This window comes from Agrobacterium sp. MCAB5 (genome assembly GCF_052114365.1).
Taxonomy (GTDB): domain Bacteria; phylum Pseudomonadota; class Alphaproteobacteria; order Rhizobiales; family Rhizobiaceae; genus Agrobacterium; species Agrobacterium tumefaciens.
On the sequence record NZ_JBFREP010000004.1, the window covers coordinates 1 to 55,737 of the forward strand.

Sequence of the window (55,737 nt, forward strand, 5' to 3'; positions counted from 1 at the left end):
AGGCACGGAAATGGTTATGCCTGGCGACAACGTSACTGTTGAAGTCGAGCTKATCGTTCCGATCGCGATGGAAGAAAAGCTGCGCTTCGCTATCCGCGAAGGCGGCCGTACCGTCGGCGCCGGCATCGTCGCTTCTATCGTCGAGTAATTTCACGACGTTGAAATTCAGACCGGCGGCGGTGTTACCCACACCGCCGCCGGGCTTTTAGTAAAAAAGCCTGGCGGCGTTGCATTTTTAGTGCTTGAAAAATTCGGTGAAAGCGCGTAAACGCGCATTCACACTCACCCGCTGGATTCGCAAGCAATTGCGGAGCGCGGTGTTTTAGCAATACAGACTACTGAAATGATTGGGGTGCGACGCGCATCCCTCTCGATTTTTGAAAATCTGCGGCGCCACGATCAATAGAAGTTCATGTGTTTCCGCGTGCGGAAACGAATAACAAAGAACAAGGACAAGACGAATGAACGGCCAGAATATCCGTATCCGCCTCAAGGCGTTCGATCACCGGATCCTCGATGCCTCTACCCGTGAAATCGTGTCGACCGCAAAGCGCACCGGCGCCAGCGTTCGCGGCCCGGTTCCGCTCCCCACCCGCATCGAAAAGTTTACCGTCAACCGCTCTCCTCACGTTGATAAGAAGAGCCGTGAACAGTTCGAAATGCGGACGCACAAGCGTCTTCTCGATATCGTTGACCCCACCCCGCAGACCGTCGATGCTCTGATGAAGCTTGACCTGGCTGCCGGCGTTGACGTGGAAATCAAGCTCTAAGACTGGCCTGACCTCATCCAAGTGAGGGCCATATAACAAGGAAGGTACGTGGAGAAATCCAACGGCTTCCAATCCGGAGACCGGAAACATCGTGAGATGTCGAAGGGCACTCCTTAACAAAGGCCAAAAAGGGTTTTCCCTTCAAGGCTCGCAAGAGGATGAACCAATGCGTTCAGGTGTGATTGCACAGAAAGTGGGTATGACCCGCGTCTACAACGACGCTGGTGAACATATTCCAGTAACAGTATTGCGGATGGATAACGTACAAGTCGTTTCCCAGCGCACGGAAGACAAGAATGGCTACACCGCAGTTCAGCTCGGTGCCGGCCAGTCCAAGGTCAAAAACACGACGAAGGCGCTTCGCGGTCATTTTGCCGCTGCCAATGTCGAACCGAAAGCAAAGCTCGTCGAGTTCCGGGTTTCCCCCGAGAACCTGATCGATATCGGTGCAACACTGACCGCAACTCATTTTCAGGCCGGCCAGCTGGTCGACGTAACGGGAACCACGATCGGTAAGGGTTTTGCCGGTGCTATGAAGCGTCACAACTTCGGTGGTGGTCGCGCTTCGCACGGTAACTCCGTATCGCACCGTGCGCACGGTTCGACTGGTAACAACCAGGATCCGGGCCGCGTGTGGAAGGGCAAGCGCATGGCTGGTCATATGGGCCAGACGCGCGTTACGACCCAGAACCTCGAAGTCGTTTCGACCGATGAAGACCGTGGCCTGATCCTCGTTAAGGGTGCAGTTCCCGGTTCCAAGGGCGCCTGGATCATCGTCCGCGACGCCGTCAAGTCGGCCGCGAAGTAAGGGAGCCTTATCATGGAATTGAACGTCAAGACCCTCGAGGGAAAAGACGCCGGCAAGGTTTCTCTGTCGGACGAGATTTTCGGCCTCGATCCCCGTCAGGATATCCTGGCCCGTATGGTTCGCTGGCAGCTTGCAAAGAAGCAGCAGGGAACGCACAAGACCAAGACCCGTGCGGAAGTTTCCCGTACTGGTGCGAAGATGTACAAGCAGAAGGGTACGGGCCGCGCTCGTCACCATTCGGCTCGCGCACCGCAGTTCCGCGGCGGCGGCAAGGCCCACGGCCCGGTCGTTCGCAGCCACGCACACGACCTTCCCAAGAAGGTTCGCGCGCTTGCTCTGCGTCACGCCCTGTCTGCAAAGCTGAAGGCTGAAGATCTGATCATCGTCGATCAGCTCGTCGCGTCCGAAGCAAAGACCAAGGCTCTGCTGGGCAGCTTCGCTTCGCTTGGCCTGACCAACGCTCTCGTTATCGGTGGCGCAGAACTTGATGGCAACTTCAAGCTCGCAGCTCAGAACATCCCGAATGTGGACGTTCTGCCGGTTCAGGGCATCAATGTTTACGACATCCTGCGTCGTGGCAAGCTCGTGCTTTCCAAGGCTGCTGTAGAGGCTCTGGAGGAGCGGTTCAAATGACGGATCTTCGCCACTACGATGTGATCGTATCTCCTTCGATCACGGAAAAGTCGACGCTGGTATCCGAACAGAACCAGGTCGTATTCAACGTCGCCAAAAGCGCTTCCAAGCCTGAAATCAAGGCTGCCGTGGAAGCTCTCTTCGGCGTCAAAGTCACGGCTGTGAACACGCTTATCCGCAAGGGTAAGACCCGTCGTTTCCGTGGGTTCGCCGGTAAGCTGAAAGACGTCAAGAAAGCCGTCGTTACGCTCGCCGAAGGTCAATCCATCGACGTGTCCACCGGACTCTAAAGGTTAGGCCCAAGCGGGCAAAGACCCAAAAGGGAACAAGAATATGGCATTGAAAAGTTTCAATCCGACCACGCCAAGCCAGCGTCAGCTGGTTATCGTGGACCGCGCTTCGCTCTACAAGGGCAAGCCGGTAAAGGCTCTCACCCAGGGCCTCAGCTCCAAGGGTGGCCGCAACAACCAAGGCCGGATCACCGTCCGGTTCCAGGGTGGTGGTCACAAGCGGACCTACCGTCTGGTGGACTTCAAGCGTCGCAAGTTCGACGTTGAAGGCACCGTTGAACGTTTGGAATACGACCCCAACCGCACCGCGTTCATCGCGCTGGTTACGTATACCGACGGCGAACAGGCTTACATTCTCGCGCCACAGCGTCTCGCTGCCGGTGACAAGGTGATCGCCTCCGACAAGGCAGTGGACGTGAAGCCCGGCAACACCATGCCGCTTCAGTACATTCCGGTCGGTTCGATCATCCACAACGTCGAGATGAAGCCAGGTAAAGGCGGTCAGATTGCCCGCTCCGCCGGTACGTACGTCCAGCTCGTCGGCCGCGATGCCGGTATGGCTATCCTGCGTCTCAACTCGGGCGAACAGCGTCTGGTGCACGGCTCCTGCCTCGCATCGATCGGCGCAGTTTCGAACTCCGATCACGGCAACACTAACGACGGCAAGGCCGGTCGTTCGCGTTGGCGTGGCAAGCGTCCGCACGTTCGCGGCGTCGTCATGAACCCGGTCGACCACCCGCACGGTGGTGGTGAAGGTCGCACGTCGGGTGGTCGTCACCCGGTTACTCCGTGGGGTAAACCCACGAAGGGCAAGCGCACCCGTTCGAACAAGTCGACCGACAAGTTCATCATGCGTTCGCGCCATCAGCGCAAGAAGTAAGAGGAGAAGTCTCAAGTGGCTCGTTCAGTTTGGAAAGGTCCGTTTGTTGACGGCTATCTTCTCACTAAGGCTGAGAAGGTGCGCGAAAGCGGACGCAATGAAGTAATCAAGATCTGGAGCCGTCGCTCCACGATCCTGCCGCAGTTCGTCGGATTGACGTTTGGCGTCTACAACGGCAGCAAGCATGTGCCCGTCTCTGTCAATGAAGACATGGTCGGACACAAGTTCGGTGAATTCTCTCCGACCCGTACCTATTACGGTCACGGCGCGGACAAGAAGGCAAAGAGGAAGTAATCATGGCGAAGGCTAAGACCGAACGCCGGCTGAAGGACAATGAGGCTCAGGCCATTGCCCGTACGCTCCGCGTCAGCCCCCAGAAACTGAACCTGGTTGCCGCTCTTATCCGTGGCAAGAAGGTAGATCGCGCTCTCGCCGAGCTCGAATTCTCCCGCAAGCGCATCGCAGGGACCGTCAAGAAGACGCTCGAATCTGCGATTGCCAATGCGGAAAACAACCATGACCTCGACGTCGACGCTCTCGTCGTCGCCGAGGCCTATGTTGGCAAGTCCATCACCATGAAGCGTTTCCACGCTCGTGGCCGTGGTCGTGCATCCCGCATTGAAAAGCCGTTCTCTCACCTCACGATCGTTGTTCGTGAAGTTGAGGAAAAAGGGGAGGCCGCATAATGGGTCAGAAAATCAATCCGATCGGCTTYCGCCTCGGCATCAACCGTACCTGGGATAGCCGCTGGTACGCTGACACCGCTGAATACGGCAAGCTGCTGCATGAAGACCTGAAGATCCGGGCTTACCTGATCAAGGAACTCAAGCAGGCCGGTATCGCCAAGGTTGTCATCGAGCGTCCGCACAAGAAGTGCCGCGTYACGATCCATTCGGCTCGTCCGGGTCTCATCATCGGCAAGAAGGGCGCGGACATCGAGAAGCTYCGCAAGAAGCTTTCTGAGATGACCAACTCCGAAACGCACCTCAACATCGTTGAAGTGCGCAAGCCGGAAATCGACGCGACTCTCGTCGCTCAGTCGATCGCCCAGCAGCTCGAGCGCCGCGTGGCTTTCCGCCGTGCGATGAAGCGTTCGGTTCAGTCCGCAATGCGTCTTGGCGCCGAAGGCATCAAGATCACCTGCGGTGGCCGTCTCGGTGGCGCCGAAATCGCTCGTACCGAATGGTACCGTGAAGGACGCGTTCCGCTGCACACGCTGCGTGCGGACATCGACTACGGCACAGCTGAAGCGGAAACCGCGTTCGGCATCTGCGGCATCAAGGTCTGGATCTTCAAGGGCGAAATCCTTGAGCACGATCCGATGGCCTCTGAGCGTCGTGGTCTCGAAGGCGATGCTCAGGGCCCTGCAAGCCGTGAGCGTGGCGATCGTCCCGATCGTCGTCGCGAAAACGCTTGATTGACGCTGGCGAAAGATAAGCTCGGAGAAGTAAGAAAATGTTGCAGCCAAAGCGTACTAAGTACCGCAAGCAGTTCAAGGGACGCATCAAGGGCGTCGCCAAGGGCGGCTTTGACCTGGCATTCGGTGAATTCGGCTTGAAGTCGCAGGAACCGAACCGCGTGAACGCACGCGAGATCGAAGCGGCCCGCCGCGCGATCACGCGTTACATGAAGCGCGCAGGTCGTGTGTGGATCCGCGTATTCCCWGACGTTCCGGTAACGGCAAAGCCGACCGAAGTTCGTATGGGTAAGGGCAAGGGTTCGGTCGAATACTGGGCATGCAAGGTCAAGCCCGGTCGTATGATGTTCGAGATCGACGGTGTGTCCGAGGAGATCGCCCGCGAGGCGCTTCGTCTCGGCGCTGCCAAGCTCTCGGTCAAGACGCGCTTCGTACAGCGCATCGCAGAGTAAGGAGCAAGGCACATGAAAGCCGATGAAGTTCGCGGCCTCAGCGCCGACCAGCTCAAGGACAAGCTCGCCGATCTGAAGAAGGAGCAGTTCAACCTGCGCTTCCAGAAAGCGACTGGCCAGCTGGAGAAGTCCTCGCGCATCAACGAAGTCCGCAAGGACATCGCCCGCGTTAAAACCATTGCCCGCCAGAAGGCGGCAGAAGCCAAGGCCTAAGGAAAAATAATATGCCGAAACGCATTCTGCAGGGCGTCGTAGTGTCCGACAAGAACGAGAAGACTGTTGTAGTCCGGGTTGAGCGCCGATTCGCTCACCCGCTGCTCCAGAAGACCGTTCGCCGTTCGAAGAAGTACAAGGCACACGACGAAAACAATCAGTATAAGGTCGGCGATGTCGTTTCCATCGAGGAATGCGCACCGATCTCCAAGGACAAGCGCTGGACGGTCGTTTCCGCCCAGGCTTAATTTCATCAGAATCGCGCCAGGTCTCTTGTACTTGGCGCGAAATACTGTATGAAGCACCGCAAGGACGCTCGTGAATCGAGCGTCTTTTGCTTTGATGCGCACGGAAGGTCCTTCGGGAAACCACCCTGTCACGACATTTCCGCGCAAAAAAAGAGACATTCATAAGCTGGGGCAGGGGGCTCACTCGGGAGAGTTTGCCCAACCGTTCCGGTAACAACAAGAAGGCGACCTGACATGATTCAGATGCAAACAAACCTCGACGTGGCGGATAATTCCGGCGCACGTCGTGTCATGTGCATCAAGGTGCTGGGCGGCTCGAAGCGCAAATATGCTTCTGTTGGCGACATTATTGTCGTTTCCATCAAGGAAGCTATTCCGCGCGGCCGCGTCAAGAAGGGCGATGTGATGAAGGCGGTTGTCGTTCGCACCGCCAAGGACATCCGTCGCGCTGACGGCAGCGTCATCCGTTTCGATAACAACGCAGCCGTTCTTATCGACAACAAGAAAGAGCCCATCGGCACCCGTATCTTCGGACCGGTTCCGCGCGAACTTCGCGCCAAGAACCACATGAAGATCATCTCGCTGGCTCCGGAAGTACTGTAAGGAGCGTATGCGATGCAGAAAATTCGTAAAGGCGACAACGTTGTCGTATTGACCGGTAAGGACAAGGGCCGTACCGGCGAAGTAATCCAGGTTTTGCCGAAGGAAGATCGGGCCGTTGTGCGTGGCGTTAACATGGTGAAGCGTCACCAGCGCCAGACCCAGGCTCAGGAAGCTGGCATCATCAACAAGGAAGCGTCCTTGCACATCTCCAACATTGCCATCGTCGATAAGGATGGCAAGCCGACCCGCGTTGGCTTTACTGTTGTAGACGGCAAGAAGGTCCGCGTGGCCAAGCGTTCGGGAGAAGTGATCGATGGCTGATAAGTACGAGCCGCGTCTCAAGACGGAGTACGTTTCCCGTATCCGTGGCGCCATGCAGGAGAAGTTCTCCTACGCCAACGTGATGATGATCCCGAAGCTTGAAAAGATCGTGATCAACATGGGTGTTGGCGAGGCAACTGCCGACTCCAAGAAGCCAACCATTGCTGCCGGTGACCTGGCTGCGATTGCCGGCCAGAAGCCGGTTGTTACCCGCGCTCGCAACTCGATCGCTGGTTTCAAGGTTCGCGAAGGCATGCCGATCGGYGCGAAGGTTACCCTTCGTGGCGCCCGCATGTATGAATTCCTTGATCGCCTGGTCAACATCGCGCTGCCGCGCGTTCGCGACTTCCGGGGTCTGAACCCGAAGAGCTTTGACGGCCGTGGCAACTTCGCCATGGGCATCAAGGAACACATTGTGTTCCCTGAGATCAACTACGATAAGGTTGATCAGATGTGGGGCATGGACATCATCGTTTGCACGACGGCGACGTCGGACGACGAAGCACGGGCTCTGCTTACAGAGTTCAACTTCCCGTTCCGTCACTAACCGTAACGACGAGCGTAGAAAAGGAACTCCGATATGGCGAAAACAAGCGCAGTTGAAAAGAACAAGCGCCGCCGCAAGTCGGTCGCCCAGCAGGCCACCAAGCGGGCTGCACTGAAGGCGATCGTGATGAACCAGTCCCTTCCGATCGAAGACCGGTTCAAGGCCACTCTGAAGCTCGCTTCGCTGCCGCGTGACGGCTCGAAGACGCGTATCCGCAACCGCTGCGAAGTAACGGGCCGTCCGCGCGCGTTCTATCGCAAACTCAAGATGTCGCGTATCGCGCTTCGTGAGCTGGGCAATTCCGGCAAGGTGCCGGGCATTGTCAAGTCGAGCTGGTAAGGAGACGGGCACATGACCATGACTGATCCTTTGGGTGATATGCTCACCCGCATCCGCAATGGTGCTGCTCGCCGTAAGTCTTCGGTAAGCACGCCTGCTTCCAGCCTCCGCGCACGCGTTCTCGACGTGCTGCAGGCTGAAGGCTACATTCGCGGTTATTCCAAGGTCGATTTCGAAAACGGCAAGGCCGAATTCACGATCGAACTGAAGTACTACGAAGGCGCGTCCGTGATCCGTGAGATCGGCCGCGTTTCTAAGCCGGGCCGCCGAGTTTATGTCTCGGTTAAGTCCATTCCGCAGGTCGCGAACGGCCTCGGCATCACTATCCTTTCGACCCCGAAGGGCGTGATGGCCGATCACCAAGCTCGCGAACAGAACGTTGGTGGCGAGGTTCTTTGCTCGGTCTTCTAAGACCCGAGCACGGATCTCCATAACGAACAGACAGGATTGAACAATGTCTCGTATCGGTAAAAAGCCCGTTCAGGTTCCAGCAGGTGTTACGGCCAATGTCGACGGCCAGAAGGTCACTGCTAAGGGCCCGAAGGGTGAACTGTTTTTCGTCGCTAATGACGACATCCAGCTGAAACTCGAAGATAATGGCGTTTCCGTAACGCCGGCCAACAACACCAAGGAAGCTCGTTCCAAGTGGGGCATGTCCCGCACGATGATCGAGAACATCTTCAAGGGTGTTAAGGACGGCTACGAACGCAAGCTCGAAATCAACGGCGTCGGTTACCGTGCCGCCCTGCAGGGCAAGAACCTGCAGCTGGCTCTCGGTTTCAGCCACGATGTTGTTTACGAGCCTCCGGTCGGCATCACCATTGCCGTTCCGAAGCCGACGGAAATCATCGTTTCCGGCATCAACAAGCAGCAGGTTGGCCAGGTTGCCGCGGAAATCCGCGAATACCGTGGTCCCGAGCCCTACAAGGGCAAGGGCGTGAAGTACGCTGAAGAGCGTATCGTCCGCAAAGAAGGCAAGAAGAAGTAAGGATCACGCGAAATGGCTAGCAGGAAAGAAGCACTTGCACGTCGCGCGAGCCGTGTGCGCCGCCAGATCAAGGCGGTTGCCAATGGCCGCCCGCGCCTGTCGGTTCATCGCTCGTCGAAGAACATCTACGCTCAGATCATCGATGACGTTGCTGGCAAGACGCTTGCGTCTGCCTCCACGCTCGAAGCCGATCTGCGCGGCTCGCTCAAGACCGGCGCCGACGTTGCAGCAGCAGCTGTCGTAGGCAAGCTGGTTGCAGAGCGTGGCGTCAAGGCTGGCGTCAAGGATGTCGTATTCGACCGTGGCGCATTCATCTATCACGGCCGTATCAAGGCTGTGGCAGAAGCTGCCCGCGAAGGCGGTCTGAACTTCTGAGTGCTTGACCCTTTCGATTGTTCGCAATCGARAGAARGGGTCACGCACCACTCAAGATCCTGCAGCGTCCTTTGCGTGTCGGTTTCGACACGCGGCGCTGCAGTTTCCGCCCTGACAACGATCCGGGCGGAATTTCACCGGACCATGCGGGTCTCTTCATCGAGGCCGGTGGTCTTTTCGTTTGCCGTTCCACCCGTAAAAGAAAAAGGACAAGGACAATGGCACAGGAAAAAAGAGGTTCTCGCGACGACCGCCAGAACCGTGAAGAACGCGATAGCGAATTCGTCGACAAGCTGGTCGCGATCAACCGCGTTGCAAAGGTTGTTAAGGGTGGCCGTCGCTTTGGCTTCGCCGCTCTCGTCGTTGTCGGCGACCAGAAGGGCCGCGTTGGCTTCGGTCACGGCAAGGCTCGCGAAGTTCCGGAAGCCATCCGTAAGGCAACCGAGAGCGCAAAGCGCGATCTGATCTTCGTTCCGCTGCGCGATGGCCGCACGCTGCATCACGACGTCAATGGCCGTCACGGCGCAGGCAAGGTTCTGCTGCGTTCGGCCAAGGCCGGTACCGGTATCATCGCCGGTGGTCCGATGCGCGCTGTTTTCGAAACGCTGGGCGTTCATGACGTTGTTGCCAAGTCGACCGGTTCTTCGAACCCGTACAACATGGTTCGCGCAACGTTCGACGCTCTGAAGCATCAGGTTCATCCTAAGGACATCGCTGCACAGCGTGGTCTCAAGTATGCGACCCTTCAGTCTCGTCGTGCCGCTTCCGGCAACGCTTCTGAAGAATAAGGAGCTGGATCATGGCCAAGAAGACTACTGAAGCCAAAAAGACTGTTACGGTCGAACAGATCGGCAGCCCTATCCGCCGCCCGGCAATCCAGCGTCAGACGCTGGTCGGTCTGGGTCTCAACAAGATGCACCGTCAGCGCACCCTGGAAGATACTCCTGCGGTTCGCGGCATGATCCGTGCGGTCCAGCATCTCGTTCGCGTCGTTGACGAGAAGTGAGACGGAGTAACCTATCATGAAACTCAATGAAATCAGAGACAACGAAGGCTCCACCAAGGACCGTATCCGCGTAGGTCGCGGTATCGGTTCCGGCAAGGGCAAGACCGGTGGTCGCGGTGTGAAGGGTCAGAAGGCTCGTTCGGGCGTCGCCATAAACGGTTTTGAAGGCGGTCAGATGCCAATCTACCGTCGTCTTCCGAAGCGCGGTTTCAACAACATTTTCGCTTCCGAATTTGCTGTTGTATCGCTTGGTCGCATTCAGACCGCCATCGACGCCAAGAAGCTCGACGCTTCCGCAACGATCGATGCTGCTGCTCTCAAGGCTGCTGGCGTTATCCGTCGCACCAAGGACGGCGTTCGCATTCTCGCTGACGGCGAACTGACGAGCAAGGTTGCTTTTGAAGTTGCCGGCGCTTCCAAGCCTGCACTCGAAAAGATTGAGAAGGCTGGCAGCTCTATCAAGMTTCTCGCAGTTGCAGCTGAAGCTTCCGAGTAATATATAGACTTCAGACGCCCGGGGCATAGTCGCTCCGGGCGTTTGCGCTCCCTGGCTTATGGTGCTCTCGATTTAAATCGATTTATTGTGGCATCATGGCAAACTCTTCGCGGTGCAGCTGTTATGCGCGCCACATGCGGCATAAAGTGCCGCAGGGAGAGCCTCACAGTTCTTGAACTTCCTTGAGGGAGGGGATAGGACATAAAAAAACAGGGTGAGGCATGATGGCGGCGCAACGCCGTGTTCGTCCGAAGCCCGTTTTTGAACCGGTATTTTTAGACCTTTCCGCATTGGCCGGTTTCGCTGGCCGGCAAGGGTCATTCGGAGAAATTTATGGCTTCAGCAGCGGAACAACTGGCTTCGAACCTGAATTTTTCGACCTTCGCTAAGGCGGAGGATCTGAAAAAGCGTCTCTGGTTTACTCTTGCCGCACTTCTCGTCTACCGTCTTGGTACCCACATTCCGCTTCCGGGTCTGAACCCAGAAGCCTATGCGCAGGCCTTCCGTGGCCAGGCCAACGGTATTCTCGGTCTTTTCAACATGTTTGCGGGTGGCGCAGTCGAGCGTATGGCGATCTTCGCCCTCGGCATCATGCCTTACATCTCCGCTTCGATCATCGTGCAGCTCATGACCTCGGTCGTGCCTTCGCTCGAAGCGTTGAAGAAGGAAGGCGAAGCCGGACGCAAGATCATCAACCAGTACACGCGCTACGGCACGGTACTGCTTGGCACCCTGCAGGCCTACGGCATCGCTGTCGGCCTTGAGAGCGGCAACGGCCTCGTGGTCGATCCTGGCCTGTTCTTCCGTATTTCCACCGTCATCACGCTGCTCGGCGGCACKATGTTCCTGATGTGGCTTGGCGAACAGATTACCTCGCGCGGCATCGGCAACGGTATTTCGCTCATCATCTTTGCCGGTATTGCCGCAGGTCTGCCCAAGGCGCTTGCCGGCACGCTGGAACTCGGCCGCACCGGTGCGCTGTCGACGACGCTCATCCTCATGGTCGTTATCGTGGCAATCGGCGTCATCGCACTGATCGTTTTCGTGGAGCGCGCCCAGCGCCGTCTGCTGATACAATATCCGAAACGCCAGGTCGGCAACCGGATGTTCCAGGGCGATACCTCGCATCTGCCGCTGAAGCTCAACACRGCTGGCGTTATTCCCGCGATCTTCGCATCCTCGCTGCTGCTTCTGCCTGCGACGGCTGCCGGTTTTGCCGGAAACACCAACCTGCCGGGCTGGGCAACCTCGATCATCGCGTCGCTGCAGCATGGACAGCCGCTGTTCATGGCGCTCTACGGCCTGCTCATCGCGTTCTTTGCATTTTTCTACACGGCTATCGTCTTCAATCCGAAGGACACGGCCGATAACCTCAAGAAGCATGGCGGCTTCATTCCGGGCATTCGTCCGGGCGAGCGCACCGCGGAGTACATCGATTACGTYCTGACCCGTATCACGGTKGTYGGCGCTGTTTATCTTGTCTTCGTGTGTATCCTTCCTGAGACACTTATCGCACGTACGGGCATTCCATTAGCCCTTGGTGGTACTTCGCTTTTGATCGTTGTCAGTGTAACTCTGGACACGGTTGCGCAAATTCAGGGACACCTGATCGCGCAGCAGTATGAAGGACTGATCAAGAAGTCGAAGTTGCGTGGAGGAAAGAGGGGACGATGAGACTGATATTTTTAGGTCCGCCGGGTGCGGGCAAGGGAACCCAGGCCAAACGCCTGACTGACAAGTACGGGATCCCGCAGCTTTCCACCGGTGACATGCTTCGCGCTGCGGTTAGCGCGGGCACGGAAATAGGCAAGCGCGCCAAGGCCGTCATGGACGCCGGCGGGCTGGTTTCCGACGATATCGTCAATCAGATCGTTTCCGAACGCATCGAAGCTCCGGACTGTGCCAAGGGTTTCATTCTCGATGGCTATCCGCGCACCGTTCCGCAGGCCAAGGCGCTTGCCGAGAACATGCACAAGAAGAACGTTGCCCTCGATGCCGTCATCGAACTGAAGGTGGACGAGGAGGCGCTGATTCGCCGAATCGAAAATCGCGTTGCAGAGACCATCGCTGCCGGTGGCACGGTTCGTTCCGACGACAATCCGGAAGCCTTCCGCAAGCGGTTGACGGAGTATCGCGAGAAGACTGCGCCGCTGTCGCAATATTACAGCGAGCAGGGTGAACTTGTGACACTGGATGGCATGGCTGATGTCGATGCCGTCACCGCGGCCATCGAACGGGTTCTGGAAAAGGCCTCGGCCTGATGGTTGGAGCGGGATGGTGAAAACCGCAGGCGGTTTTCCCGGCAAATCCTGTGCTCCTGATACGGCGTATCCTTTGGATCGCAAAAGAATCTTGGCGGAGCCGGTTGCTTTTTAGCGCTGATTCCGTTAAACACCGCGCCAACTCGCGACATCCCAAGCGACTGGCGCGGATTTCCCTTAAGGGAGGGAAATCCGGGTTCGGTCGTTTTGACTTGTCACGGACATCAATTTTGAACTGGCGGTCGTGTCGGCCGCTCGAATGGAATCACCACTTGCCGGATGGCAACTGGAACCAAGGAGAAAAGACGTGGCACGTATCGCTGGCGTCAACATCCCGACTGCAAAGCGCGTTGTTATTGCGCTGACGTATATTCACGGGATTGGTCCGAAATTCGCGCAGGAAATCATGGACAAGGTCGGTCTTCCGGCTGACAAGCGCGTTCATCAGCTTACGGATGCTGAAGTTCTTCAGATCCGCGAAGCCATCGACCGCGACTATCAGGTCGAAGGCGATCTTCGTCGCGAGACCTCGATGAACATCAAGCGTCTGATGGACCTCGGCTGCTACCGCGGCCTGCGTCACCGTCGTGGCCTTCCGGTCCGCGGTCAGCGCACGCACACCAACGCCCGCACCCGTAAGGGTCCGGCGAAGGCTATCGCTGGTAAGAAGAAGTAATTTTCCGGTTCTCCGGAAAGGAGAGGCTGGTGCGGTCTGCGCCAGCCTTTCTGAGTTTGGCGTGAAGCTCGGAAACGGGTCGATCGCTGGTGTAGCCGCTGGTGTTACGGCGGTGAAGAGATCAATGAAAGGTATAAAATGGCCAAGGAAGCCGCACGCGTTCGCCGTCGCGAACGTAAAAATATCACGTCGGGCGTCGCGCATGTCAACTCGACCTTCAACAACACGATGATCACCATCACCGACGCACAGGGCAATGCTATTGCCTGGTCGTCCGCTGGTGCCAAGGGCTTCAAGGGTTCGCGCAAGTCGACCCCGTTTGCTGCCCAGATCGCTGCTGAAGATTGCGCGAAGAAGGCTCAGGAACACGGCATGAAGTCGCTTGAAGTTGAAGTTTGCGGTCCGGGTTCCGGCCGTGAATCGGCACTTCGCGCTCTGCAGGCTGCCGGTTTCATGATCACTTCCATTCGCGACGTGACGCCGATCCCGCACAACGGTTGCCGTCCGCGCAAGAAGCGCCGCGTCTGACGCGACCGTGGTTCGGAAATTCCGCCTTTCCTTCGGTCTGGCGGAATTTTCGTGTATCTGGCGTGTGCGCGTCGATTTCGATCGACGGACTTGCGCTCAAGAACCCACTGATGAACCGCGGAATTAGGTTCCTCTCAGTGTTTTCATGCTCGGTCCGTCACGATTGGATGGTGGCGGCGAACGGAAGGTTTAAAGATGATTCAGAAGAACTGGCAGGAACTTATCAAGCCGAACAAGGTCGAGTTCACCTCGTCCAGCCGCACCAAGGCAACGCTCGTTGCCGAGCCGCTGGAGCGTGGTTTCGGTCTTACTCTCGGCAACGCGCTGCGTCGCGTTCTGTTGTCTTCTCTGCGTGGTGCCGCTGTTACGGCCGTGCAGATCGACGGTGTCCTGCACGAATTCTCCTCCATCCCCGGCGTTCGGGAAGATGTGACGGATATCGTGCTCAACATCAAGGAAATCGCCATCAAGATGGATGGTGACGATTCCAAGCGCATGGTCGTGCGCAAGCAGGGTCCGGGTTCGGTAACCGCTGGTGACATCCAGACGGTTGGCGACATCGAGATCCTGAACCCCGACCACGTGATCTGCACGCTGGACGAAGGCGCTGAAATCCGCATGGAATTCACCGTCAACAACGGCAAGGGTTACGTACCGGCTGAGCGCAACCGCGCGGAAGATGCCCCAATTGGCCTCATTCCGGTGGACAGCCTGTATTCTCCGGTCAAGAAAGTGTCCTACAAGGTGGAAAACACCCGTGAAGGTCAGGTTCTCGACTATGACAAGCTGATCATGACGATCGAGACCAACGGTTCGGTTTCCGGCGAAGACGCCGTTGCCTTCGCCGCTCGCATTCTTCAGGACCAGCTCGGCGTCTTCGTCAACTTCGACGAGCCGCAGAAGGAAGCAGAAGAAGAATCGGTTACCGAACTCGCGTTCAACCCGGCGCTTCTCAAGAAGGTCGACGAGCTGGAACTGTCCGTTCGTTCGGCAAACTGCCTGAAGAACGACAACATCGTCTATATCGGCGACCTGATCCAGAAGACCGAAGCCGAAATGCTTCGCACGCCGAACTTTGGTCGCAAGTCGCTGAACGAAATCAAGGAAGTTCTCGCTTCCATGGGTCTGCACCTCGGTATGGAAGTACCGGCATGGCCGCCTGAGAACATCGAAGATCTCGCCAAGCGTTACGAAGACCAATACTAACAAACAAGAAGGCAGACCTTAAAGACTGCCTTTCCCCGTCAAACAGCAGATAAGTCATCTGCATGTGCCAGGAAACGGCAGGCCTTAGAGAAGGCACCTGCGTAGAAGGAGAATAGCAATGCGCCACGGTAATTCAGGCCGCAAGCTCAATAGAACCGCCAGCCACCGCAAGGCAATGTTTGCCAACATGGCTGCTTCGCTCATCACCCATGAGCAGATCGTCACCACCCTTCCTAAGGCGAAGGAAATCCGTCCGATCGTCGAGCGTCTCGTGACGCTTGGCAAGCGCGGCGACCTGCACGCTCGTCGTCAGGCGATCTCGCAGATCAAGGATCAGGACGCTGTTCGCAAGCTGTTCGACGCAATCGCTTCGCGTTACGCAACCCGCAACGGCGGCTACCTGCGCATCATGAAGGCTGGCTTCCGCCAGGGCGACAACGCGGCTCTGGCCGTTGTTGAATTCGTCGAGCGTGACGTTGACGCCAAGGGCGCAGCCGATAAGGCTCGCGTTGCTGCGGAAGCTGCTGCTGCCGAAGCTGCGTAAGGTCTGACGCCGTTCAGGCGTCGTGAATTAAAAAGCCGGGTGAGAAATCACCCGGCTTTTTTATTTTCCAAAAGAATAGTCATGAACGACGCAGATAGTAACCGTCAGTGCCGTCGTCACCTTCGATCAACTCGACGGTCCGGTTGAGAAGCCATCTAATTCCCTTACCTTCGGCACCAAATTCAGCATTGGATGTGTTCCAAAGATCTCCAATCAAGCTATCTGAAACATCAGAGCGCAACAGGGATACAAGGAATGTAYTGAGCKCATTTCGCTCCTTTTTAGTTAAGTGATACAAACCTAGAAGTAAGACGCCATCCAAGCTTTCGAACATTTCGAAGTCTTGGATCATATAGCCTGTAAATTTCAGGAATACGGGTGCGGGTGTAATGGTCTTTTTCACAATATCGGCGTTCCGAGGGTAAGCTGTATCAACATAGAAGCCATTAGGGCGGCTGGCGTCGTGAACAATAAATACGCCAACTTCGTAATTTTCGCTTGTCTTGTATGTCGCCCGATAGATTTTTGGCAGGATTTACTTAATGATATCTATGTTATTGCTCTCTATCGGCTCGATGTCCTGCAATCGTCGTTTTTAACGATGCTTGGAAAGCGCTCGCTTCACTCCGGAACGTGTATACGGGCCTTGATGTGCTTGAGTTGCGCGACAATCGTAAACGTCATGATGACCAGCAGCGACCACGAACTCCACTTGCCGATATGGACGACGGACCATGCGGCGATCTGATCGGGATATTTCCAGATACCGAAGAATGTGGAGATGTTTTCCGCCAGCCAGACGAAAAACCCTATCAGGACGAAGGAGAGAAGCAGCGGCATCTTTCGATCCCGATCATAGGGACGGTAGACCACCGTTGCGCGGGAATAGAGGCCGATGGCGCAGGCGGCGATGTACCAGCGGTAGTCACCGATAAAGTGGTGGGTGAAGAAGTTGGCGTAGATGGCGATGCCGATCAGCGTTGCCATCCAATAGGTGGGATAATTGCGAATGCGCACATCCAGCAGGCGCCACGCCTGGATGATGTAGCTGCCGACGGCGGCGTACATGAAGCCGGAAAAGAGCGGCACGCCGAGGACCTTGCTATAGGCGAAGTCGGGGTAGGACCAGGATTGGATAGCGCTTGACGTCTTGAACACCTCAAGCGCGAAGCCGACGATATGGAACAGCAGGATGACCTTGGCCTCGTCAAGCGTTTCCAGCCTGCTCCAGATCATGAAGAACTGGATGCCGAGCGCGACGATCAGCAGCACGTCATAACGTGGAATGCCAAATACCCCACCATGCGGCACCACGAAGATGGAAATGAAGAACAATCCCGCAAACAGGCAGGCACGGGCTTCCTTGATGCCGAAATAGAGAAATTCGATGACAAAGCGCCTGATGCCCTTGAGTTCGCCCCAAGGATAGGTATCGCACAGAAGATTGTCCAAAACCGAGAGGCGGGTTGCGGCTGGGCCTGTTGCTGTGCTCATGTTCGCGCCTCGATTTGTATCCGTTAAATTTTCATACGAAAACCGGAAGGAACTCGCATGGGTCTGTCACGCCTTTCCCCGCCTTATTTTGCCCGCATCCGGCTTTTGGCGGCGGCCATGATGGTGATCATTGGCGGTCTTTGCTTGCGGGCGTTCGGCTACGAGGTGGGATTGCCGTTCGTGGCGGTAAAATATGGCGGATCCGTGCTCTGGGGGGCGATGGTCTATCTGCTGCTGGCGGCCATCCTTCCGTCCCGCTGGTACGGTTACGAGGTTCACATCGCCGTCATCGCCGTCATCGTCGTGGAACTGATCCGGCTCGTTCATTTCCCGGCGCTGGACGCGTTTCGCGCAACGGCGGCCGGAGCTTTGCTGCTCGGCCGCGTTTTCTCGGTGTGGAATATCGTCTGCTATATCGGCGGGATCGCGGTGGCGTCCTTTACGTCCGGACGGGGCTTGCGCGCCTTGCCCTCTTCGCCGCCATGATAGAGGGCCGCACCAGCCGATACCCGAGCAACACCACCATCGTACTGATATAAAACACCGGCTCGAGCGTGATCGATTTTCGCGCCAGCACGAAATGCAGTACGCCGACGATGAGCACGAGATAGACGAGCTTGTGCAGCGTGTTCCAGCGGCTGCCGAGCTTGCGGATCGACCAGCGGTTGGAGGTGAGCGCGAGCGGCAGCAGCATGACGAGCCCCGCCATGCCGAACATGATATAGGGCCGCTTGAGAATATCAGCGGCGATGGAGCTGAAGACCAGGCCGCGATCCAGAACCAGATAGACGCTGAAATGTGCCAGCACGTAATAGAAGGCGATCAGTCCCAGCGCCCGGCGATAGGCGATGAGGTTGACGTTGAAGAGATCGCGCAGCGGCGTCACCAGCAAGCCGAGGCACAGAAAGCGCAGCGCCCAGATTCCGAGCAGGTGCTCGAAATCCTTGACCGGATTGAAGCCGAGGCCGCCGGTTGCGGCGAGGTAAAAATACCAGAGGCCGGGACAGAGGCCGATGACATAAAGCGACCARATGGCTGCCGGCTGGTAACGCTTCGGCAGTGAGGGAAGCGAAAAGGCGAGGGCCATGATCAGTAATTCGCCTTTAGATCGAGGCCGGTATAGAGGCTTGCCACCTCGTCATAGCCGTTGAACATCAGGGTAGGGCGGTTCTGGGTGCCGAAAAAGCCGCCTTCGCCGATGCGYTGTTCCGTTGCCTGGCTCCAGCGCGGATGGTCCACATGCGGATTGACGTTGGAATAGAARCCGTATTCGCGGGCGTTGGAGTTTTTCCACGTCGTTTCCGGCTGTTTCTCGACAAGCGAAATACGGACGATGGATTTGATGCCCTTGAAGCCGTATTTCCAGGGAACGACGAGGCGAATGGGCGCGCCATTCTGGTTCGGCAGGGTTTCGCCGTATAGTCCRACGGCAAGAATGGTCAGAGGATGGCGGGCCTCATCTAGGCGTAGACCCTCGACATAGGGCCAGGACAGAGGCTGGAACAGGCCGCTCTGRCCCGGCATTTCCTCCGGCCGCACCACGGTTTCGAAGGACACGTATTTCGCGCTGCCGAGTGGCTCCACCTTGTCGAGAAGTGCGGCGAGAGGGAAACCGATCCACGGAATGACCATCGACCAGCCCTCGACGCAGCGCATGCGATAGGTGCGCTCCTCTAGCTGATATTTCATCAGCTCTTCGATGCCAAATTCCTGCGGTTTGGAGACAAGGCCATCCACCTTTACCGTCCAGGGGGTGGGCTTGAACTTGCCGGAATTTTCCTTCGGGTCGGATTTGCCCACTCCGAACTCATAGAAATTATTGTAGCTGGTGACGGCATCGAGCGGGGTGAGCTTCTCGTCCAGCTTGTAAGCGCCTGCTTTGGCAGCAAGCGGAGCAGCGACAGCCTCGCGGCCGGAAAGCCCGATTGCCGCAAGCCCCGCCGCCGTGCGCAGGAAGCCACGTCTCGAGAGGTAGATATTCTTCGGCGTGATTTCTCGTGCCGGGATGAGGGGCGGACGATAGGCGGGCATTTCAACCTCCACAAAAGCCGGGTGCATCGGCGATAAATCGATTATGATAGGCTATACGGCCGCTGCACAGATATGTTTCAGCACTCTGCGCAAAAACAGCGGCCGGGCGGCGAAAATCGCGCATTTGTGATGACAGGCCGCGCGAATTGCAACATTCAAACCGGGCGTACCGTACCGAACCGTACTGTTTTGCCCGAAGGTGACAGTGACAGGGCTTACGGTTTGCGCTAGAAAAACCGCAAAATAGGGCGAGGGCATTTTGACCGCGGTGCGGGAATGCGCTCTTCTGCCCAAGAGATCGAGGAAAACACCATGCCAGTCTATCGCTCCAGAACGACAACCCACGGCCGCAACATGGCGGGCGCGCGCGGCCTATGGCGCGCCACCGGCATGAAGGACAGCGATTTCGGCAAGCCCATCATCGCGGTGGTCAATTCCTTCACGCAATTTGTGCCGGGCCATGTGCATCTGAAGGATCTCGGCCAGCTCGTTGCGCGTGAAATCGAAGCSGCCGGTGGCGTTGCCAAGGAATTCAACACCATCGCTGTCGATGACGGCATCGCCATGGGCCATGACGGCATGCTTTATTCGCTGCCGTCGCGCGAAATCATCGCTGACTCGGTCGAATACATGGTCAACGCCCATTGTGCCGACGCGATGGTGTGCATCTCCAACTGCGACAAGATCACCCCCGGCATGCTGAATGCGGCGATGCGCCTCAACATTCCCGCCGTCTTCGTTTCCGGTGGTCCGATGGAAGCGGGCAAGGTTGTTCTGCATGGCAAGACGGTCGCGCTCGATCTGGTTGACGCCATGGTCGCAGCTGCGGACGACAAGATTTCCGATGAGGACGTCAAGATCATCGAGCGTTCCGCTTGCCCGACCTGCGGTTCCTGTTCCGGCATGTTCACTGCCAATTCCATGAACTGTCTGACCGAGGCGCTAGGCCTGTCATTGCCCGGCAACGGTTCGACGCTTGCCACCCATTCGGACCGCAAACGCCTGTTCGTCGAGGCCGGTCACCTGATCGTCGATCTGGCGCGCCGTTATTACGAGCAGGACGACGAGACCGTTCTGCCGCGCACCATTGCCAACAAGGCTGCGTTTGAAAACGCCATGTCGCTGGATATCGCCATGGGCGGTTCCACCAACACGGTGCTGCATATTCTGGCGGCAGCGCATGAGGGCGGTGTCGATTTCGGCATGGAAGACATCGACCGTCTTTCCCGCAAGGTTCCCTGCCTTTCCAAGGTCGCGCCTGCCAAGCAGGACGTGCACATGGAAGACGTTCACCGCGCCGGCGGCATCATGCGCATTCTCGGTGAGCTGGATCGTGGCGGTCTCCTCAATCGCGATACCTACACGGTGCACGAGGCGACGCTGGGCGACGCCATCGACCGTTGGGACATCACCCGMACCAACAGCGAAACCGTGCGGCAGTTCTTCAAGGCTGCCCCCGGCGGCGTGCCGACGCAGGTGGCMTTCAGCCAGTCGTCGCGCTGGGACGATCTGGATACGGACGGTGAAAACGGCGTTATCCGCTCGGTTGAAAAGCCTTTCTCCAAGGATGGCGGTCTGGCCGTGCTTTATGGCAACATCGCTCTTGATGGCTGCATCGTGAAGACGGCGGGTGTCGACGAATCCATCCTTAAATTCAGCGGTCCGGCKGTTGTTTACGAAAGCCAGGACGCGGCGGTGAAGGGCATTCTTTCCAACGAGGTCAAGGCAGGTGATGTCGTCGTCATTCGTTACGAAGGACCGAAGGGCGGCCCCGGAATGCAGGAAATGCTCTATCCGACCAGCTACCTCAAGTCCAAGGGCCTCGGCAAAGCCTGCGCGCTKATCACCGACGGACGTTTTTCGGGCGGCACATCCGGCCTGTCCATCGGCCATGCCTCGCCGGAAGCGGCGCAGGGCGGTGCTATCGGCCTCGTGCGTCAGGGCGACTTGATCGAGATCGATATTCCCAACCGCACGATCAACCTCAAAGTTACGGATGCGGAACTGGCAGCCCGCCGCGCCGAGCAGGATCAGCTCGGCTGGAAGCCTGCGGAGTTCCGCAAGCGCAACGTCACGACAGCGCTGAAGGCCTATGCGGCTTTTGCGTCCAGTGCCGACAAGGGTGCTGTTCGGATTTTGCCGGAGTAATCTGGCGGGCAGGGTCCTACATTGCAGGCAGCCTGAGCCGCTCTTCTGAGCGGCTTTTTCTTGTTCTGACCCAGATTACGCGCGTCGTTAAGAAACAGATTCAATTGCCTCAGAGCTTGATTCTCCAAGCTCGCGCAACACGYTGTTTCKSCACCGYAAATTCTAAACCATCCGGCCGTCCACCCKCCRTGCCRKCAGTCACATTGGAGTGATGTTCCGTCACTTGCCCTTTTCCAACGCGCCGCGATGCCTAACTTCAGCACCATGAAAAGACGAACCGCACTCGGCCTTATCGCATCCCTGCCTTTCGCCCGCCTTGCCCACGGGCAAACGGCAGGCAATGGCGCCCGCTTCAGTCCATTGCTCAACGAGGCGGATGGGCTTTCGAGCCTTAAAGCCGCCATCGTCAGTATTGACGGCCAAGAGGTGGCCAGCCGTGCCTATCACGGCGCCAACCTTATGGGTTCCACCAACATCAAGTCGGCCTCGAAATCTGTGATTTCCGCGCTGGTCGGCATGGCGATCGACCGCAAGATATTGGCCGGGGCGGATCAGCCGATTGCCACGATCCTGCGCAGCGATTTTCCGCCGAACCCCGATGCGCGTCTGGAAAGGGTAACCATCGGCAACCTGCTTTCCATGCAATCCGGTCTGGAACGAATGTCCGGCCCGAACTACGGCCGCTGGGTCGCCAGCCGCAACTGGGTGCGAATGGCGCTGGGGTCGGGTTTTGCCGGAGAGCCGGGCGGTGGCATGCTTTACTCCACCGGTTCCACGCATCTGCTTTCGGCGATTTTGACCAAGGCATCCGGCCGTTCGACGCTGTCGCTGGCGCGCGACTGGTTCCGGCCGCTGSAGGGCTTCTCAATCGGCGGCTGGGAGCGCGACCCGCAGGGCATCTATCTSGGCGGCAACCAGATGGCGATGACGGCGCGGTCGCTGCTGGCTTTCGGCGAGCTTTACCGGCTGGGCGGGGTAACGCCAGGCGGCGAGCGTTTGATTTCGCAGAGCTGGATCGATCAATCCTGGCAACAACGCACCAATTCCGTCTTCAACGGCGATGGTTACGGCTATTGCTGGTTCATCAAGGAGATGGCGGGCGAGACGGTTTATTATGCCTGGGGCTACGGCGGGCAGATGCTCTATATCGTCCCCGCCAAACGGCTTTCGGTGGTTATGACGTCCCGTGAGGATGCGCCTTCGGCGAGAACCGGTTATCGCGACCAATTGCATGGGTTGATGGAGAATATCATTCGCGTTGCGTGAAAATCAGAGCGGTCTGTTTATGCTCTGGAAAGCTTCCCCGAGCCGCTTCATGCGCTCCTCATAGGCACTTGTAATGCAGGCGACATCCGCATTGCATTCCTGACGCTTTTTCAACCATTGGCTCTGTTCTTCGCGCAAGGTGTCGCGTGCGCCCATCGCCATGAGTTGTGTCAGGATGTCGAAGGTGGTGACCATCTTCACGTCCTGATCGTTGAGGGCTCGGTTGTCGCAGATCGCCTTTTCATCCGCGGCCAGATCAGGCTTCGTGCAATCGAAGCTGGCGGCGTTGGCGGGCGAACCCAGTGAAGCGCAGGCGAGGAGGATGCCGGAGGCAAGGATTGTCTGTTTCATGTGCATGGGTCGTCTCATTTTGAGGACAGGCTCGTTTGGGTGAAACCGAAATGGGGTGCTGTTGGTTCCACCYGCACAAGCCGGTCAWCGCATGAAAAAGATCGGCCATCATCTTGCCGCGCTTTGCTTTATAGGCTTTCRCGTTATAACTCCATCATACTGATGAGGATGAGGAATCACATGCAGAGCGTGCTGAAGTATCTGTCCACCGGCTTTCTTGCGGCGCTGCTTCTCGTTCCGGTCGGAGCGCAGGCGCAGGACAACAAGACCGTGCCCGCAAGCCACACGGAAATGCAGCTTTCCTTCGCGCCGCTGGTCAAGCGTACCGCGGGCGCTGTGGTGAATGTCTATGCCGAACGCATCGTGCAGCGGCGCTCGTCGCCCTTCGCCGGCGACCCGTTCTTCGAACAGTTCTTCGGCCAGCAGATGCCGAACCGCACGGAGAAACAGTCCTCGCTCGGATCGGGTGTGATCGTRACSGCCGGCGGCCTYGTGGTGACCAATAATCACGTCATCGATGGCGCCGACGACATCAAGGTGGCGCTGGCGGATGGGCGTGAATTCTCCTCCAAGGTGCTGCTGAAGGACGACCGGGTCGATCTTGCCATTCTGCAGATCGACGCGAAGGAACAGTTTCCGGTGCTTTCGCTTGGCAATTCGGATGCCATTGAAGTCGGCGATCTCGTGCTTGCCATCGGCAACCCCTTCGGTGTCGGCCAGACGGTAACGAGCGGCATCGTCTCGGGGCTGGCGCGCAACCAGGTGACGCAGGGCGATTTCGGCTTCTTCATCCAGACCGACGCCTCCATCAACCCCGGCAATTCCGGCGGTGCGCTGATGAACATGGCGGGTGAGTTGATCGGCATCAATACTGCCATCTTCTCCAAGGGCGGCGGGTCGAACGGCATCGGTTTTGCCATTCCCGCCAATCTGGTCCGCGTTTTCGTTGCCGCCGCCGAGCGTGGCGACGCGAACTTCCAGCGGCCCTATATCGGCGCGACCTTCGATCCCGTCACCTCCGATGTCGCCGAGGCGCTCGGCCTGCACCGCGCGCGCGGTGCGCTCGTCGTCAGCGTCGTCAAGGGCGGCCCGGCGGAGAAAGCTGGCATCGAGCCGGGGCAGGTCGTAACGGCGGTCAACGGTTTGGAGGTGGAGCATCCCGATGCACTCGGTTATCGCCTCACGACGGCTGGTATCGGCAAGTCCGCCGAATTGACGCTGGTGGAGAARGGYAAAGAGAAGAAGGTGACCATTGCGCTCGACACGGCGCCGGAAACCGCGCCGCGTGATGAACGGCTGCTGGAGGGACGCAATCCCTTGGCGGGCGCGACTGTCGCCAATCTCTCGCCGAAGCTTGCGGATGAACTGCGCATGCCTTCGCAGGTGACCGGCGTCGTCGTCACCGATGTGAAGCGCGGTTCGCCGGCCTATCGGGTCGGTTTCCAGCCGAAGGACGTCATCCTRTCGCTGAACGGCTCGGATATCGGCTCCACGGCTGCGGTCGAAAAGGCGCTGGATGACAATCCCGGCTTCTGGCGGGTGGAAATCCTGCGTGACGGTCAACGCATCCGGCAGTTCCTGCGATGAGCGATGACCTCTTTGCCCCACAGGTGCCTGTCGAGGTCGCCAACCGGCGACCTCTTGCCGACCGCCTGCGTCCGAAGACGCTGGCGGAGGTGACCGGGCAGCCGCATCTGACGGGTGAAGAGGGCGTGCTGCGCCGTATGATCGATAGCGGCTCACTCGGATCGATGATCTTCTGGGGACCGCCCGGCACCGGCAAGACGACGGTCGCGCGTCTGCTTTCGGGSGAGGCCGGGCTGGCTTTCGARCAGATTTCGGCGATCTTTTCCGGTGTTGCCGATCTCAAGAAGGTKTTCGAGGCAGCACGCACACGCCGGATGAAYGGCCGGCAGACGCTGCTTTTTGTTGACGAGATCCATCGTTTCAACCGTGCYCAGCAGGACAGCTTCCTGCCGGTCATGGAAGACGGCACCATCATTCTTGTGGGTGCAACCACCGAAAACCCGTCCTTTGAACTGAATGCCGCTCTTTTGTCGCGGGCGCGTGTCCTCACTTTCGGTTCGCATGACGAGGGGAGTCTGGGCGAGCTTTTGAAGCGCGCCGAAGAGGCGGAGGGCAAGCCTCTGCCGCTGACCGAGGAGGCGCGTGTCAGCCTGATCCGGATGGCCGATGGCGACGGCCGCGCCGTGCTGACGCTTGCCGAAGAGGTCTGGCGTGCGGCGCGCAAGGACGAGACTTTCGATACCGAAGGGCTGACGCGCATCGTGCAGCGGCGCGCGCCGGTTTACGACAAGGGACAGGACGGCCACTACAATCTGATTTCCGCGCTGCATAAATCGGTGCGCGGTTCGGACCCGGATGCGGCGCTTTATTATCTCTGCCGCATGTTCGATGCCGGCGAAGACCCGCTCTTTATCGGGAGGCGGCTGGTGCGCATGGCGGTGGAGGATATCGGCCTTGCCGATCCGCAGGCGCTTGCCGTCTGCAATGCCGCCAAGGACGCCTATGATTATCTGGGTTCACCGGAAGGCGAACTGGCGCTGGCGCAGGCCTGCGTCTATCTCGCCACCGCGCCGAAATCGAATGCCGTTTATACAGCCTTCAAATCGGCGATGCGGGCGGCCAAGGAAAACGGCTCGCTGGTGCCGCCAAAACATATTCTGAACGCGCCGACAAAGCTGATGAAGGGCGAGGGTTATGGTGACGGTTACCGTTACGACCATGACGAGCCGGATGCCTTTTCGGGACAGGACTATTTTCCGGAAAAAATGGGGCGCAAGACGTTTTACGATCCGCCCGACAGGGGTTTYGAGCGGGACATCCGCAAGCGTCTCGACTGGTGGGCGAAGCTGCGCCGCGAGCGCGGTTCGCGTTAAAAAGCTTTCTTCACAAAAAGAATCAGGCGCTTGCCAAAGTGAGTCGTAAAACCGCGCCATCCAACTGTTTCCAAAGGGAAATCAGGATGCCTTYCGGTGTTGYATGACCTGCGACGGCGCAGGCAGCATCTTGACCGAGGATTCCGCCAGACCGCTATGCCCTTCGGCATCGATCACCAGATGCCAGTGCAAGGTCTCGGGAATGCTGATGCGGATCGGCGATTTTTTCGCGACGCCGCCGAGATATTTGAAATCGAGCAATTCKGTGAAACGCTGGAARTTTGCGCCTGTCATCAGCCGTACATTGTTGACGGCCGAAAGGGACACCTCAATGGTCGTCCCAGCCCGCAATTCCTTCAGGTCATAGTGTGTAAAGCGGAAATTCGGCCGTGACATTGCGCGTCTCCCTGTACCTGTATTTTGGCAAAAGAGGATAGGACGTCAGGGTTAACGAGCTCTTTAAAACGGCARCACCCTGTAGAATTTCGGGTCGCTGCGCCGGCTTTGAAGGGYCGTGGAGAGTATTGGCGGGTTGGTTAGAGGAGGTCTGGAATAATACTAACGTATAATAAGCGTATTCAGTTATAATAAATTTTTTAACTCTAACATACGCTGGTCGAAGTGCCGTCAGCGGCGTTGGGGGGAATATGAAAAACGTCACGATATCTATGCGCCTTTATGCGCTCGTTGCATTGTTTCTGGCAATATTGACTGCGGCACTTACATTCAGCCTGTTCGAGACCTTTCATGAGATGGAACGCGAGCGTAAAGCGGGACTCGCATCCATGAACGAAACGGCTGTCGCCATTCTTGAGCAATATTACCGGCTGGAGCAGGGTGGCACCCTGACGCGTGAGGCTGCGCAGCAACAAGCCAAGACCACGATTGCGGCGATGCGCTATGGCAACGGCAGCGGCTATTTTTGGATCAACGACATGCATCCCAAGATGGTGATGCATCCGATCAAGCCCGAGATGAACGGCAGCGATCTCACTGCCAACAAGGATCCGAACGGCAAGGCGCTGTTCGTCGAATTCGTCAATACGGTGAAAGCGGGCGGCCAGGGCTTTGTCGATTATTATTGGCCCAAGCCCGGCGCGCCGGACCCAGTCGAGAAATTTTCCCATGTCGCCGGTTTCGCGCCCTGGGGATGGATTGTCGGCACTGGCGTTTATGTCGACGATCTTGAGGCGGTTTTCTGGAGCAATGCCTATTTCAACATCGCAGTGTGTGTTCTGTCCGGCCTTCTGGTGATCGGCGTGGCTGCAGCCGTCGTGCGCAGCGTGACACGGCCTATCGATCGCATCCGGCAGAGTATGAAGCGGATCGCTGATGGTGACGGCGAGGCGGAAATTGAATTCGCCGACCGTCGCAACGAAATCGGCGCCATTGCCAAGACGTTGCTGGTGCTGCGTGACAGCGTCAATGAGCGCAGCGCCTTGCAGGCCCGCGAGGCGGGGCAGCAGCGGGCGCTGGAGGAGGCGCGGCATGGCAACGAGATGGCGTTGCGCTCCGCATCCGAACGTCAGGCTCATGCCATGAATGAGCTCGGCAGTTCGCTGGAAGCACTCGCCAATGGCGATCTGACCGTCGAGCTTGCCGATATCGGCGGCGAATATGAAAAGCTGCGCATGGATTTCAACCGCGCCGTCGGCGCGCTGCATGGGGCGATCGAGGCGATCGCCAGAACCGGCCATGTCGTCAACGATAGCGCATCTGACATCAGCGGTGCGACCGGCAATCTTTCGCGCCGGACAGAGCAGCAGGCAGCGGCGCTGGAGGAGACGGCGGCGGCTCTTGACGAAATCACCGCGACGGTGCGCACCGCTTCCGAACGGGCGAACGAGGCCCGACAAATGGTGCAGGATACAAAAACGAGCGCAGGCCGCTCGGGCGAGATCGTGCGCAATGCCGTCGATGCGATGGGCCATATTGAGGAATCTTCGCGGCGCATCGGGCAGATCATTTCCGTCATCGACGAAATCGCGTTCCAGACCAACCTTCTGGCGCTGAATGCCGGTGTCGAGGCCGCAAGGGCAGGCGAAGCGGGACGCGGTTTTGCCGTGGTGGCGCAGGAGGTTCGCGAACTCGCGCAACGCTCTGCCAATGCCGCCAAGGAGATCAAGACCCTTATCAATCGTTCGGCGGAAGAGGTCGGCGGCGGTGTCGCACTCGTTCGATCCACGGGTGACGCGCTGGATGAGATCGTGACGCTGGTCAACCGGGTCGACGGCCATGTCAATTCCATCGCCACGGCGGCACGCGAACAGGCCACCGGCCTGCAGGAGATCAACACCTCCGTCAACCACATGGACCAGATGACCCAGCAGAACGCCGCCATGGTGGAAGAGACGACGGCGGCCAGCCAGACGCTGGCCGAAGAAAGCCGGCAGCTCCGCGCGCTGCTGTCCCGTTTCGAACTCGGGCATGGGGCAGGGCGCGAGGTTTCGCGGGCGGCTTGATTTTTATCCGCTTGAGATAGTTTACAGGGCGCGGCTTTGGCTGCGCCCTTTATGTTTCGAGGAAGTGAGACAACCTATCCTCCGTCGTGCCRGACCCGTGGTGTCTGCATCGTGAGAGGCGTTGGTTTGCAGAGCTTTGCTCASACCTTTGGTATGATTTCGGTCGAGGCTYCCGCATTTCCCGCKTCACGGAACAGCCCGGTTCGTTATTTYTCCCAACCAATAAGGATTCGTTTACCCCGTTTCTTTAAAATTTACCTGTATTGCCGCGGGTAGCGGCCGCTGAAGGTACAGGTTCTCGTATGGCGTATGTTTCCCTTCCGCGTCGTCTTGTGACGTTGTTGATGATTTCCACGGTCATGGTGTCGTGTTCGGCGGAGGGCCTKGTGCCGCCGGCCGAGGTTGACGGCACGACGCGTGTCGGCGCCATCCGGTCGTCGCGGCAGCAAGGCTACAGCGCGCCGCCGGGTGCGGTCTATCAGGCCGAGCGGACCGGGCAGGCCACCAATTATCCCGCAGCCGTGTCGCAACCGATGCCGGAGCATTATGCCTCGCAGGATCCCCTGCTGCAATCGCCACAGGGCGGCCAGGGCTATTCCACGCTGGATGGCCAGCATCAGGCGCGGATGGCCGCGAACGGCCAAAGCATGGCCTCCCCAGCCATGCCCAACCAKCAGGGCGCYGCAAACCAGATCGCCGAAGGCGAGGGCGGGGTGAACATGGATTCCATGCTGGGCGTGGAGCCGGTTCGCGGACTTGCGGAAGAGCAGGACGCCGATATTGCCGAAGGCGCTTCCGCCCAGCCGGTGGTGGACGGCATCGGCACCGACAATCCGGTTGCCGTTTCTCCCGCTCGCCGGCAACAAAGTGCGGGTCAGTCGCGGTTGATACCGCCACCGCCGCCGGGGTCTTCTTCCCGCCGCCAGCCGGTGGAGGAGGTCGCCATGCTGATGCCTAATGATCCGATGGCCCGCGACGGACTGCAAAGCAACCGCTCGGCCATGCCGCCCGGCGTCATGCCATCCTCGGAAGTGGCCTGCCGCTCCGAGCTGCGCCGTCTCGGCGTCGCCTTCCGCGATGTTGCGCGCATTGCAGATGGACCGACCTGCGGTATCGACTATCCGATCGAACTCAGCGGGCTTGCCAGCGGCGTTGCCATCCGCCCGGCAGTGAAGCTCAATTGCCAGGTCACGCTTGCCTTCGCCAAATGGGTAAAGTTCGAACTCGTGCCGTCCTCCCGCTTCCGTTACCTCTCAGGCGTCGGACGCATCACGCCCATGGGCGGTTATTCCTGCCGCAAGATGAATTCGCGCTCCAGCAATCCGTGGTCCGAACATGCGCGCGGCAACGCCATCGATATCGGCACCATAACGCTGAACAACGGCAAGGAGATCGACGTTCGCAGCAAGAACTTCTTCGCCTTCCGGGAAAAGGCGCTGCTGAAGGCAGTGAGGTCCGATAGCTGCAAATATTTCTCAACGGTTCTCGGGCCAGGCAGCGATCCCAACCACTGGAACCATTTCCACTTCGACCTGCGCACCCGTAAGTCCGGTTATAGGCATTGCGACTAGGGGGCGACGAGACGACACGGTGGTGCATGACGATAGGCGTGAGGCATTAGTTGTAGTGCGTCACGTCGACCCGAAACTTCCCGTCCGTCCCGGCGCTACCCGGAATGACGGAGTGGGGATGTGGCCACATTACAATTTGGGCCTGTTGGGTTTGGTGCTAGCCGCCTAAAAAAAGACCGGCCCTAAGGCCGGTTGAAGAAGACTGCCTAAATCGGGGGATATCGGCGTCTTTGCAAGGGCATGCAATGGGAAGAAATCCCATAAAACGGTCCATCCGGTGCGGATATCCGGCAAAAAACATCGCGCCGTACTGACCTGCGGCCAACATGGCTTGCCGCCCTTTTCTGATACGCTATGAGCGTCACATGTTTGTGACAACGGCCCCCGGGAGCCTGCTTTCATGCCCCCTGTTTCAGAGATACTGATCTTTGCTTCGGCGCTTGCGGCCGCGGGCGTGGTCGCTGGACTTCTGGCGGGGCTGTTCGGCATTGGCGGCGGTGCTGTGTTGGTGCCGGTGTTCTACCATGTGTTCGGGCTTCTGGATGTGCCGGAGGCGGTGCGCATGCACCTGTCGCTTGGCACTTCGCTTGCCATCATCGTGCCGACCTCCATTCGTTCCTTCCTGACGCATCGTCAGAAAGGTGCCGTTGATATCGATCTCCTGAAGGGCTGGATCGTCGCCGTGCCGCTCGGCACCATCCTCGCATCTGTGGTGGCTGCGCATGCCTCGAGCGTCGCCCTGCGGCTGATCTTCGCTTTCATTGCGCTTGCGCTCGCCTTCCGGATGATCTTCAACCGGGCGAGCTGGCATCTCGGTTCAGACCTGCCGAAAAACCCGGTCCGCTTTCTGGTCGGCACCGGCATCGGCCTTCTGTCTGGCCTGATGGGTGTGGGCGGCGGGGTGATGAACAATACTTTCATGACGCTTTACGGACGCACCATCCATCAGGCGGTTGCCACATCCTCCGGTGTCGGAGTGCTTATTTCGCTGCCGGGTCTCCTCGGTTATATCTGGGCCGGCTGGGGTGATGCAGGTCTGCCGCCTTTTTCCACCGGCTTCATCAACTGGATCGCCGTCGCGCTGCTGATCCCCATCACGCTTGTCGTCGCGCCCTATGGCGCGCGGCTGGCCCATGCACTCAGCAAGAAGCAGCTGGAGCGGGCCTTCGGGGTGTTTCTGGTCTTCGTCGCGGCCCAGTTTTTCTACAGCGTCTACAGCTGATTTTCCCTCCCCGCCGAATGCAGTGTTCAGGCCGTTGGGCTGGCAATTGCGGGTTGTACGGCCTATATGGCGTGCATCTTACTCGTTTTTTCGAAAGATTCGCGATGAATGCCATTGTTTCGATACGGAATCTGACCAAATCCTACTCAAATGGCTTTCAGGCGCTCAAAGGTGTCAGCCTCGATATCAGAGAGGGGGAAATCCTTGCTCTTCTCGGGCCTAACGGAGCCGGCAAGACGACGCTGATCTCTATCATCTGCGGGCTTGTCAATCCGGGCGAAGGCTCGGTTCTCGTTGGCGGATATGATGTGGTGAAGGATTTTCGCCAGACGCGTGCCCTGATCGGCCTTGTGCCGCAGGAACTGACGACAGACCAGTTCGAGACCGTGTGGAACACCGTCAGCTTCTCGCGTGGTCTGCATGGGCAGAAGAAGAACCCGGAACTGATCGAGCGGGTCCTGAAATCGCTGTCGCTCTGGGACAAGAAGGACAATATGCTGCGGGAGCTTTCCGGCGGCATGAAGCGACGCGTGCTGATCGCCAAGGCGCTTGCGCACGAACCGAAGGTCCTCTTCCTCGACGAGCCGACGGCGGGTGTGGACGTTACCTTGCGCCGCGACATGTGGAATGTCGTTTCCGAGCTGCGCTCCAAGGGCGTCACAATCATTTTGACCACGCATTACATCGAGGAGGCGGAAGAGATCGCCGATCGGGTGGGCGTTATCAATGGCGGCCAATTGTTGCTGGTGGAAGAAAAGACCGCGCTGATGAAGAAGCTCGGCCGCAAGCAGCTTTTCCTTGAACTTTCGCAGCCGGTGGAGGCGTTGCCGGACAGTCTCTCATCTTTCGGCCTTTCGCTCTCGGATGACCGCAACACCATCACCTACGAGATCGAGGATAACGGCGAGCAGGGGCGCATTGCCGATCTGCTGACTGCGCTTTCCGGTGCCAACATCCATTTCAAGGATATTTCGACACGTCAAAGCTCTCTTGAGGATATTTTCGTCTCGCTGGTAGGAGACCAGAAATGAATTTCGAAGCTGTCAAGTCCATCTACCTGTTCGAAATGGCGCGCACCCGCCGCACCCTGTTGCAGAGTGTCGTGTCGCCGGTCATTTCCACCTCTCTATATTTCATCGTTTTCGGAACGGCGATCGGTTCAAGGATTCAGGAGGTTGGCGGGGTTTCCTATGGCGCGTTCATAACGCCCGGCCTGATCATGCTGACGCTTTTGACGCAATGCATCAGCAATGGCTCTTTCGGCATCTATTTTCCGAAATTCACCGGCACGGTCTACGAGATATTGTCCGCTCCGGTGGCGATGACGGAAATTGTTGCCGGTTATGTCGGGGCGGCGGCGACCAAGGGGCTGATGATCGGCACGATCATCCTGATAACGGCCTCCTTCTTCGTGGATATCACCATCGCCCATCCGTTCATGATGATCCTGTTCTTTGTGCTGACGGCGGTGAGCTTCAGCCTGTTCGGCTTCATCATCGGCATCTGGGCCACGAATTTCGAGCAGCTGAACCTCATCCCGATGCTGGTGGTGCCGCCTCTGACATTCCTTGGCGGCAGCTTCTACTCCATCGACATGCTGCCGCCCTTCTGGCAGACGGTCAGTCATTTCAACCCGGTGCTCTACCTCATCAGCGGTTTCCGCTGGAGCTTCTACGAGATCGCCGACGTCAATCCCGTCATCAGCCTGGCGATGATCACGCTGTTYCTYGCRCTCTGCCTCGGTGTCGTCGGCTGGATGTTCAAGACCGGTTACCGGCTGCGCAACTGACCGGAAAGAGGTTTGCCGTGAATGTGATACGCCCGGTTTGCACCGGGCGTTTTCGTATTCGGAYAGCGAGACGTTACTTTTGATCKCGAGCAGGAACTGTCTGCCCGGCAGGTTTYACCTGTCTCGCAATCTCAACTCATCGGTCTGCATCTGCATCGAACCAAGCGTCGACAGGAAGCTCATGCCGAGCAGGCTCTGGCCCAGTTGGCCATCCTGCGCGACGAGGGCGGGGATGTTGYTCCGCGCGATCGGGCCGATGCCGATCTCGGACAGGGTGACGGGCGCTGCCGCCGTGCGGCCGTTCGCGGTCATCACCGGCACGGTGTAGCGCAGTTTCGTGGTGTCGATGCCGATGGCGGCGGCATCGGCATTGGCCAGCACCACGGAGCTCGCGCCGGTATCGACCAGCATGTGGATCGTTTTGCCTTCAATGCTGACATTCGCCTCGAAATGGCCGCTCATGGATTTGTGCAGTACGATCTCCTGTTCGCCGCCAGCGGTCGTCACCACCACCGCACGGCCGGGCATCAGGCCACCCAGCAGCCGGTCGGCGAAGGATTGCAGGTCGTAGCGATAGAGATAGACGGATACGAGGCCGAGGATAATCACGAGCCAGATGGCGAGTTGCCGGACAACGCTTGCGAAGCTGCCGCGGCTTCCCGCCAGAATGCCGACGGATAGCAATCCCGCAATCGGCAGGAGATAGACGATCTGCCCGAATTTCTCGTTGTCGATGCCGAAGGTGCGGCCGCTGTCGTGATTGACGAGAAGCAGGCCGAGACCCACGGCCAGCAAGAGGAGAACGAAAGTCAGCCTGTTCATGCGGTGTGCGTCTCCCTGGAGGTGTCCTTGCCTGTTTTTGCCAGTCTTTCGGGAAGCGCCTGCATGATCATGCGGCGCTTTTCGTCGCTATAGGTTGCCCAGCCGCCGATCTCGTCCAGCGTGCGTCCGCAACCGATACAGAGGGTTTTTGTGGCGTCGAGGGAGCAGATATGAATGCAGGGTGTTTCCATGGGGATCTATATCAGTCTGTCACGTCGCAAGGGCAAGAGCGACGAGAGTAACGATCTCCGTGATCTGCTGGCTGGCGCCGATCGTGTCGCCGGTGTGGCCGCCGATCTTGCTGACACAGAGCCTGCCGAACAGCAYCGTCGCGAGGCAGGCAGCCGCCAGAACGACTACGATCGACACAAAGGGCAGGGCATGCAGCGTGAAAAGCACRAGCAGCAGCAACCCTGTTGCGAGCGCGATGTTGCGCTCGCTTTCCCCGGGTTGGCCGGCGCCGGCGGCGATGCCGGAGGTTTTTGCGGCGGGCAGTGACTGCCAGTGCCATACCATCAGGGCGCGGCTCACCACCAGCGCGGCAATCAGGCAGGCGGCGGCGGTCTTGGCAGGCAGGGTTTCTATAAGCGATACGAGTGCCGTGGCGCGCAGTGCAAAGGACAGGACCATGGCGATCGTGCCATAGCTGCCAATGCGACTGTCCTTCATGATCTCAAGCGTTTTCGACTTGTCCTTGCCGCCGCCGAAGCCATCGGCCATATCCGCCAAGCCGTCTTCGTGCAACGCACCGGTTATGAGCGCGGTGACGGCGATGGCAAGCCAGCCGGTGAGCTGCGGTGAGGCGTCGAACTTCGCTAATGCCACCACGAGGACAGCAGCGGGCAGGGCGATCAGGAGGCCTGCGGCGGGAAAAGCGCGTGCTGTCCGGCGCATCGATGGACCGTCACCTTCACCGAAGAAGCGCGATGGGACCGGCAGGCGGCTGAGAAAGGCAACGGAATGCATGACATCTGTTATAAAATCCCCGGCCTTCATGCTCTCTCCGCTGCTGTGCTTGCATTTCCGGTTGTTCCGCGGCGCGTCCGCGATTATGAGAGGCGCAACAAAGACCGATTTGCCGGAAAACACAAGTTTCCGCCAACCCGACGACGAGAAAGACAGATACCATGAGCATGAGCGGATTGCCCTTCGACGATTTCCGCGCGCTGCTGCGCGAGCTTCCCGGCCCGGATACGCATGCGCTGGTCGCGGCCAAGGAGCGCAATGCGCAACTGACGAAACCGACCGGTTCGCTCGGTCGGCTGGAAGAAATCGCCATGTGGCTTGCCGCATGGTCGGGTCGCTCGCCCGCCGTCACCCGTCCGCTGGTGGCGATTTTCGCCGGCAATCATGGCGTCACCCGGCACGGCATCACGCCCTATCCGACATCCGTGACGCAGCAGATGGTGGAGAATTTTGCGGCAGGCGGTGCGGCGATCAACCAGATTTGCGTCACCAACGATCTCGGTCTGAAGATTTTCGATCTGGCACTTGACTACCCGACCGGCGACATCACCTGCGAGCCTGCCCTTTCCGAGCGTGATTGCGCCGCCACCATGGCCTTCGGCATGGAGGCGATTGCTGGCGGYACCGACCTTCTCTGCGTTGGCGAAATGGGCATYGGCAACACSACCATCGCAGCGGCGATCAAYCTGGCGCTCTATGGCGGYACGGCGGAAGARTGGACCGGTCCCGGYACYGGCTCCGAAGGCGAGGTCATGGCGCGCAAGATCGCGGCGGTGAAGGCTGCCGTGGAGTTCCACAAGGACCATCTGTCCGATCCGCTCGAAATCATGCGCCGTCTCGGTGGCCGTGAGATTGCGGCGATTGCCGGCGCGATCCTTGCCGCCCGCGTGCAGCGCATTCCCGTGCTGATCGACGGTTATGTGGCGACTGCCGCTGCAGCACTTCTGAAGGCTGCCAATCCTTCGGCGCTTGACCATTGCCTGATCGGCCATGTCTCCGGTGAACCGGGCCATCTGGCTGCCGTCGAGAAACTTGGCAAGACGCCGCTGCTGGCGCTGGGCATGCGGCTTGGCGAGGGCACGGGTGCCGCTTTGGCCGCCGGCATCGTCAAGGCTGCCGCCGCCTGCCATTCCGGCATGGCGACTTTCGAAGCTGCCGGTGTCGATACTGGTACCCATTCCCACACTGAGCATTGAGGCCGAAGATGGACGCAACGCCGCAGAAGAAGCAACCGGAACCTGCCTTCCGTAAGGAAAAGGGATGGCGGCATCTTTTTGCCGCTGCCCGCTATTCCTTGCAGGGGCTTGGACGGCTGTGGCAGGAAGCGGCGTTCCGGCACGAGGTTCTCGCCTTCGGCGTCGGCCTTGCCCTGCTTCTGGKCGCCCGCGCGCCGTTTGCGCATCTTYTCGTCTTTACGGTGCTGATGCTGCTTTTGTTCGCGGTCGAGGCGCTCAATACCGCGATTGAGGAGTTGGTGGATCGCATCTCGCCGGAAATTTCTTCCGTCGGGCGGCACGCCAAGGATCTCGGTTCCTTCGCCGTCTTCTGCCTTTTGACGGCAAACGGATTTTTCGTGCTTTATTCGCTGGTGACGACGCTGTTCTTCTGAACGGCAGATTTGACGCTTAGGCGAAGGACCGGCGGCGTGGCTGGATGGCGTGGGTTTCCTCCACGGCTGGCAGGCTTTGCAGCACGCGTTTTGCCGGCAGGATGGCGATGCCTTCGGTGCCTTCGCGCAATTTCGATTTCAGGATGAACTGGCCGTCATGCTTGGCAAGGATGGCCTGAACGATGGGCAGGCCGAGCCCGGTTCCCTGTTCGGCGCTCTTGATCGCGATCGATCCCTGACCGAAGGCCGACAGCACCACGGGGATCTCTTCCTCTGGAATGCCGGGGCCGTTGTCCTTGATCGACACATATTGCCCGCCACCCGCCGTCCAGCCTGCCTTCACGAGGATTTCACCGCCCTGCGGGGTGAATTTGACAGCGTTGGAGAGCAGGTTGAGGATGACCTGGCGGATCGATTTTTCATCCGCCCAGACCTGCGGCAGGCTGCTCTCGAACTGCTGCGAAATCCTGATGGTCTTGGCGCGGGCGCGAAGCTGGATCATGCCGATGCAATCTTCGGCGATCTCAAGCATCGAGACCGCTTCCTCATTGAGGTCGTAGCGGCCGGCCTCGATACGCGACAGGTCGAGGATTTCGTTGATGAGGTCGAGCAGATGCTGGCCGGAACGGTGGATGTCGCCGGAATATTCCTTGTAGAGCGGATTGTTGAGCGGACCGAGTACCTCTGCGGACATGACTTCGGAGAAGCCAAGAATGGCGTTGAGCGGGGTTCGCAGCTCGTGCGACATGGAGGCGAGAAAGCGCGATTTCGCCAGATTGGCCTCTTCCGCACGCCGCCGCGCCTCATCCGACATTGAGTTGGCGACTTCGAGTTCGGCGATCAGATCATCTTTTTCAGTCTGYGACGACAGCAGCTTGATGCTGGTCTGGTAAAGCCTGCTGGTGATGCGATGACAGAAAAGAATCGCCATGCCGAACATCAGGGCGAGGCCAACATCGAAGGGATCGCGGGAGACGACGGAGGTGACGCACAGCGCCGCCAGCACCGGCAGGAAGGTCATGAAGGTGGCCCGCCGCAGCATGAAATTGGCCATGGCGGTAAGCGAAAGCGCGATCAGCAGCGTCGCGCCCTTGAAGAAAAGAACGAGTGTCGGGTTGTTGCGCACCGGTTCGGCCAAGGCGAACATTGCCCAGGCGCAACCGATGAGGATCTGCATGGCAAGGAAGAGATTGCGCCACTTCGGCAGATTTTCGGCCGTGATCCCCTGTTTGGCGGCTCTTTTGGCCAGCACCAGAGACATGGCATGGAAACTCAGCGCAATGAGCGACCAGATGATCAGCCCTATGTCACCCGTGATATACAAACCGATGATAGAGGCTAATACGATGAAAAGCGGCATGATCATCGCGCCCTGAAGGGCTTCTGCGATGTGCATCGTCAGCATTTCACGTTCATAGGCTTCGCTGCCGCCAGCGCCTTGCTGCAAGCGTTCACGCGTCGTCTTCACCGTGTCGAAAACAGCCTTGTTACGGTGCTTTCGTGAACGGTCGACGATGATCTTATCGGTGGACGTGCTGACGCTTTTACTCATTGTTACAACGCAGGTGACATGAACCCTTTGCAGGCTACGCACAAAATCTTAAGAAGATGCTGCCGTGAAAGGATTTGTTTGCCATTTCTGACAAGGGTTTGTTGTGACATGAGACGAAATGGAGGCAGGCGCGGCTTTTTSTCGACGTTTCGCGACGGCGGGCTTTTCCTTGCCACCGTTTTTCTCGGCATTCTGATTGCCGCCAAGCTCGATCAGATCAATAGCGAGACCCATACCGGCCGTTTCTTCGTGATCGATGGCGATACGCTTTCAAAGGGCGAGGACCGGTTCCGGCTGCTCGGCATCGATGCGCCGGAGCTTTCGCAGACGTGCCGACGCGGCAGTGAAACCTGGCCATGCGGCGCGGAGGCGCGACGCGTTCTGCAACAGATGATCGAAGGCACGACCTTTTCCTGTTCCGGCAGTTCCAGGGACCGTTACGGACGGCTGCTGGTCTATTGCTCGGCGGGAGACCGGGATGTGTCCTCGGAAATGGTGGCGTCGGGTTTTGCCATCGCTTCAGGTTATTTCCTGTTCTCCGGCGAACAGGCGCTGGCGCGCAAAGAAGCTCGCGGCATATGGGCCGGAGAATTCGAAAAACCGGCGGAGTGGCGGCGCGAACATCGCGCAGCGGATTTGCAAACGCCCGCAGCGGGTTTCCTCACCATCATCCGTCATCTTCTGGGATGGAATCATGGCTGAGGCGGATCGAGCGCTGCCGATGAATGACGACGGGTTGGACGGGCTGAGGGGCGCGATTGCCCTCTGTCGCATCTGTCGCGACACCCCAACCTACGGACGCCTGCCGCACGAACCCCGACCGGTSGTSGTGATGTCGACCAAGGCGCGTATCATGATTGCAGGGCAGGCGCCCGGGCTTCGCGTGCATGAAACGGGTGTGCCTTTCAACGATGCCTCCGGCGACAGGCTGCGCCAGTGGCTGAATGTGGATCGTGAGACMTTCTACGATCCGGACCGCTTCGCYATYGTGCCCATGGGGTTCTGTTTCCCCGGCTATGACGACAAGGGCAGTGACCTGCCRCCTCGWCGCGAATGTGCGCCGCAATGGCGGGAGAAGGTGCTGGCGGCGATGCCGCAGGTGGAGCTGGTCCTTGCCATCGGTCAATATGCCCAGGCCTTTCATCTCGGCGAAAGACGGCGGAAAACCATGACCGAGACCGTGTACGACTGGCGCAGCTATTTTCATTCAAATTCGGGACCGGCCATTTTGCCGCTGCCGCATCCGAGCTGGCGCAACACCGGCTGGCTGAAGAAGAATCCATGGTTTACCGAGGAGCTGCTTCCTGTTCTGCGAGAACATGTGGAAATGCGACTTTAGTGAAACAATTTTCTGTTTTTCTCTAAAAATTAGTGTATTGAAAGGAAATTAATTCAGGAGGGTAGACGCATTGGATCGCCTAGACCGTAAGATTTTGCGCATTCTGCAAGAAGATTCCACGCTGGCTGTCGCTGATCTGGCGAAAAAGGTCGGCCTTTCCACGACGCCCTGTTGGCGGCGTATCCAGAAGATGGAAGAGGACGGTGTCATCCGCCGGCGCGTGGCGCTGCTGGATCCGGTCAAGGTCAACACCAAGGTCACCGTTTTCGTCTCMATCCGCACTGCCTCCCATTCCATCGAATGGCTGAAGCGGTTTTCCGAGGTGGTGTCCGAGTTCCCCGAAGTCGTCGAGTTTTACCGCATGAGCGGCGATGTCGATTATCTGCTGCGCGTTGTCGTGCCTGACATCGCGGCCTACGATGCCTTCTACAAGCGGATGATCGCCAAGATCGAAATTCGTGACGTGTCGTCTGCCTTTGCGATGGAACAGATCAAATATACGACGGAACTGCCGCTCGATTACATGCTGCTGGATAATCCCAAATCCGGCGAGGAATGATCCCGGCTGATCAGGCTTTTTGAACAATGCCCTTTCCGGCTGCCGGGGAGGGCATTTTTCGTTGCGCAGTTTGCTTTTCCCCAAGCACTCAAGTCGGCTATCCGGCGGTTGTCCGGGGAATGCACACTACTGGCGTGCCGAGGCGGCCAGGCAATCTTATTCCGCCTGCGACGGCAAATTAGCACATTCAATTCTCTTTGCACTCGCGCCGCGCAAAGTGGGATTTTGATAAAATCACTCGAATATCTACGCTTTGTATATCTGATGATGGCAACAGCGAAGGATATCCACATGCTCACACGACGCGGAACATTGGGAGTGATTGCGGGTGCAACGGGGGCGGCGTTCCTGCCGCATATCCGGCGGGCTGGAGCCGCGACCACCACATTACGGATCGGCTGGCAGAAGAATGGCGTGATCGCGTTGGCAAAGAGCCAGGGCGCGCTTGAAGCGCTGTTGAAGGATCGCGGCATTGAGGTCAAATGGTCGGAGTTTTCCTCCGGGCCGCCGCTTCTTGAAGCGCTGGGCGCAGGTGCGCTGGATATCGGACCGACGGGCGATGTGCCGCCACTTTTCGCGCAGGCTGCCGGTGGCAATCTGCGCTATGTGGGAACTTACAAGGGCGCCGCCGGCGGATCGGCAATCCTTGTGCAGAAGGATTCGCCGCTGAAGACGCTGGCCGACCTCAAGGGCAAGAAGGTGGCTTTCAAGCGCGGCTCCAGCGCCCATAACGTTACTGTCAAAGCATTGCGAAAGGCCGGTCTGACGCTGAACGACATAACATCCATCGACCTTGCCCCGCCGGATGCGGCGGCCGCGTTCCGCAGCGGCAGCATCGATGCCTGGTCGATCTGGGATCCTTATTTTGCCGTGGCGGAACAGGAGCCGACGACACGGGTTCTCGCGACTGCCGAAGGTATTGTCGATCCCTGGAGCTATTTCCTCGCCAATGGCGACTTCGTGGAAAGCAATCCCGACCTCGTGCCGCTGCTCCTCAAGGAACTCGCAAGCGTCGGCGCAAAGGCTCAGGCCAACATCGATGAGACTGCAAAATTGCTGGCGGCGATAACCGGCGTCCCGCAGGATGTAACCAAGGTGTCGCTGACGCGTCCGGGAGCGGATCTGGGGCGTGTCTCGCTGGTTTCGGATGAGGCCATCAGCTATCAGCAGGCGCTGGCCGACGAGTTCTACGATCTGAAAATCGTGCCGAAGAAACTCAAGGTTACCGATATCGTCTGGCGTCCGAAAGCGAGTTGAGCCTGGCGAAAGCTGAGTCTCTTCAATCGTCTGGCTGTTGTTGCTGAGAGATTGATTCAGGCAAGCGCTCCATGTCAGGAGCGCTTGCCTCTGCCTCAGCCCTTGAGCCTGGCAATCGCCAGATGGCCGGGTGTGGGGTTGCCGTCCTGCATGCGCACGTTGATGTCGGTGACTTCGACTATGTCGAAACCGGTCGCTGCCAGTCTTTCTCGAACGTAGGTTTCGGCGTGGGCGAAACGCTGGTGCGGGCCTACCATATAGGGGCGTCCGGCCATTGTTGCCTCGGGCAGCGTTTCCGACGAGAAGATCAGCAGGCCACCAGGGACGAGGTTTTCAGCGGCGCCGAAAAACAGCGGTTCCAGCGCGCCGAGATAGGGCAGCACATCGGTTGCGGTGATGATGTCGAAGGGCTCGTCGTCATTGTCTTCGAGAAAGTCCTCGGCTTCGGCGACATAGAGCGTCTCGTAGAGATCCTTCTCATGGGCGATCTCGACCATGTTTTCGGAAATGTCGATGCCGGTGATGTCATCAGCCATGTCRCGCAGCGCTTCGCCGGTGAGGCCGGTGCCGCAGCCGAGATCGAGCAGGCGCTTGAAGGGGCCGAGTTCAAGCGTTTGCAGGCGCTGGCGCACCATCATCGGCACTGCATAACCGAGCTGTTCGACAAGAATATCCTCGAAGGCTTCGGCGTGCTGGTCGAACAGGGTTTCGACATAGGCGTCGGGCGCTTTGGAAGGCGGTTCGCCGCGGCCCATGGCGGCGATGCGAACGGCTGCGCCGCCGTGATCGTCCGGGTCGATGGCCAGAACCTCTTCATAGGCCTTCACCGCCGCGTCAACATCGCCGGCTTTTTCAAGCGCGAGCGCGCGGTTATAGGCTTCGGCAAGCGCCTCTTCGTCAATTTTCTGGTTCTTCGTCATCGTGCGGTATCCGTCAGCATCTTCAGTTGAAGTCTGCTGTAAGCCGCAAGACGGACGGGCGCAATGCTTATGTGGCGATGGGCCTCAGTGGAGAATGAACTCTCCTTTCAATGCGCGCCATTCCTGCGCCGAGATCACCTGCCGGTGCACATAGCGGACCGAGTGCAACGGACCGTCTAGCTTCTCCTGCCAGAATTTGAGGAAACCGTGCATTTCGGGGAAATCCGGGGCGAGATCATAGTCCTGCCAGACGTAGGTCTGGAGAACCAGCGGATGGTCCGGCATGCGATAAAAAATCTGGGCGGTGGTGAGGCCGTAGCCCCTCAGCATCATTTCCATTTCCTTGTTCATGTCGGCTGTTCCCGTTCTCATGATTGCCGATCACAGCGTTGTCGCTGTATCTGATATGGGAACACGACAGGGTTAACCCAACCTTGCCAAAGGTCTGGGTTGTCACAAAATAGTTATATTTTTCAAAATGTTGTCAGTCTTCTCTGTTGAGTGCTGCCAACCGTGTCCCTAGCGCTTGAGATGGCGTGTCAGGCGGGCTTCGAGCCATGCCCAGACATGCCGGAGCGTCTCGACGATCGTCAGGTAGAAGATCGCCGCCCAGAGATAGGCCTGATAATCGAATGTGCGGGAGAAGGCGTAGCGCGTCTGTCCCATCAGGTCGAAGACCGTGACGATGGAGACCACTGCCGAACCCTTGATCATCAGGATGATCTCGTTGCCGTAGGGGCGCAGAGCCACGATGAGGGCCTGCGGCAGAATGACCTTGCGGAAGGTGACGAATTTCGACAGGCCGAGCGAGGCGGCACCTTCAATCTGGCCGCGTGGCACGCTTCGGATCGCGCCCCTCAGAATTTCGGCTTGATAGGCGGCGGTGTTGAGGGTGAGCGACAAGAGGCCGCAATACCAGGCCTCACGGAAGAACCACCACAGGCCAACGGTTTCCAGCCCCTGACGGAAACTGCCGAGGCCGTAATAGATCAGGAAAAGCTGCGCCAGCAGCGGSGTGCTGCGAAAAACGTAGACATAGGCATAGGCCAGCGCGCTGATGACGCGATTTTCCGACATGCGGGCGAAGGCGATCGGCACCGAGAGAAGTGCGCCGAGGATGATCGAACTGCCAACYAGCGTAATGGTGGTGATGAGGCCATCGATATAACGCGGCCCGTAACGTTCGAATTTCGCCCAGTCCCAGCCTTCGATCATCGCAAAGATCAGCCCGGCGGCCAGCAGCAGCCAGAGCGTTATGACGGCGATGCCGACGACGCGCGATATGTTGAGGGGCTTGTCTGTGGCAACCGGCGCGGGGCGCGGCGGAATGAGTTCCTGAACATGGCTCATCGGCTTGCCTCCGACTTGCGCGACCAGCGATCGATGAAGCCGATGCCGATGGAGGAGAGCAGAGCGAGGATGAGGTAGAGCAGACAGGCGATGCCGTAGAAGAAGAAGGCTTCCTTGCTGACGCGGGCAGCGATGCCGGTCTGGCGCACGATATCGGCAAGGCCGATGATCGAGACGTAAGAGGTATCCTTGAGCAGRATGACCCAAAGGTTGGTCATGCCGGGCAGGGCGATCCTGACCAGCTGCGGAATGATGACGAGTACCATGGTGTGGCCGCGCGAGAGGCCGAGTGCATGTCCAGCCTCATATTGGCCCTTTGGGATGGCCTTGAAGGCGGATAGCAACACTTCCGAGGAATAGGACGAAAACACCACTGACAGCGCGACCATGCCCGCCACGAAGGCGTTGATCTCTACCGGGCCGGTTATCCCGACATAACCGGCGGCCGATTGCAGCAGCATCTGTATGCCGTAATAGACGATGAACAGCGTCAGGAGTTCCGGCAGGCCRCGGAAGATGGTGGTATARACACCGGCCGCCAGCCGCAGCGATTTTTCCTCCGATTGCGCGGCGAGCGCRATGAGGAAACCGATCACAAGCCCGACGGGCAGGGTGGCGAGCGCCAGCGAGATCGTTACCTTGACGCCGAAGGCGATTTCGTCGCCCCAGCCGGCATCGCCACAGGTGACGAGGGTGCCGTTTCCGAAAAGCGTGAAGAGACCGACCGGCCCACAGAAAGGGTCGAGAAGTGTCGAGACATAGGTCCAGAACGCACCTATGGCGGAAAATGCTCCGCTCATGCCAGTTTTCCCCCGCGGTCTTAAGCCGCCGTGATTGTTATGGTTACGTTTTCAAACAAAAATGGCGGAAGGGCAAGCCTTCCGCCACCAGATTTCAACAGGCGACGCGCCGCTTACTGGCCGTAAACGTCGAAATCGAAGTATTTCTTGTTGATTTCCTGGTACTTGCCGTTGGCGCGGATGCCGGCGATGGCAGCCGTGAACTTGTCGGCGAGCGCCGTATCGCCCTTGCGAACGGCTACGCCTGCACCATTGCCGTTGATCTCGACATCCACCGGAAGCGGCGTCAGGATCTTGCAGCACTTGCCTGCATCCGACTTCAGCCACTCCGACAGGACGACGATATCGTCGATGACGGCGTCGATGCGGCCGTTGGCGATGTCGAGCTTATATTCGTCGGCGGTCGGGTACATTTTCAGGTCGGAACCCGGGAAGTGCTTTTCGGCATAGTTGGAGTGGGTCGTGGAACCCTGAGCGCCGAGCGACTTGCCCTTCAGGTCGTCGACGGACTTGATCGGCGAATCCTTCGGTACGGCGATTGCCGGCGGGGTGTTGTAATATTTCTTGGAGAAATCGACCTTCTGGAGACGCTCCGGCGTGATCGACATGGACGCGATGATGGCGTCGAACTTCTTTGCCTGCAGGGCGGGGATGATGCCGTCCCAGTCATTGGTGACGAAGGTGCATTCAGCCTTCATTTCGACGCACAGCGCCTTGGCGATGTCGATGTCGAAGCCGGTCAACGTACCGTCGGCTTCCAGATTGTTGAAGGGCGGGTAGGCGCCTTCCGTGCCGATGACGATCTTGTCCTGCGCGAGGGCCGCGCCGGAAAACAGGGAGATGGCGGCAATCGATACGGCTGCGAGCAGACGGGTGGAAATAGGCATTTCGATCCTCTCTTTTGGTCGTTCATCCGCAGTCTGTTGTTGTTTTCAGTGCGGACGTCGTGAGCGCAGGCGCAACAGAACGGGTTGCCATTCGTGGCCTTCAGCGCGCGGCAATTATTCGTCCGGTTGGTCAAAAAATGCAACTGCAATATTAGCGCCCTCTTTTTCGTCGCGGAGCTTTCACGAAATGGCCTTGATCTGTTCATTTCCGGTACAGAACGCGTTGGTCATCATGGGAACCKAAGCGTATGCAAGGCGTTGACCAGCGCCTGCACGCGCGGCCGGATTCACAATGTCGCGGCATAAGCGGCGTACAACGATTGGCAGATGAGGAAGCACCGATGCTGAAGAAGAACACATTGCTGACGGGGGTGGTTTTCCCCCTCATGTCGCTGGCGATCGCGGTGGAGCCGGCCGCCGCCGGTTATGCCGGCGCCGCACGGACGCAAACGCAAATGCCCCAGGCACAGGCCCCGGTGATATTGGCGCAGGCGCAGCCGCAAGCGGAGGAGCAGAACCCGGAAGAGCTGCTGCGCAAGCAACGCCAGCAAGCAGAAGAGGCGCAGCCGAAACCAGAGCCAGAGCCGAAAAAGCAGGAGCAGGCTCCGGAACCGCAGCGCGAACAGCCGAAGGCTGAAGCCGCACCGGCCGAACCGCGTCCTGAACCTAAGCGTGAAGCTCAGCCCGAGCCGCAACGCGAGCCTCAGCCAGAACCGAAACGGCAGCAGCAGCAGCGCGAAGCCCAACCGGAACCGGCGCCAGCTGAACAGCCACCCGCCCGCAAGCAGCGCCCGCAGCCTGAGCCCGAAGCCGCACCTGCACCCGCCGAGCAGCAGCCGCAGGAACGGCCGCGCAAACCGGCTAGAGCCGAGCAGCCGGCAGGCGAGGGCGAGCAACGCCCCGCACGTCCGCGCAAGCCGGAGCCGGCGGCCGAACAGCCAGCCGCACGCCCTGAAAATACCGAGCAGCCGGCGAAACAGCGCGAGCCCGCCGCCGAGAAAAAGCCGGTAGAGGAAAAGGCTCCAGCACCGGAACCGAAATCGGAACCCGCCGAAAAGGCCGTTCCGGAGAAAAAGCCAGCGGCTCCTGAGCCAGCTGTAAAGGAGGCTCCTGTTCCAACGGAAGCGCCGACACCGGCACGGCCACCGGCTCCGGAAGCTCAGCCCAATCCTGCGCCCGGCCAGCAGCCTTCTGAAAAGCAGCCGGTAGAAGGCCAGGGCAAGACGGAGCCTGCAGCGCCGCTGCCGGGTACTCCGACACCTCCGCCGCCAAGCGGTGCCACGACAGGACAGGCGCCTGCCGGCGAAGCCGTTCCCAATCAGGTCGCCATTCCGCAGACGGAAGCGCCTCCGACGACGAAGCAGGAACTGGACAAGGCCAAGGCTATCGCCAAGGACCCGTCCAAGACTGCCGACACCGTCATTCTGCCCGTCGACAAGGGTGCCGCCGTTCTCGACAGCGACAAGGAAGTGGAGCGCTCCGGTAACAACCAGGCACGCGAGCAACGCCGCCGCGAGCGYGAGCAGGCCGGTGACGTGAAGGTGCCGACTTCCGACGCCGAAGCGCAGCGCGCCGGTGCTGCCGGAGGCAAGGCTCCGCCGCCCGTGAAGATGGAGGCGATTACCTCTCAGCAGGGCGAGCGTGTCGACCGCCGTCCGCAATATGACCGGCCGGAAGGTGCGCGGGAATGGCAGCCGCGCGAAGGYGGCCGGCGCGATCAGGATCGCGATGCGCCGATCATCCTGCARTTYGGYGACCGMGTGGTTGTGCGCGGYGACGACAATCAGCGCTTCATCCGCGATGGCGGCGAGCCCTATTACGAGCGCCTGCCCGGCGGACGTGTCCGCGAGACCGTCGAGCGTCGCGACGGCACGCAGGTGGTGACGATCCGCAACCGCTATGGCGACGTCATCCAGCGTTCGCGCATCGATGACCGTGGCCGGGAATATGTGCTGTTCTATGCACCGGAACTGATGGACGAACCGGACCGTGAATATGTCTATCGCGATCCCGGCCTCGACCTGCCGCCGATGCGTCTGCGCATTCCGGTTCGTGACTACATCATCGACACGTCGAGCGATCCGGACCGCGATTATTACCGCTTCCTGGAGCAACCGCCGGTCGAGCCGGTGGAGCGTGTCTACTCGCTGGATGAAGTGCGTTATTCGGCCCGTATCCGCGACAAGGTGCGCCGTATCGACCTCGATACGATCACATTTGCCACTGGAAGCGCTGACATTCCGATGGCGCAGGCCCGTTCGCTGCGGAAAGTAGCGGATGCGATCAACAAGGCGCTGGCAAAGAACCCGGCGGAAACCTTCCTGATCGAAGGCCACACCGATGCCGTTGGTTCGGATGAAAGCAACCTCGTTCTTTCCGACGAGCGCGCCGCTTCCGTCGCCAATGTCCTGACCGATGTTTACGGCATTCCGCCGGAAAACCTGGCGACGCAAGGCTACGGCGAGCGTTACCTGAAGGTTCAGACACTCGGCCCGGAACAGCAGAACCGCCGCGTCACCATCCGCCGCGTGACACCGCTGGTAAGACCGGTCGCCCAGAACTGATAAGGTTCAGGAACTGAAAAATGAAAGCCCGGAAAGCGCAAAGCTTTCCGGGCTTTTTTATTGGTAGCAAAGTTCCCAGGCCGACACATTATCCGTAACTCCGGACCAGATCCGGGGTCCAGCGTGATCAAGTCCGGCATGACTGGGATGCTTCTCACCCTGCCATCATCCTCAAATTTGAGGATAATCCAGCCTCTAACGCTTAGTTAAGCGCCACAGCAATCTCTGCTGCGAGCTGGGCATTGTTGCGTACCAGCGCGATATTGGTCGCGAGGCTGCGGCCGTCGGTCAGGCGGAAGATATCGCCGAGCAGGAAGGGCGTGACGGCCTTGCCGGTGATGTCCTCGCGCTCGGCGTGGGAAATGGCGCGATTGATGTAGATTTCCATCTCCTCGCGCGGAATTTCGTCCTCTTCCGGCACGGGATTGGCAATCAGCATACCGCCATCGATGCCGAGCTGTTCGCGGGTCGTCTGGAAATTGGCGATGGCTGCAGGGCTGTTGAGCGACAGCGGGCTGGGAAGGCCCGAAGAACGCGACCAGAAAGCCGGGAACTCTTCCGAACCGAAAGTCACGACAGGCACGCCGTTGGTTTCGAGAACTTCCAGCGTCTTCGGGATGTCAAGAATGGCCTTGGCGCCGGCGCAGACGACGATCACGCCGGTTTTGGCAAGCTCGGTCAGATCGGCGGAAATATCGAAGGTCTCCTCCGCGCCCTTGTGCACACCGCCGATGCCGCCGGTGGCGAAAACGCGGATGCCGGCGCGGGCAGCGGCAATCATGGTGGCTGCCACTGTCGTGGCACCGGTGCGGCGCTCGGCAATCGCAAAGGCAATATCTGCGCGCGAGACCTTCATGGCGTCGGTGGTCTGGGCAAGCGCTTCGAGCTGCTCCTTCTCGAGGCCGATATGCAGCGTGCCGTGAATGACGGCGATGGTTGCCGGAACGGCTCCCTGATCGCGGATGATCTGTTCGACGCCTTCGGCCATCTCGATATTGCCGGGATAGGGCATGCCGTGGGTGATGATGGTCGATTCCAGCGCGACGATCGGCGCGCCGCGCTGTTTGGCAGCGGCAACCTCTTGCGAATAGACGATGGGCAGGAGCGGGGAGATGGGGCGGGTCATTCTGTTTGTTCCAGACTATAAAAAAACGGGTTCATGCCAGCATTTCGGCCTTGGGGACAAGCCCCAACATGGTCTCGACACTGTATTTTGACAGGTCTTGGGCGGTGGCGAAAGGCGATTGCACGGTGATGGCGGCCGCCGCGGCACCCAGTCGCAGGGCCTCAGTGATGGTTTTGCCCTCCGTAATCGCGGCGAGATAACCTGACGCCATGGCGTCTCCGGCGCCGGTTACGTCTTTCACCTCGCGGATGATGGGTGGGTGGAGGCTTGCGGTTTGCGTCGCGTTGAAGGCTACCACTTCGCTTGCGCCACGGGTGATGACGCCGCCGGCAAGGCCTGCCCTGCGGAGAATRYCCGGCCAGTCGCGAACATTGTCTGCCGTCTGTCCCGTCAGCGCGCGCGCCTCTGCCTCGTTCATGAAGAGAATGTCGATATCGGCGAGCATGTCCTTCAGCTTCACCGCCTTGGCGGGCGAAATGGCGATGGCCGCGAGCGGCTTTTGGCAGGCGCGGGCAATGAGACCGAGCGCCTTCAACGTATCCTCCGGCAGATTGGCATCGCAAAGCAGAAGGTCGCTCGCGGTAATCGCTTCACGCACCGCGCGAACTTTGAGTCGGCGCGGCGAAAACAGCTTGTAAAGGTCCATATCCGCAAGTGCGATGACAAGATTGCCGTCGCGCTCCAGRATGGCGGTGTAGCTTGGCGTGCGGCGATCGAGGAAAACGAAGGGCGTATCTTCCACGCCCGCCTGCCTTGCTGCCTCCGCCACCGCTTCGCCGGTCACGTCGCCGCCGCGCGGTGCGATGATACGGACGGCAAAACCGAGCCGGGAAAGATTGCGCGCCGCRTTGAAACCGCCGCCGCCAGCCTCTTCCATCCATGAGCCAGGATTGCTGGCGCCGGGCGCCGTTTCAGTCTCGATCATGCCGCGCCTGTCTATATGCGCGCCGCCCAGAACGAGTATTTTCTTCACGCTTGTGTTTCCCTCTTTCGCGGATGGAAAAGGTGGACGATTCGCCCCAATCTTTTGTTTGTTCCCCTTCACATCCGGTTCGTAGCGATAGGCCGGACACGGAAAAACGAAAGCAGAACAAACCACTTATCGCTATTTGTTTTCAATATGCTGGCTGCGCCTTGCGATATGAGAACAAATAGAGTACATCCTATTTCCATACTGCTTCATTGCCTGTGCGGCTTCAATAACCTAAAGGTGGATCGGATGGCACAAAATTCTTTGCGTCTCGTAGAGGATAAATCGGTGGATAAAAGCAAGGCACTGGAAGCGGCGCTCTCCCAGATCGAACGGTCGTTCGGCAAGGGATCGATCATGAAGCTCGGTTCCAATGAAAACGTGGTTGAAGTAGAGACCATTTCGACGGGTTCTCTCAGCCTGGATATAGCGCTCGGTATCGGCGGCCTGCCGAAGGGGCGTATCGTTGAGATTTACGGCCCGGAAAGCTCCGGTAAGACAACGCTTGCGTTGCAGACGATCGCGGAAGCCCAGAAGAAGGGCGGCATCTGCGCCTTCGTGGATGCCGAGCACGCGCTCGATCCGGTCTATGCCCGCAAGCTCGGTGTGGATTTGCAGAACCTTCTGATCTCGCAGCCGGATACGGGCGAGCAGGCGCTTGAAATCACCGATACGCTGGTGCGCTCCGGTGCCGTCGACATTCTGGTGGTGGACTCGGTTGCGGCGCTGACGCCGCGTGCCGAAATCGAAGGCGAGATGGGCGACAGCCTGCCGGGCCTTCAGGCACGTCTGATGAGCCAGGCGCTGCGCAAGCTGACCGCCTCGATCTCCAAGTCGAAGTGCATGGTGATCTTCATCAACCAGATCCGCATGAAGATCGGCGTCATGTTCGGTTCGCCGGAAACGACGACGGGCGGTAATGCGCTTAAATTCTACGCCTCGGTGCGTCTCGACATTCGCCGTATCGGCGCCGTCAAGGAGCGTGAAGAGGTTGTCGGCAACCAGACCCGCGTCAAGGTCGTCAAGAACAAGATGGCACCGCCTTTCAAGCAGGTGGAATTCGACATCATGTATGGCGAAGGYGTTTCCAAGACCGGCGAGCTTGTCGATCTCGGCGTGAAAGCCGGTATCGTCGAGAAATCCGGTGCATGGTTCTCCTATAACAGCCAGCGTCTGGGACAGGGGCGTGAAAATGCCAAGACCTTCCTGCGCGACAATCCGGAAATGGCAAGCGAGATCGAACTGGCGCTGCGCCAGAACGCCGGTCTGATCGCCGATCGGTTCCTGCAGAATGGCGGCCCGGAAGCCGGCGAAAGCGACGACGGTCCCGACGAGGGCTGATGCATTCGAAGGTCCGGGCGTTCGCGTCCGGTGGCTTTGCCGGCATGAGCCGGTATGGATAAAAAGGGTCGTGCGATTTTCCTCGCGTGGCCCTTTTTCTTTGCCTAGACGCCTTGGTGCGCCTCCATGGCTGGACAGGGCAGGATGCGGACGATAAAAGCCTTTGATTTTGCAAGATAGCCATCATTCGGGATGGCGGTGATGGACTCCAGCTGTGAGCGGTGTGTGGGCATGAGCGGTGTGAATGAAATTCGGTCGACCTTTCTCGACTACTTCAAGAAGAACGGACACGAGATTGTGCCCTCCAGCCCGCTGGTGCCGCGCAACGATCCGACGCTGATGTTCACCAATGCCGGCATGGTGCAGTTCAAGAATGTCTTCACCGGTCTCGAAAGCCGTCCTTATTCCACCGCTGCCTCGGCGCAGAAATGCGTGCGCGCCGGTGGCAAGCATAACGACCTCGACAATGTCGGTTATACGGCCCGTCACCATACGTTCTTCGAAATGCTCGGCAATTTCTCCTTTGGCGATTACTTCAAGGAAGAGGCGATTACCCATGCCTGGAACCTGATCACCAAGGAATTCGGSATCGATCGCAACCGTCTGCTGGTCACGGTCTATCACACCGACGACGAGGCTTTTAATCTCTGGAAGAAGATCGCCGGTTTCTCCGACGATCGCATCATCCGTATTCCGACCAGCGATAATTTCTGGGCCATGGGCGATACCGGTCCGTGCGGTCCCTGCTCGGAAATCTTCTATGACCACGGCGATCATATCTGGGGCGGACCGCCCGGCTCGCCGGAAGAGGATGGCGACCGTTTCATCGAGATMTGGAACCTCGTCTTCATGCAATATGAGCAGCTGACGAAGGAAGAGCGCATCGATCTGCCGCGCCCTTCTATCGACACCGGCATGGGTCTCGAGCGCATTTCGGCGTTGTTGCAGGGCAAACACGACAATTACGACACCGATCTGTTCCGGGCGCTGATTTCGGCCTCCGTCGAAGCGACCGGCGTTCCGGCAGAGGGCGAGAAGCGCGCCAGCCACCGCGTCATTGCCGACCATCTGCGCTCCTCCGCTTTCCTGATCGCCGATGGCGTTCTGCCGTCGAATGAGGGCCGTGGTTACGTTCTGCGCCGCATCATGCGCCGCGCCATGCGCCATGCCGAGCTTCTCGGTTCGCGCGAGCCGCTGATCTACAAGCTGCTGCCGGCGCTGATACAGCAGATGGGCCGCGCCTATCCGGAACTGGTTCGCGCCGAGGCGCTGATCTCCGAGACGCTGAAGCTTGAGGAAACCCGTTTCCGCAAGACGCTGGAACGCGGACTGTCGCTGCTGTCCGACGCGACTTCGACGCTGCACAAGGGCGACATGCTGGACGGCGAAACCGCTTTCAAGCTTTACGATACCTATGGCTTCCCGCTCGATCTGACGCAGGATGCGCTGCGCGCCCGTGAGATCGGCGTCGATATTTCCGGCTTCACCGATGCCATGCAGCGCCAGAAGGCGGAAGCACGCTCGCACTGGGCTGGTTCCGGCGATAAGGCGACCGAAACGGTGTGGTTCGAACTGAAGGAAAAGCTCGGCGCGACCGAATTCCTTGGTTACGACACTGAAACCGCCGAAGGCGTTATTCAGGCGATCGTCAAGGACGGCAAGTCGGTGGATAGTGCTGCCGAGGGCGAGACGGTTCAGATCGTCGTCAACCAGACGCCATTTTATGGCGAGTCCGGCGGTCAGATGGGCGATACCGGCGTAATCTCTGGCGATAACGGCACCTTTACCGTTTCAGAAACCCAGAAAAAGGGCGAGGGCCTTTTCGTGCATTCCGGTACGGTGTCCAAGGGTGGATTGAAGCTCGATGACGCCGTGCAGCTGACGGTCGATCACGACCGCCGCTCGCGTCTGCGCGCCAACCACTCCGCCACCCACCTGCTGCATGAGGCGCTGCGCGAGGTGCTTGGCACGCACGTTGCTCAGAAGGGTTCGCTCGTCGCACCCGAGCGTCTGCGCTTCGACGTTTCGCATCCGAAGCCGATGTCGGCCGAGGAGCTGAAGGTCGTCGAGGAAATGGCAAACGAGATCGTCTTGCAGAACTCGCCTGTCGTGACGCGTCTGATGAGCGTTGACGACGCCATCGCCGAGGGTGCTATGGCACTGTTTGGCGAAAAATACGGCGATGAAGTCCGCGTTGTGTCCATGGGCACCGGTGTTCAGGGTGCGAAGGCCAACCGTCCGTACTCGGTCGAGCTTTGCGGCGGCACCCATGTTGCCGCAACCGGCCAGATCGGCCTTATCCGCATTCTCGGCGAAAGTGCCGTCGGTGCGGGCGTGCGCCGTCTTGAGGCCGTAACGGGTCARGGCGCGCTTGCYTATCTCTCCGAGCAGGATGAGCGCGTAAAGGCACTGGCSTCGTCGCTGAAGGTTCAGCCGGGCGATGTGCTGTCGCGTGTCGAGGGACTTCTCGACGAGCGCAAGAAGCTGGAGCGCGAGCTTGCGGATGCCCGCAAGAAACTCGCAATGGGCGGCGGCTCGTCGGATGCCGGCGCAAACGACGTACAGCAGGTTGCGGGCGTCAATTTCCTCGCAAAATCCCTGTCCGGCATCGATGCCAAGGACCTCAAGGGTCTTGCAGATGAAGCCAAGGCCAACATCGGCTCCGGCGTCGTGCTGCTGATCGCCGTGTCCGAAGACGGCAAGGCAAGTGCTGTTGCTGCCGTGACCGAGGATCTGACTGGCCGTTTCAGCGCCGTCGATATCGTCCGCACGGCCTCTGCGGCCCTCGGCGGCAAGGGCGGCGGTGGACGCCCGGATATGGCGCAGGCCGGCGGCCCCGATGGCGCCAAGGCACAGGACGCCATCRACGCGGTGGCRGCRGCSCTSGCGGCCTGATCTGGATGAATTGAAAAAAGGCGGGGTTCTACCCCGCCTTTTTGATTCTGGATGTTGAAWTCCGAAAGGAACGTGATGCGCTTWGTAAATCCCATCCCTTTCGTGTGCGATATCAACCGCTCCARGGAGTTTTATCGTGAAAGGCTCGGCCTGAAGGTTTTGGACGATTTCGGAAATTTCGTCCTCTTTGAAAGCGGCTTTGCAATCCATGAGGGGCGTTCGCTCGAACAGACCGTCTGGCGRACATCGCCGGACACGGACAAACCTTACGGCAGACGGAATCTGCTGCTCTATTTCGAACAYGAGGATGTCGATGCGGCATTTCGGAATATTGCGCCGCATGTGGAGTTGATCCATCCCGTTGAGCGGCAGGCATGGGGACAGAGAGTGTTCCGTTTTTATGATCCGGACGGGCATGCAATCGAGATAGGCGAACCACTCGCCCAGTCCAACGAATAAGCCCGCTTCCAAAATCCGTTTTGTGACCCTTGCGAGCGCTGGTGCTCCGCTGTCAGGCGAAATGCCTGTCAGTTTCCTCAACCCGCCGCCTGCATATCCTTCGCTGCCGCTTCGTCAAGCTGKGTGGCCCGCTTGAAGGCGGGGCGGTCGGTCAGATGCGCMATATAGTCCGTGAAGGCCGGACGTTTTTCTATTGTGCCGAACTGCAGGCCCCAGCCGACATGGGCACCTACATAGACATCCGCCGCAGTGAAGTGATCGCCGGCGATGAAGCGGTTTTCGCTGACGGCACGTTCGAGCGTGTTGATCGCATCCGCATAGCTGCCGCAGCCAGCCATACGCAGCTTTTCCTGCGGCACCTCGAACCCCATCGCCTTCATGCTGGTTGTCATTTCCAACGGACCGGCAGCAAAAAACATCCAGCGGTAATAAAGTCCGCGCGCTTTGGGCGTCGGCGCAAGGTTGGCGCCCGGAAAGGCATCCGCCAGATAGGCGCAGATCGCTGCCGCTTCGGTGACAATGGTGTCGCCGTGTTTGATGGCGGGCACCTTGGCCATCGGGTTGATCAGCCGATAGGCCGGCGATTTCATCGACGTCGAGAAGCCCAGTATCTCTGTCTTGTAGGGAACGCCCACTTCCTCGAGCATCCATCGCGCAATGCGTCCGCGCGACATGGGATTGGTGTAGAAGATCAATTCACTCATTGCTTTGCCTCCCCAAGCAAAATTGCAAAAGCATCATTGAAAACCCGCGCGCAGTTCGCGCTGACACGGTGCGTTTTTATAGTCCACAGCATTATCGGTTTTCCCGAAGGATCGCGCTGGTAACCACATGAATTTTTGACTGTGCCGGACAAGTTATGTGTCGTTTTATGCTGTTTCAGCTATATATTTTTATTTTTCTGACTGCGGCACGCTGTGGAATCGAAGTCTGCGCCTAGTGCAACATCTAAGCAAGATACTGTGAACAAAAAAAGAAACCCGGCGTTGCGGCCGGGTTTCCTTTTGTCGATATTTCAAACGGGCAGTGCGCTGTTCTTTTAAGCCGCCATCGCCGTCTTGAGGTTTTCATCGATCTTGTCGAGGAAGGCGGTGGTGGAGAGCCAGGGCTGGTCCGGACCGATGAGGAGCGCGAGGTCCTTGGTCATGAAGCCGCTTTCGACGGTGTCGACGCAGACGGTTTCGAGCGTTGCTGCGAACTTTGCGAGTTCTGCATTGTCGTCCAGCTTGGCGCGGTGGGCGAGACCACGGGTCCAGGCGAAGATCGAAGCGATCGAGTTGGTCGAAGTTTCCTGACCCTTCTGATGCTGGCGGTAGTGGCGCGTGACCGTGCCGTGTGCCGCTTCAGCTTCAACCGTGCGGCCGTCCGGCGACAGGAGAACGGAGGTCATCAGGCCGAGCGAACCGAAGCCCTGGGCAACCGTATCAGACTGCACGTCGCCATCGTAGTTCTTGCAGGCCCAGACGTAACCGCCGGACCACTTCAG

General features: G+C 58.9%; 66 protein-coding genes and 1 pseudogene (1 of these 67 only partly in view). 48 read left to right on the plus strand and 19 right to left on the minus strand.

The genetic code is table 11. The features are described from left to right. The 28 genes and pseudogenes from tuf to rplQ form a co-directional block, all read left to right on the plus strand. Positions 1–148, plus strand: a pseudogene (tuf, locus tag AB4Z23_RS10610) (elongation factor Tu); the annotation flags it as partial. A gap of 313 nt (positions 149–461) precedes the next feature. Next, the gene (gene rpsJ / locus AB4Z23_RS10615) at positions 462–770 is read left to right on the plus strand and encodes a 30S ribosomal protein S10 (RefSeq protein ID WP_003507767.1); all 309 of its coding nucleotides are present in this window, start codon (positions 462–464) and stop codon (positions 768–770) included. 166 nt (positions 771–936) lie between these two features. Continuing rightward, positions 937–1,578, plus strand: coding sequence for a 50S ribosomal protein L3 (rplC, locus tag AB4Z23_RS10620; RefSeq protein ID WP_003516149.1), 642 nt, complete (start codon positions 937–939; stop codon positions 1,576–1,578). A gap of 12 nt (positions 1,579–1,590) precedes the next feature. Next, positions 1,591–2,211, plus strand: a complete 621-nt coding sequence (gene rplD, locus AB4Z23_RS10625; RefSeq protein ID WP_003516147.1) for a 50S ribosomal protein L4 — start codon at positions 1,591–1,593, stop codon at positions 2,209–2,211. Beyond that, the gene (locus tag AB4Z23_RS10630; RefSeq protein WP_003495178.1) at positions 2,208–2,501 is read left to right on the plus strand and encodes a 50S ribosomal protein L23; all 294 of its coding nucleotides are present in this window, start codon (positions 2,208–2,210) and stop codon (positions 2,499–2,501) included. The genes rplD and AB4Z23_RS10630 overlap by 4 nt, the downstream gene beginning before the upstream one ends. Positions 2,502–2,544: 43 nt before the next feature. After that, the gene (rplB, locus tag AB4Z23_RS10635; protein WP_003516146.1) at positions 2,545–3,381 is read left to right on the plus strand and encodes a 50S ribosomal protein L2; all 837 of its coding nucleotides are present in this window, start codon (positions 2,545–2,547) and stop codon (positions 3,379–3,381) included. A gap of 15 nt (positions 3,382–3,396) precedes the next feature. Beyond that, entirely contained in the window at positions 3,397–3,675 is a 279-nt protein-coding gene (gene rpsS / locus AB4Z23_RS10640; protein ID WP_003507772.1) for a 30S ribosomal protein S19, read from the plus strand. 2 nt (positions 3,676–3,677) lie between these two features. Continuing rightward, complete coding sequence (rplV, locus tag AB4Z23_RS10645) at positions 3,678–4,067, plus strand: 50S ribosomal protein L22 (RefSeq protein ID WP_003495184.1); 390 nt, start codon at positions 3,678–3,680, stop codon at positions 4,065–4,067. Continuing rightward, positions 4,067–4,798 carry a 30S ribosomal protein S3 gene (rpsC, locus tag AB4Z23_RS10650; protein ID WP_003516138.1) on the plus strand — a complete coding sequence of 244 codons (732 nt, stop codon included), beginning with the start codon at positions 4,067–4,069 and terminating at the stop codon, positions 4,796–4,798. Before rplV ends, rpsC begins: the two co-directional genes overlap by 1 nt. Positions 4,799–4,836: 38 nt before the next feature. Beyond that, positions 4,837–5,250 carry a 50S ribosomal protein L16 gene (rplP, locus tag AB4Z23_RS10655; RefSeq protein ID WP_003516136.1) on the plus strand — a complete coding sequence of 138 codons (414 nt, stop codon included), beginning with the start codon at positions 4,837–4,839 and terminating at the stop codon, positions 5,248–5,250. 12 nt (positions 5,251–5,262) lie between these two features. Beyond that, entirely contained in the window at positions 5,263–5,463 is a 201-nt protein-coding gene (gene rpmC, locus AB4Z23_RS10660; protein ID WP_003495193.1) for a 50S ribosomal protein L29, read from the plus strand. A gap of 11 nt (positions 5,464–5,474) precedes the next feature. Continuing rightward, on the plus strand, positions 5,475–5,711 hold the full coding sequence (gene rpsQ / locus AB4Z23_RS10665; RefSeq protein WP_003495195.1) for a 30S ribosomal protein S17: 237 nt from the start codon (positions 5,475–5,477) through the stop codon (positions 5,709–5,711). A gap of 234 nt (positions 5,712–5,945) precedes the next feature. Next, entirely contained in the window at positions 5,946–6,314 is a 369-nt protein-coding gene (gene rplN, locus AB4Z23_RS10670; RefSeq protein ID WP_003495199.1) for a 50S ribosomal protein L14, read from the plus strand. Between the two features lie 12 nt (positions 6,315–6,326). Beyond that, a complete protein-coding gene (gene rplX / locus AB4Z23_RS10675) occupies positions 6,327–6,635 on the plus strand; it encodes a 50S ribosomal protein L24 (RefSeq protein WP_003516133.1) in 309 nt (102 codons plus the stop codon). Continuing rightward, positions 6,628–7,182 carry a 50S ribosomal protein L5 gene (gene rplE, locus AB4Z23_RS10680; RefSeq protein ID WP_003495201.1) on the plus strand — a complete coding sequence of 185 codons (555 nt, stop codon included), beginning with the start codon at positions 6,628–6,630 and terminating at the stop codon, positions 7,180–7,182. Before rplX ends, rplE begins: the two co-directional genes overlap by 8 nt. 33 nt (positions 7,183–7,215) lie before the next feature. After that, entirely contained in the window at positions 7,216–7,521 is a 306-nt protein-coding gene (rpsN, locus tag AB4Z23_RS10685; protein ID WP_003495202.1) for a 30S ribosomal protein S14, read from the plus strand. Between the two features lie 12 nt (positions 7,522–7,533). After that, entirely contained in the window at positions 7,534–7,932 is a 399-nt protein-coding gene (gene rpsH, locus AB4Z23_RS10690) for a 30S ribosomal protein S8 (protein WP_003516131.1), read from the plus strand. A 43-nt stretch (positions 7,933–7,975) separates the two neighbouring features. Next, the gene (rplF, locus tag AB4Z23_RS10695) at positions 7,976–8,509 is read left to right on the plus strand and encodes a 50S ribosomal protein L6 (protein ID WP_003516129.1); all 534 of its coding nucleotides are present in this window, start codon (positions 7,976–7,978) and stop codon (positions 8,507–8,509) included. Between the two features lie 12 nt (positions 8,510–8,521). After that, positions 8,522–8,884, plus strand: coding sequence for a 50S ribosomal protein L18 (rplR, locus tag AB4Z23_RS10700; RefSeq protein WP_003516127.1), 363 nt, complete (start codon positions 8,522–8,524; stop codon positions 8,882–8,884). Between the two features lie 218 nt (positions 8,885–9,102). After that, positions 9,103–9,672 (plus strand): 30S ribosomal protein S5, encoded by a 570-nt coding sequence (rpsE, locus tag AB4Z23_RS10705; protein WP_003516126.1) that lies wholly within the window; start codon positions 9,103–9,105, stop codon positions 9,670–9,672. Positions 9,673–9,683: 11 nt separating this feature from the next. Beyond that, complete coding sequence (rpmD, locus tag AB4Z23_RS10710) at positions 9,684–9,890, plus strand: 50S ribosomal protein L30 (protein ID WP_003495212.1); 207 nt, start codon at positions 9,684–9,686, stop codon at positions 9,888–9,890. A 16-nt stretch (positions 9,891–9,906) separates the two neighbouring features. Further along, entirely contained in the window at positions 9,907–10,386 is a 480-nt protein-coding gene (gene rplO, locus AB4Z23_RS10715) for a 50S ribosomal protein L15 (RefSeq protein ID WP_441360094.1), read from the plus strand. Positions 10,387–10,719: 333 nt separating this feature from the next. Then, positions 10,720–12,060, plus strand: coding sequence for a preprotein translocase subunit SecY (gene secY, locus AB4Z23_RS10720; RefSeq protein ID WP_003516124.1), 1,341 nt, complete (start codon positions 10,720–10,722; stop codon positions 12,058–12,060). Next, positions 12,057–12,647, plus strand: coding sequence for an adenylate kinase (locus AB4Z23_RS10725; protein ID WP_003516123.1), 591 nt, complete (start codon positions 12,057–12,059; stop codon positions 12,645–12,647). The genes secY and AB4Z23_RS10725 overlap by 4 nt, the downstream gene beginning before the upstream one ends. Before the next feature lie 307 nt (positions 12,648–12,954). Then, the gene (gene rpsM, locus AB4Z23_RS10730; RefSeq protein WP_003516122.1) at positions 12,955–13,323 is read left to right on the plus strand and encodes a 30S ribosomal protein S13; all 369 of its coding nucleotides are present in this window, start codon (positions 12,955–12,957) and stop codon (positions 13,321–13,323) included. 138 nt (positions 13,324–13,461) lie between these two features. Then, entirely contained in the window at positions 13,462–13,851 is a 390-nt protein-coding gene (gene rpsK, locus AB4Z23_RS10735) for a 30S ribosomal protein S11 (protein WP_003495225.1), read from the plus strand. 195 nt (positions 13,852–14,046) lie between these two features. Continuing rightward, positions 14,047–15,057: a DNA-directed RNA polymerase subunit alpha gene (locus AB4Z23_RS10740; protein WP_003516121.1), complete on the plus strand. Its 1,011-nt coding sequence runs from the start codon at positions 14,047–14,049 to the stop codon at positions 15,055–15,057. A 118-nt stretch (positions 15,058–15,175) separates the two neighbouring features. Then, the gene (gene rplQ, locus AB4Z23_RS10745) at positions 15,176–15,601 is read left to right on the plus strand and encodes a 50S ribosomal protein L17 (protein WP_003495230.1); all 426 of its coding nucleotides are present in this window, start codon (positions 15,176–15,178) and stop codon (positions 15,599–15,601) included. Between the two features lie 79 nt (positions 15,602–15,680). On the opposite strand, the gene AB4Z23_RS10750 is transcribed toward rplQ, so the two are convergent. Together AB4Z23_RS10750 and AB4Z23_RS10755 are read right to left on the minus strand one after the other, a co-directional pair. Continuing rightward, positions 15,681–16,004, minus strand: coding sequence for a hypothetical protein (locus tag AB4Z23_RS10750; RefSeq protein WP_441360095.1), 324 nt, complete (start codon positions 16,002–16,004; stop codon positions 15,681–15,683). A gap of 218 nt (positions 16,005–16,222) precedes the next feature. Next, entirely contained in the window at positions 16,223–17,095 is an 873-nt protein-coding gene (locus tag AB4Z23_RS10755) for a DUF817 domain-containing protein (protein ID WP_441360096.1), read from the minus strand. 57 nt (positions 17,096–17,152) lie between these two features. On the opposite strand from AB4Z23_RS10755, the gene AB4Z23_RS10760 reads away from it, so the two are divergent. Next, positions 17,153–17,581 (plus strand): ribosomal maturation YjgA family protein, encoded by a 429-nt coding sequence (locus AB4Z23_RS10760; RefSeq protein ID WP_421477571.1) that lies wholly within the window; start codon positions 17,153–17,155, stop codon positions 17,579–17,581. Here the strand turns inward: AB4Z23_RS10760 and msrQ are convergent. Together msrQ and msrP are read right to left on the minus strand one after the other, a co-directional pair. Next, entirely contained in the window at positions 17,535–18,182 is a 648-nt protein-coding gene (gene msrQ / locus AB4Z23_RS10765; protein ID WP_080798280.1) for a protein-methionine-sulfoxide reductase heme-binding subunit MsrQ, read from the minus strand. The two genes, AB4Z23_RS10760 and msrQ, sit on opposite strands and share 47 nt — an antisense overlap. A 2-nt stretch (positions 18,183–18,184) precedes the next feature. Beyond that, the gene (msrP, locus tag AB4Z23_RS10770; protein ID WP_421477573.1) at positions 18,185–19,126 is read right to left on the minus strand and encodes a protein-methionine-sulfoxide reductase catalytic subunit MsrP; all 942 of its coding nucleotides are present in this window, start codon (positions 19,124–19,126) and stop codon (positions 18,185–18,187) included. A gap of 312 nt (positions 19,127–19,438) precedes the next feature. Between msrP and ilvD the strand changes: the two genes are divergently transcribed. Together ilvD and AB4Z23_RS10780 are read left to right on the plus strand one after the other, a co-directional pair. Then, positions 19,439–21,274: a dihydroxy-acid dehydratase gene (gene ilvD / locus AB4Z23_RS10775; RefSeq protein WP_013636431.1), complete on the plus strand. Its 1,836-nt coding sequence runs from the start codon at positions 19,439–19,441 to the stop codon at positions 21,272–21,274. Positions 21,275–21,538: 264 nt separating this feature from the next. Next, positions 21,539–22,540 carry a serine hydrolase domain-containing protein gene (locus tag AB4Z23_RS10780; RefSeq protein ID WP_441360097.1) on the plus strand — a complete coding sequence of 334 codons (1,002 nt, stop codon included), beginning with the start codon at positions 21,539–21,541 and terminating at the stop codon, positions 22,538–22,540. Between the two features lie 3 nt (positions 22,541–22,543). Here the strand turns inward: AB4Z23_RS10780 and AB4Z23_RS10785 are convergent, their stop codons facing one another. Next, a complete protein-coding gene (locus AB4Z23_RS10785; RefSeq protein ID WP_019567060.1) occupies positions 22,544–22,897 on the minus strand; it encodes a lysozyme inhibitor LprI family protein in 354 nt (117 codons plus the stop codon). 174 nt (positions 22,898–23,071) lie between these two features. Between AB4Z23_RS10785 and AB4Z23_RS10790 the strand changes: the two genes are divergently transcribed. Beyond that, on the plus strand, positions 23,072–24,478 hold the full coding sequence (locus AB4Z23_RS10790; protein ID WP_003516104.1) for a DegQ family serine endoprotease: 1,407 nt from the start codon (positions 23,072–23,074) through the stop codon (positions 24,476–24,478). Then, positions 24,475–25,791, plus strand: coding sequence for a replication-associated recombination protein A (locus AB4Z23_RS10795; protein ID WP_421477577.1), 1,317 nt, complete (start codon positions 24,475–24,477; stop codon positions 25,789–25,791). The genes AB4Z23_RS10790 and AB4Z23_RS10795 overlap by 4 nt, the downstream gene beginning before the upstream one ends. A gap of 81 nt (positions 25,792–25,872) precedes the next feature. Here AB4Z23_RS10795 and AB4Z23_RS10800 read toward each other — a convergent pair whose 3' ends face one another. After that, positions 25,873–26,187, minus strand: coding sequence for a DUF1883 domain-containing protein (locus AB4Z23_RS10800; RefSeq protein ID WP_441360098.1), 315 nt, complete (start codon positions 26,185–26,187; stop codon positions 25,873–25,875). A 251-nt stretch (positions 26,188–26,438) separates the two neighbouring features. Between AB4Z23_RS10800 and AB4Z23_RS10805 the strand changes: the two genes are divergently transcribed. From AB4Z23_RS10805 to AB4Z23_RS10825, 5 genes are all read left to right on the plus strand, one after another. Beyond that, entirely contained in the window at positions 26,439–28,253 is a 1,815-nt protein-coding gene (locus tag AB4Z23_RS10805; protein WP_421477579.1) for a methyl-accepting chemotaxis protein, read from the plus strand. Between the two features lie 302 nt (positions 28,254–28,555). Beyond that, positions 28,556–29,824 (plus strand): extensin-like domain-containing protein, encoded by a 1,269-nt coding sequence (locus AB4Z23_RS10810; protein WP_441360099.1) that lies wholly within the window; start codon positions 28,556–28,558, stop codon positions 29,822–29,824. Between the two features lie 400 nt (positions 29,825–30,224). Next, the gene (locus tag AB4Z23_RS10815) at positions 30,225–31,046 is read left to right on the plus strand and encodes a sulfite exporter TauE/SafE family protein (protein ID WP_013636424.1); all 822 of its coding nucleotides are present in this window, start codon (positions 30,225–30,227) and stop codon (positions 31,044–31,046) included. A 104-nt stretch (positions 31,047–31,150) separates the two neighbouring features. Next, entirely contained in the window at positions 31,151–32,077 is a 927-nt protein-coding gene (locus AB4Z23_RS10820; RefSeq protein ID WP_019567066.1) for an ABC transporter ATP-binding protein, read from the plus strand. Continuing rightward, positions 32,074–32,835, plus strand: coding sequence for an ABC transporter permease (locus AB4Z23_RS10825; protein WP_003516094.1), 762 nt, complete (start codon positions 32,074–32,076; stop codon positions 32,833–32,835). Before AB4Z23_RS10820 ends, AB4Z23_RS10825 begins: the two co-directional genes overlap by 4 nt. A gap of 114 nt (positions 32,836–32,949) precedes the next feature. On the opposite strand, the gene AB4Z23_RS10830 is transcribed toward AB4Z23_RS10825, so the two are convergent. Genes AB4Z23_RS10830 through AB4Z23_RS10840 form a run of 3 tightly spaced genes read right to left on the minus strand, consistent with a single transcriptional unit; the run spans position 32,950 to position 34,653 of the window. Next, positions 32,950–33,657 carry a TIGR02281 family clan AA aspartic protease gene (locus AB4Z23_RS10830; RefSeq protein WP_441360272.1) on the minus strand — a complete coding sequence of 236 codons (708 nt, stop codon included), beginning with the start codon at positions 33,655–33,657 and terminating at the stop codon, positions 32,950–32,952. Then, complete coding sequence (locus tag AB4Z23_RS10835; RefSeq protein WP_421477583.1) at positions 33,654–33,848, minus strand: DUF1289 domain-containing protein; 195 nt, start codon at positions 33,846–33,848, stop codon at positions 33,654–33,656. Before AB4Z23_RS10835 ends, AB4Z23_RS10830 begins: the two co-directional genes overlap by 4 nt. A gap of 19 nt (positions 33,849–33,867) precedes the next feature. Further along, entirely contained in the window at positions 33,868–34,653 is a 786-nt protein-coding gene (locus AB4Z23_RS10840) for an adenosylcobinamide-GDP ribazoletransferase (RefSeq protein ID WP_441360100.1), read from the minus strand. A gap of 131 nt (positions 34,654–34,784) precedes the next feature. Between AB4Z23_RS10840 and cobT the strand changes: the two genes are divergently transcribed. Beyond that, positions 34,785–35,819 carry a nicotinate-nucleotide--dimethylbenzimidazole phosphoribosyltransferase gene (gene cobT, locus AB4Z23_RS10845; RefSeq protein ID WP_111799509.1) on the plus strand — a complete coding sequence of 345 codons (1,035 nt, stop codon included), beginning with the start codon at positions 34,785–34,787 and terminating at the stop codon, positions 35,817–35,819. An 8-nt stretch (positions 35,820–35,827) separates the two neighbouring features. Beyond that, a complete protein-coding gene (locus AB4Z23_RS10850; RefSeq protein WP_441360101.1) occupies positions 35,828–36,232 on the plus strand; it encodes a diacylglycerol kinase in 405 nt (134 codons plus the stop codon). A gap of 16 nt (positions 36,233–36,248) precedes the next feature. On the opposite strand, the gene pdhS2 is transcribed toward AB4Z23_RS10850, so the two are convergent. After that, positions 36,249–37,784: a two-component system sensor histidine kinase PdhS2 gene (pdhS2, locus tag AB4Z23_RS10855; RefSeq protein ID WP_025593930.1), complete on the minus strand. Its 1,536-nt coding sequence runs from the start codon at positions 37,782–37,784 to the stop codon at positions 36,249–36,251. A 108-nt stretch (positions 37,785–37,892) separates the two neighbouring features. Between pdhS2 and AB4Z23_RS10860 the strand changes: the two genes are divergently transcribed. From AB4Z23_RS10860 to AB4Z23_RS10875, 4 genes are all read left to right on the plus strand, one after another. Beyond that, on the plus strand, positions 37,893–38,486 hold the full coding sequence (locus AB4Z23_RS10860) for a thermonuclease family protein (protein ID WP_441360102.1): 594 nt from the start codon (positions 37,893–37,895) through the stop codon (positions 38,484–38,486). Then, complete coding sequence (locus AB4Z23_RS10865; protein WP_162701178.1) at positions 38,479–39,123, plus strand: uracil-DNA glycosylase family protein; 645 nt, start codon at positions 38,479–38,481, stop codon at positions 39,121–39,123. Before AB4Z23_RS10860 ends, AB4Z23_RS10865 begins: the two co-directional genes overlap by 8 nt. Before the next feature lie 70 nt (positions 39,124–39,193). After that, positions 39,194–39,682, plus strand: coding sequence for an Lrp/AsnC family transcriptional regulator (locus AB4Z23_RS10870; protein ID WP_003507846.1), 489 nt, complete (start codon positions 39,194–39,196; stop codon positions 39,680–39,682). A gap of 291 nt (positions 39,683–39,973) precedes the next feature. Beyond that, positions 39,974–40,939: an aliphatic sulfonate ABC transporter substrate-binding protein gene (locus tag AB4Z23_RS10875; protein ID WP_421477589.1), complete on the plus strand. Its 966-nt coding sequence runs from the start codon at positions 39,974–39,976 to the stop codon at positions 40,937–40,939. 95 nt (positions 40,940–41,034) lie between these two features. On the opposite strand, the gene AB4Z23_RS10880 is transcribed toward AB4Z23_RS10875, so the two are convergent. The 5 genes from AB4Z23_RS10880 to AB4Z23_RS10900 form a co-directional block, all read right to left on the minus strand. Then, entirely contained in the window at positions 41,035–41,859 is an 825-nt protein-coding gene (locus tag AB4Z23_RS10880) for a methyltransferase domain-containing protein (protein WP_421477591.1), read from the minus strand. A gap of 84 nt (positions 41,860–41,943) precedes the next feature. Then, positions 41,944–42,210 carry an usg protein gene (locus AB4Z23_RS10885; protein WP_003516070.1) on the minus strand — a complete coding sequence of 89 codons (267 nt, stop codon included), beginning with the start codon at positions 42,208–42,210 and terminating at the stop codon, positions 41,944–41,946. A 168-nt stretch (positions 42,211–42,378) separates the two neighbouring features. Further along, positions 42,379–43,209 carry an ABC transporter permease gene (locus tag AB4Z23_RS10890; RefSeq protein WP_421477593.1) on the minus strand — a complete coding sequence of 277 codons (831 nt, stop codon included), beginning with the start codon at positions 43,207–43,209 and terminating at the stop codon, positions 42,379–42,381. Continuing rightward, positions 43,206–44,009, minus strand: coding sequence for an ABC transporter permease (locus AB4Z23_RS10895; RefSeq protein ID WP_003516067.1), 804 nt, complete (start codon positions 44,007–44,009; stop codon positions 43,206–43,208). The genes AB4Z23_RS10890 and AB4Z23_RS10895 overlap by 4 nt, the downstream gene beginning before the upstream one ends. 113 nt (positions 44,010–44,122) lie before the next feature. Next, complete coding sequence (locus tag AB4Z23_RS10900; RefSeq protein WP_003516066.1) at positions 44,123–44,896, minus strand: ABC transporter substrate-binding protein; 774 nt, start codon at positions 44,894–44,896, stop codon at positions 44,123–44,125. 341 nt (positions 44,897–45,237) lie between these two features. On the opposite strand from AB4Z23_RS10900, the gene AB4Z23_RS10905 reads away from it, so the two are divergent. Next, complete coding sequence (locus AB4Z23_RS10905; protein ID WP_112682273.1) at positions 45,238–47,460, plus strand: OmpA family protein; 2,223 nt, start codon at positions 45,238–45,240, stop codon at positions 47,458–47,460. Positions 47,461–47,662: 202 nt separating this feature from the next. Here AB4Z23_RS10905 and AB4Z23_RS10910 read toward each other — a convergent pair whose 3' ends face one another. Both AB4Z23_RS10910 and AB4Z23_RS10915 read right to left on the minus strand, forming a co-directional pair. After that, complete coding sequence (locus tag AB4Z23_RS10910; protein WP_003516064.1) at positions 47,663–48,586, minus strand: pseudouridine-5'-phosphate glycosidase; 924 nt, start codon at positions 48,584–48,586, stop codon at positions 47,663–47,665. A 31-nt stretch (positions 48,587–48,617) separates the two neighbouring features. After that, entirely contained in the window at positions 48,618–49,559 is a 942-nt protein-coding gene (locus tag AB4Z23_RS10915) for a carbohydrate kinase family protein (protein WP_441360103.1), read from the minus strand. Positions 49,560–49,805: 246 nt separating this feature from the next. On the opposite strand from AB4Z23_RS10915, the gene recA reads away from it, so the two are divergent. The 3 genes from recA (at position 49,806) to AB4Z23_RS10930 (ending at position 54,251) form a co-directional block, all read left to right on the plus strand. Continuing rightward, positions 49,806–50,897, plus strand: a complete 1,092-nt coding sequence (gene recA, locus AB4Z23_RS10920; protein WP_003516062.1) for a recombinase RecA — start codon at positions 49,806–49,808, stop codon at positions 50,895–50,897. A gap of 231 nt (positions 50,898–51,128) precedes the next feature. Then, on the plus strand, positions 51,129–53,792 hold the full coding sequence (gene alaS, locus AB4Z23_RS10925; protein WP_441360104.1) for an alanine--tRNA ligase: 2,664 nt from the start codon (positions 51,129–51,131) through the stop codon (positions 53,790–53,792). A gap of 75 nt (positions 53,793–53,867) precedes the next feature. Further along, positions 53,868–54,251, plus strand: coding sequence for a VOC family protein (locus tag AB4Z23_RS10930; protein WP_441360105.1), 384 nt, complete (start codon positions 53,868–53,870; stop codon positions 54,249–54,251). 77 nt (positions 54,252–54,328) lie between these two features. Here AB4Z23_RS10930 and AB4Z23_RS10935 read toward each other — a convergent pair whose 3' ends face one another. Further along, positions 54,329–54,955, minus strand: a complete 627-nt coding sequence (locus tag AB4Z23_RS10935; protein ID WP_441360106.1) for a glutathione S-transferase family protein — start codon at positions 54,953–54,955, stop codon at positions 54,329–54,331. Positions 54,956–55,290: 335 nt separating this feature from the next. Beyond that, positions 55,291–55,737, minus strand: the 3' end of a protein-coding gene (locus tag AB4Z23_RS10940; RefSeq protein ID WP_003516051.1) for an NADP-dependent isocitrate dehydrogenase. It continues 768 nt past the right edge of the window; only the last 447 of its 1,215 coding nucleotides appear in the window; its start codon lies off the right edge, out of view; the stop codon is at positions 55,291–55,293.

What these genes read in the sequence shown, in the direction of transcription:
- rpsJ (WP_003507767.1), top strand. Translation starts at nt 462, where the DNA reads ATGAACGGCCAGAATATCCGTATCCGCCTCAAGGCGTTCGATCACCGG.
- rplC (WP_003516149.1), top strand. Translation starts at nt 937, where the DNA reads ATGCGTTCAGGTGTGATTGCACAGAAAGTGGGTATGACCCGCGTCTAC.
- rplD (WP_003516147.1), top strand. Translation starts at nt 1,591, where the DNA reads ATGGAATTGAACGTCAAGACCCTCGAGGGAAAAGACGCCGGCAAGGTT.
- AB4Z23_RS10630 (WP_003495178.1), top strand. Translation starts at nt 2,208, where the DNA reads ATGACGGATCTTCGCCACTACGATGTGATCGTATCTCCTTCGATCACG.
- rplB (WP_003516146.1), top strand. Translation starts at nt 2,545, where the DNA reads ATGGCATTGAAAAGTTTCAATCCGACCACGCCAAGCCAGCGTCAGCTG.
- rplV (WP_003495184.1), top strand. Translation starts at nt 3,678, where the DNA reads ATGGCGAAGGCTAAGACCGAACGCCGGCTGAAGGACAATGAGGCTCAG.
- rpmC (WP_003495193.1), top strand. Translation starts at nt 5,263, where the DNA reads ATGAAAGCCGATGAAGTTCGCGGCCTCAGCGCCGACCAGCTCAAGGAC.
- rpsQ (WP_003495195.1), top strand. Translation starts at nt 5,475, where the DNA reads ATGCCGAAACGCATTCTGCAGGGCGTCGTAGTGTCCGACAAGAACGAG.
- rplN (WP_003495199.1), top strand. Translation starts at nt 5,946, where the DNA reads ATGATTCAGATGCAAACAAACCTCGACGTGGCGGATAATTCCGGCGCA.
- rplX (WP_003516133.1), top strand. Translation starts at nt 6,327, where the DNA reads ATGCAGAAAATTCGTAAAGGCGACAACGTTGTCGTATTGACCGGTAAG.
- rpsN (WP_003495202.1), top strand. Translation starts at nt 7,216, where the DNA reads ATGGCGAAAACAAGCGCAGTTGAAAAGAACAAGCGCCGCCGCAAGTCG.
- rpsH (WP_003516131.1), top strand. Translation starts at nt 7,534, where the DNA reads ATGACCATGACTGATCCTTTGGGTGATATGCTCACCCGCATCCGCAAT.
- rplF (WP_003516129.1), top strand. Translation starts at nt 7,976, where the DNA reads ATGTCTCGTATCGGTAAAAAGCCCGTTCAGGTTCCAGCAGGTGTTACG.
- rplR (WP_003516127.1), top strand. Translation starts at nt 8,522, where the DNA reads ATGGCTAGCAGGAAAGAAGCACTTGCACGTCGCGCGAGCCGTGTGCGC.
- rpsE (WP_003516126.1), top strand. Translation starts at nt 9,103, where the DNA reads ATGGCACAGGAAAAAAGAGGTTCTCGCGACGACCGCCAGAACCGTGAA.
- rpmD (WP_003495212.1), top strand. Translation starts at nt 9,684, where the DNA reads ATGGCCAAGAAGACTACTGAAGCCAAAAAGACTGTTACGGTCGAACAG.
- AB4Z23_RS10725 (WP_003516123.1), top strand. Translation starts at nt 12,057, where the DNA reads ATGAGACTGATATTTTTAGGTCCGCCGGGTGCGGGCAAGGGAACCCAG.
- rpsK (WP_003495225.1), top strand. Translation starts at nt 13,462, where the DNA reads ATGGCCAAGGAAGCCGCACGCGTTCGCCGTCGCGAACGTAAAAATATC.
- AB4Z23_RS10740 (WP_003516121.1), top strand. Translation starts at nt 14,047, where the DNA reads ATGATTCAGAAGAACTGGCAGGAACTTATCAAGCCGAACAAGGTCGAG.
- rplQ (WP_003495230.1), top strand. Translation starts at nt 15,176, where the DNA reads ATGCGCCACGGTAATTCAGGCCGCAAGCTCAATAGAACCGCCAGCCAC.
- AB4Z23_RS10755 (WP_441360096.1), bottom strand. Translation starts at nt 17,095, where the DNA reads ATGAGCACAGCAACAGGCCCAGCCGCAACCCGCCTCTCGGTTTTGGAC.
- AB4Z23_RS10760 (WP_421477571.1), top strand. Translation starts at nt 17,153, where the DNA reads ATGGGTCTGTCACGCCTTTCCCCGCCTTATTTTGCCCGCATCCGGCTT.
- AB4Z23_RS10785 (WP_019567060.1), bottom strand. Translation starts at nt 22,897, where the DNA reads ATGCACATGAAACAGACAATCCTTGCCTCCGGCATCCTCCTCGCCTGC.
- AB4Z23_RS10805 (WP_421477579.1), top strand. Translation starts at nt 26,439, where the DNA reads ATGAAAAACGTCACGATATCTATGCGCCTTTATGCGCTCGTTGCATTG.
- AB4Z23_RS10815 (WP_013636424.1), top strand. Translation starts at nt 30,225, where the DNA reads ATGCCCCCTGTTTCAGAGATACTGATCTTTGCTTCGGCGCTTGCGGCC.
- AB4Z23_RS10820 (WP_019567066.1), top strand. Translation starts at nt 31,151, where the DNA reads ATGAATGCCATTGTTTCGATACGGAATCTGACCAAATCCTACTCAAAT.
- AB4Z23_RS10835 (WP_421477583.1), bottom strand. Translation starts at nt 33,848, where the DNA reads ATGGAAACACCCTGCATTCATATCTGCTCCCTCGACGCCACAAAAACC.
- AB4Z23_RS10875 (WP_421477589.1), top strand. Translation starts at nt 39,974, where the DNA reads ATGCTCACACGACGCGGAACATTGGGAGTGATTGCGGGTGCAACGGGG.
- AB4Z23_RS10885 (WP_003516070.1), bottom strand. Translation starts at nt 42,210, where the DNA reads ATGAACAAGGAAATGGAAATGATGCTGAGGGGCTACGGCCTCACCACC.
- AB4Z23_RS10900 (WP_003516066.1), bottom strand. Translation starts at nt 44,896, where the DNA reads ATGCCTATTTCCACCCGTCTGCTCGCAGCCGTATCGATTGCCGCCATC.
- AB4Z23_RS10910 (WP_003516064.1), bottom strand. Translation starts at nt 48,586, where the DNA reads ATGACCCGCCCCATCTCCCCGCTCCTGCCCATCGTCTATTCGCAAGAG.